The sequence below is a fragment of the Blautia sp. St.27G3 genome (genome assembly GCF_059728505.1).
In genome coordinates, this window is sequence record NZ_BAAGFO010000001.1 from 749,728 (window position 1) to 807,398 (window position 57,671).

Annotated in this window: 51 protein-coding genes and 3 pseudogenes (2 of these 54 only partly in view); 10 read left to right on the top strand and 44 right to left on the bottom strand. The window is 46.2% G+C overall.

Going from position 1 to position 57,671, the window contains the following annotated elements:
* Positions 1-623, bottom strand: the 5' portion of a protein-coding gene (locus AC6I2O_RS03465; RefSeq protein ID WP_497741810.1) for a TatD family hydrolase. Its footprint begins 169 nt before the window's first position; the window shows 623 of its 792 coding nt (coding positions 1-623); it begins with the start codon at positions 621-623; its stop codon lies off the left edge, out of view.
* Entirely contained in the window at positions 620-1,366 is a 747-nt protein-coding gene (locus tag AC6I2O_RS03470) for a TlpA family protein disulfide reductase (protein WP_497741811.1), read from the bottom strand. The genes AC6I2O_RS03465 and AC6I2O_RS03470 overlap by 4 nt, the downstream gene beginning before the upstream one ends.
* A gap of 301 nt (positions 1,367-1,667) precedes the next feature.
* Here AC6I2O_RS03470 and AC6I2O_RS03475 point away from each other — a divergent pair, with 301 nt between their 5' ends.
* Together AC6I2O_RS03475 and AC6I2O_RS03480 are read left to right on the top strand one after the other, a co-directional pair.
* Entirely contained in the window at positions 1,668-1,865 is a 198-nt protein-coding gene (locus tag AC6I2O_RS03475; protein ID WP_497741812.1) for a 4Fe-4S binding protein, read from the top strand.
* Positions 1,862-2,452, top strand: a complete 591-nt coding sequence (locus AC6I2O_RS03480; protein ID WP_497741813.1) for a 4Fe-4S binding protein — start codon at positions 1,862-1,864, stop codon at positions 2,450-2,452. The genes AC6I2O_RS03475 and AC6I2O_RS03480 overlap by 4 nt, the downstream gene beginning before the upstream one ends.
* A 117-nt stretch (positions 2,453-2,569) precedes the next feature.
* Here the strand turns inward: AC6I2O_RS03480 and AC6I2O_RS03485 are convergent, their stop codons facing one another.
* The 7 genes from AC6I2O_RS03485 to AC6I2O_RS03515 all read right to left on the bottom strand — a co-directional run bounded on the left by AC6I2O_RS03485 (position 2,570) and on the right by AC6I2O_RS03515 (position 10,781).
* A complete protein-coding gene (locus AC6I2O_RS03485; protein WP_497741814.1) occupies positions 2,570-3,487 on the bottom strand; it encodes an ABC transporter permease in 918 nt (305 codons plus the stop codon).
* Positions 3,480-4,553: an ABC transporter permease gene (locus AC6I2O_RS03490; protein ID WP_120392677.1), complete on the bottom strand. Its 1,074-nt coding sequence runs from the start codon at positions 4,551-4,553 to the stop codon at positions 3,480-3,482. The genes AC6I2O_RS03485 and AC6I2O_RS03490 overlap by 8 nt, the downstream gene beginning before the upstream one ends.
* Positions 4,554-6,116 (bottom strand): ABC transporter ATP-binding protein, encoded by a 1,563-nt coding sequence (locus AC6I2O_RS03495; protein WP_497741815.1) that lies wholly within the window; start codon positions 6,114-6,116, stop codon positions 4,554-4,556. It lies immediately after the preceding gene.
* A gap of 103 nt (positions 6,117-6,219) precedes the next feature.
* The gene (locus AC6I2O_RS03500; protein WP_120392676.1) at positions 6,220-7,251 is read right to left on the bottom strand and encodes a BMP family lipoprotein; all 1,032 of its coding nucleotides are present in this window, start codon (positions 7,249-7,251) and stop codon (positions 6,220-6,222) included.
* Between the two features lie 60 nt (positions 7,252-7,311).
* Positions 7,312-8,256, bottom strand: a complete 945-nt coding sequence (locus AC6I2O_RS03505; protein ID WP_120392675.1) for a nucleoside hydrolase — start codon at positions 8,254-8,256, stop codon at positions 7,312-7,314.
* A 75-nt stretch (positions 8,257-8,331) separates the two neighbouring features.
* Positions 8,332-9,234, bottom strand: coding sequence for a YjjW family glycine radical enzyme activase (locus AC6I2O_RS03510; RefSeq protein ID WP_497741817.1), 903 nt, complete (start codon positions 9,232-9,234; stop codon positions 8,332-8,334).
* Positions 9,231-10,781 (bottom strand): YjjI family glycine radical enzyme, encoded by a 1,551-nt coding sequence (locus AC6I2O_RS03515; protein ID WP_497741818.1) that lies wholly within the window; start codon positions 10,779-10,781, stop codon positions 9,231-9,233. Before AC6I2O_RS03515 ends, AC6I2O_RS03510 begins: the two co-directional genes overlap by 4 nt.
* Positions 10,782-10,915: 134 nt before the next feature.
* Here AC6I2O_RS03515 and AC6I2O_RS03520 point away from each other — a divergent pair, with 134 nt between their 5' ends.
* On the top strand, positions 10,916-11,647 hold the full coding sequence (locus AC6I2O_RS03520; protein WP_120392674.1) for a Crp/Fnr family transcriptional regulator: 732 nt from the start codon (positions 10,916-10,918) through the stop codon (positions 11,645-11,647).
* A gap of 39 nt (positions 11,648-11,686) precedes the next feature.
* Here the strand turns inward: AC6I2O_RS03520 and AC6I2O_RS03525 are convergent, their stop codons facing one another.
* The 15 genes and pseudogenes from AC6I2O_RS03525 to AC6I2O_RS03595 all read right to left on the bottom strand — a co-directional run.
* Positions 11,687-12,979 carry a transglutaminase domain-containing protein gene (locus AC6I2O_RS03525; protein ID WP_120392673.1) on the bottom strand — a complete coding sequence of 431 codons (1,293 nt, stop codon included), beginning with the start codon at positions 12,977-12,979 and terminating at the stop codon, positions 11,687-11,689.
* Between the two features lie 113 nt (positions 12,980-13,092).
* Positions 13,093-13,407 (bottom strand): thioredoxin, encoded by a 315-nt coding sequence (trxA, locus tag AC6I2O_RS03530; protein WP_120392672.1) that lies wholly within the window; start codon positions 13,405-13,407, stop codon positions 13,093-13,095.
* A 56-nt stretch (positions 13,408-13,463) separates the two neighbouring features.
* On the bottom strand, positions 13,464-13,661 hold the full coding sequence (locus AC6I2O_RS03535) for a ferredoxin-thioredoxin reductase catalytic domain-containing protein (RefSeq protein ID WP_120392671.1): 198 nt from the start codon (positions 13,659-13,661) through the stop codon (positions 13,464-13,466).
* A gap of 134 nt (positions 13,662-13,795) precedes the next feature.
* Entirely contained in the window at positions 13,796-14,452 is a 657-nt protein-coding gene (locus AC6I2O_RS03540) for a Crp/Fnr family transcriptional regulator (protein WP_497741821.1), read from the bottom strand.
* Between the two features lie 36 nt (positions 14,453-14,488).
* The gene (locus tag AC6I2O_RS03545; RefSeq protein WP_497742488.1) at positions 14,489-14,806 is read right to left on the bottom strand and encodes a pyridoxamine 5'-phosphate oxidase family protein; all 318 of its coding nucleotides are present in this window, start codon (positions 14,804-14,806) and stop codon (positions 14,489-14,491) included.
* Positions 14,807-15,058: 252 nt separating this feature from the next.
* Positions 15,059-15,913 carry an AraC family transcriptional regulator gene (locus AC6I2O_RS03550; protein WP_497741822.1) on the bottom strand — a complete coding sequence of 285 codons (855 nt, stop codon included), beginning with the start codon at positions 15,911-15,913 and terminating at the stop codon, positions 15,059-15,061.
* 115 nt (positions 15,914-16,028) lie between these two features.
* The gene (locus AC6I2O_RS03555) at positions 16,029-16,673 is read right to left on the bottom strand and encodes a nitroreductase family protein (protein WP_497741823.1); all 645 of its coding nucleotides are present in this window, start codon (positions 16,671-16,673) and stop codon (positions 16,029-16,031) included.
* Between the two features lie 103 nt (positions 16,674-16,776).
* Positions 16,777-17,739: an ABC transporter permease gene (locus tag AC6I2O_RS03560; RefSeq protein ID WP_120392667.1), complete on the bottom strand. Its 963-nt coding sequence runs from the start codon at positions 17,737-17,739 to the stop codon at positions 16,777-16,779.
* On the bottom strand, positions 17,732-19,186 hold the full coding sequence (locus AC6I2O_RS03565; RefSeq protein WP_497741824.1) for an ATP-binding cassette domain-containing protein: 1,455 nt from the start codon (positions 19,184-19,186) through the stop codon (positions 17,732-17,734). Before AC6I2O_RS03565 ends, AC6I2O_RS03560 begins: the two co-directional genes overlap by 8 nt.
* 84 nt (positions 19,187-19,270) lie before the next feature.
* Positions 19,271-20,080, bottom strand: a complete 810-nt coding sequence (locus tag AC6I2O_RS03570) for an SH3 domain-containing protein (protein WP_497741825.1) — start codon at positions 20,078-20,080, stop codon at positions 19,271-19,273.
* A gap of 46 nt (positions 20,081-20,126) precedes the next feature.
* Positions 20,127-23,180: a mechanosensitive ion channel domain-containing protein gene (locus tag AC6I2O_RS03575; protein ID WP_497741826.1), complete on the bottom strand. Its 3,054-nt coding sequence runs from the start codon at positions 23,178-23,180 to the stop codon at positions 20,127-20,129.
* A gap of 11 nt (positions 23,181-23,191) precedes the next feature.
* The gene (locus AC6I2O_RS03580) at positions 23,192-23,989 is read right to left on the bottom strand and encodes a transporter substrate-binding domain-containing protein (RefSeq protein ID WP_120392664.1); all 798 of its coding nucleotides are present in this window, start codon (positions 23,987-23,989) and stop codon (positions 23,192-23,194) included.
* Positions 23,990-24,006: 17 nt separating this feature from the next.
* Positions 24,007-26,064 (bottom strand): M28 family peptidase, encoded by a 2,058-nt coding sequence (locus AC6I2O_RS03585; RefSeq protein ID WP_497741827.1) that lies wholly within the window; start codon positions 26,062-26,064, stop codon positions 24,007-24,009.
* Between the two features lie 215 nt (positions 26,065-26,279).
* Positions 26,280-26,450, bottom strand: coding sequence for a hypothetical protein (locus AC6I2O_RS03590; RefSeq protein ID WP_497741828.1), 171 nt, complete (start codon positions 26,448-26,450; stop codon positions 26,280-26,282).
* A 92-nt stretch (positions 26,451-26,542) separates the two neighbouring features.
* Positions 26,543-27,349: pseudogene (locus AC6I2O_RS03595) on the bottom strand (D-alanyl-D-alanine carboxypeptidase family protein); the annotation flags it as partial.
* Positions 27,350-27,982: 633 nt separating this feature from the next.
* Between AC6I2O_RS03595 and AC6I2O_RS03600 the strand changes: the two are divergent.
* Both AC6I2O_RS03600 and AC6I2O_RS03605 read left to right on the top strand, forming a co-directional pair.
* Positions 27,983-28,249 (top strand): annotated as a pseudogene (locus AC6I2O_RS03600) (response regulator transcription factor); the annotation flags it as partial.
* 222 nt (positions 28,250-28,471) lie between these two features.
* Complete coding sequence (locus AC6I2O_RS03605) at positions 28,472-28,903, top strand: histidine kinase dimerization/phospho-acceptor domain-containing protein (protein ID WP_497741829.1); 432 nt, start codon at positions 28,472-28,474, stop codon at positions 28,901-28,903.
* A 57-nt stretch (positions 28,904-28,960) separates the two neighbouring features.
* On the opposite strand, the gene AC6I2O_RS03610 is transcribed toward AC6I2O_RS03605, so the two are convergent.
* From AC6I2O_RS03610 to AC6I2O_RS03625, 4 genes and pseudogenes are all read right to left on the bottom strand, one after another.
* Positions 28,961-29,644, bottom strand: coding sequence for a DUF2461 domain-containing protein (locus tag AC6I2O_RS03610; RefSeq protein ID WP_120392661.1), 684 nt, complete (start codon positions 29,642-29,644; stop codon positions 28,961-28,963).
* 312 nt (positions 29,645-29,956) lie between these two features.
* Complete coding sequence (locus AC6I2O_RS03615; RefSeq protein WP_120392660.1) at positions 29,957-30,409, bottom strand: DUF6483 family protein; 453 nt, start codon at positions 30,407-30,409, stop codon at positions 29,957-29,959.
* Positions 30,410-30,576: 167 nt separating this feature from the next.
* Positions 30,577-31,134 (bottom strand): annotated as a pseudogene (locus tag AC6I2O_RS03620) (DUF3795 domain-containing protein).
* 98 nt (positions 31,135-31,232) lie between these two features.
* The gene (locus AC6I2O_RS03625; protein ID WP_120392659.1) at positions 31,233-31,667 is read right to left on the bottom strand and encodes a GNAT family N-acetyltransferase; all 435 of its coding nucleotides are present in this window, start codon (positions 31,665-31,667) and stop codon (positions 31,233-31,235) included.
* Between the two features lie 486 nt (positions 31,668-32,153).
* Between AC6I2O_RS03625 and AC6I2O_RS03630 the strand changes: the two genes are divergently transcribed.
* Positions 32,154-32,342, top strand: coding sequence for a hypothetical protein (locus AC6I2O_RS03630; protein ID WP_497741830.1), 189 nt, complete (start codon positions 32,154-32,156; stop codon positions 32,340-32,342).
* 53 nt (positions 32,343-32,395) lie between these two features.
* On the opposite strand, the gene AC6I2O_RS03635 is transcribed toward AC6I2O_RS03630, so the two are convergent.
* The 6 genes from AC6I2O_RS03635 to AC6I2O_RS03660 form a co-directional block, all read right to left on the bottom strand.
* Positions 32,396-32,551, bottom strand: coding sequence for a hypothetical protein (locus AC6I2O_RS03635; protein WP_497741831.1), 156 nt, complete (start codon positions 32,549-32,551; stop codon positions 32,396-32,398).
* Between the two features lie 175 nt (positions 32,552-32,726).
* Positions 32,727-34,088 carry a 23S rRNA (uracil(1939)-C(5))-methyltransferase RlmD gene (gene rlmD, locus AC6I2O_RS03640; RefSeq protein ID WP_120392657.1) on the bottom strand — a complete coding sequence of 454 codons (1,362 nt, stop codon included), beginning with the start codon at positions 34,086-34,088 and terminating at the stop codon, positions 32,727-32,729.
* Between the two features lie 118 nt (positions 34,089-34,206).
* Complete coding sequence (locus AC6I2O_RS03645; protein ID WP_120392656.1) at positions 34,207-35,154, bottom strand: 3'-5' exoribonuclease YhaM family protein; 948 nt, start codon at positions 35,152-35,154, stop codon at positions 34,207-34,209.
* 107 nt (positions 35,155-35,261) lie between these two features.
* A complete protein-coding gene (locus AC6I2O_RS03650) occupies positions 35,262-36,767 on the bottom strand; it encodes an LB_356 family protein (protein ID WP_497741832.1) in 1,506 nt (501 codons plus the stop codon).
* Positions 36,768-36,784: 17 nt separating this feature from the next.
* Positions 36,785-38,374 carry an MBOAT family O-acyltransferase gene (locus tag AC6I2O_RS03655; RefSeq protein WP_497741833.1) on the bottom strand — a complete coding sequence of 530 codons (1,590 nt, stop codon included), beginning with the start codon at positions 38,372-38,374 and terminating at the stop codon, positions 36,785-36,787.
* A gap of 1 nt (position 38,375) precedes the next feature.
* On the bottom strand, positions 38,376-38,603 hold the full coding sequence (locus AC6I2O_RS03660; RefSeq protein WP_120392653.1) for an acyl carrier protein: 228 nt from the start codon (positions 38,601-38,603) through the stop codon (positions 38,376-38,378).
* Positions 38,604-38,827: 224 nt separating this feature from the next.
* Here AC6I2O_RS03660 and AC6I2O_RS03665 point away from each other — a divergent pair, with 224 nt between their 5' ends.
* From AC6I2O_RS03665 to AC6I2O_RS03675, 3 genes are read left to right on the top strand one after another with little or no spacing between them, the layout of a single operon-like run.
* A complete protein-coding gene (locus tag AC6I2O_RS03665; RefSeq protein ID WP_497741834.1) occupies positions 38,828-41,209 on the top strand; it encodes an endonuclease MutS2 in 2,382 nt (793 codons plus the stop codon).
* 13 nt (positions 41,210-41,222) lie between these two features.
* Entirely contained in the window at positions 41,223-41,924 is a 702-nt protein-coding gene (locus AC6I2O_RS03670) for a response regulator (protein WP_120392651.1), read from the top strand.
* On the top strand, positions 41,921-42,994 hold the full coding sequence (locus AC6I2O_RS03675; RefSeq protein ID WP_497741835.1) for a HAMP domain-containing sensor histidine kinase: 1,074 nt from the start codon (positions 41,921-41,923) through the stop codon (positions 42,992-42,994). Before AC6I2O_RS03670 ends, AC6I2O_RS03675 begins: the two co-directional genes overlap by 4 nt.
* A gap of 111 nt (positions 42,995-43,105) precedes the next feature.
* On the opposite strand, the gene AC6I2O_RS03680 is transcribed toward AC6I2O_RS03675, so the two are convergent.
* The 6 genes from AC6I2O_RS03680 to AC6I2O_RS03705 form a co-directional block, all read right to left on the bottom strand.
* Positions 43,106-44,044 (bottom strand): transketolase family protein, encoded by a 939-nt coding sequence (locus tag AC6I2O_RS03680; protein WP_497741836.1) that lies wholly within the window; start codon positions 44,042-44,044, stop codon positions 43,106-43,108.
* Positions 44,032-44,940: a transketolase gene (locus tag AC6I2O_RS03685; RefSeq protein WP_120392648.1), complete on the bottom strand. Its 909-nt coding sequence runs from the start codon at positions 44,938-44,940 to the stop codon at positions 44,032-44,034. Before AC6I2O_RS03685 ends, AC6I2O_RS03680 begins: the two co-directional genes overlap by 13 nt.
* Positions 44,941-44,964: 24 nt before the next feature.
* Entirely contained in the window at positions 44,965-45,657 is a 693-nt protein-coding gene (locus AC6I2O_RS03690; RefSeq protein ID WP_120392647.1) for an L-ribulose-5-phosphate 4-epimerase, read from the bottom strand.
* Between the two features lie 164 nt (positions 45,658-45,821).
* Positions 45,822-50,000, bottom strand: a complete 4,179-nt coding sequence (locus AC6I2O_RS03695; RefSeq protein ID WP_497741837.1) for an ABC transporter permease — start codon at positions 49,998-50,000, stop codon at positions 45,822-45,824.
* Positions 50,001-50,002: 2 nt separating this feature from the next.
* A complete protein-coding gene (locus tag AC6I2O_RS03700) occupies positions 50,003-50,710 on the bottom strand; it encodes an ABC transporter ATP-binding protein (RefSeq protein WP_120392645.1) in 708 nt (235 codons plus the stop codon).
* 202 nt (positions 50,711-50,912) lie between these two features.
* Entirely contained in the window at positions 50,913-51,371 is a 459-nt protein-coding gene (locus AC6I2O_RS03705) for an Lrp/AsnC family transcriptional regulator (protein WP_120392644.1), read from the bottom strand.
* Between the two features lie 152 nt (positions 51,372-51,523).
* On the opposite strand from AC6I2O_RS03705, the gene AC6I2O_RS03710 reads away from it, so the two are divergent.
* Positions 51,524-52,864 (top strand): MATE family efflux transporter, encoded by a 1,341-nt coding sequence (locus AC6I2O_RS03710; RefSeq protein WP_497741839.1) that lies wholly within the window; start codon positions 51,524-51,526, stop codon positions 52,862-52,864.
* Between the two features lie 210 nt (positions 52,865-53,074).
* Here the strand turns inward: AC6I2O_RS03710 and AC6I2O_RS03715 are convergent, their stop codons facing one another.
* From AC6I2O_RS03715 to AC6I2O_RS03730, 4 genes are all read right to left on the bottom strand, one after another.
* Positions 53,075-54,442 (bottom strand): citrate/2-methylcitrate synthase, encoded by a 1,368-nt coding sequence (locus AC6I2O_RS03715; protein WP_120392642.1) that lies wholly within the window; start codon positions 54,440-54,442, stop codon positions 53,075-53,077.
* A gap of 52 nt (positions 54,443-54,494) precedes the next feature.
* Positions 54,495-55,025, bottom strand: a complete 531-nt coding sequence (locus tag AC6I2O_RS03720) for an ArsR/SmtB family transcription factor (protein WP_120392641.1) — start codon at positions 55,023-55,025, stop codon at positions 54,495-54,497.
* Between the two features lie 190 nt (positions 55,026-55,215).
* Positions 55,216-57,093 carry a L,D-transpeptidase family protein gene (locus AC6I2O_RS03725; protein ID WP_497741841.1) on the bottom strand — a complete coding sequence of 626 codons (1,878 nt, stop codon included), beginning with the start codon at positions 57,091-57,093 and terminating at the stop codon, positions 55,216-55,218.
* Between the two features lie 155 nt (positions 57,094-57,248).
* Positions 57,249-57,671: the 3' portion of a shikimate kinase gene (locus AC6I2O_RS03730; RefSeq protein WP_120392639.1), read on the bottom strand. The gene runs 93 nt beyond the window's last position; only the last 423 of its 516 coding nucleotides appear in the window; its start codon lies off the right edge, out of view — the gene reads right to left on this strand; the stop codon is at positions 57,249-57,251.

The following is a 57,671-nucleotide window of genomic DNA, read 5'->3' on the forward strand; positions in this document are numbered from 1 at the left end:
GCAAGGTACGGACAATCGGTCTCCAGCACAATGCGCTCCAAAGGAACAGCCTCCACAACCTCTTTGATGACTCTCGCATTTTTAAACGTCACAACACCGCCGATTCCAATATAATATCCCAGCTCCACATAAGCCGCCGCAACAAATGCCGACGAAGAAAAACAGTGGATGATGCCGCCCGTCGTCCCGGCATGGTACTGCTTCATAATCTGAAACGTATCCTCCGTAGCCTCTCTGCTGTGAATATTCACCGGAAGTCCGACATCGCGCGCCATTTGAAGCTGTCGGATAAACCATTCTTTCTGAAATTCATGCGTTTCCTTGTCCCAGTAATAATCCAAACCGATCTCGCCCACTGCCACCGTCTTCGGTTTCCGGCACAGATCATACATCCAAAGAAGCTTCTGCTCATCCAGCGCACCAACCTCGTCCGGATGCACGCCAACAGCAGCATAAACAAACGGATATTTCTCCGACAGATCCTGGCTCGCCTGAACGCCGCGCAGGGACGCGCCTACATTTACCACTGCACCGACTCTGTTTGCCGCAAGCTGCCCCAGTATGACATCCCGGTCTTCGTCAAAGGCCTGATCGTCATAGTGCGCATGCGTATCAAAAATCATTTCGCAACCTCCTCCAGCATTTCATCGATCAGCTTGCTCCAATTCTTTTTTGATTGCGCTCCCACACAGACCTCTCCAACCTGCTTTCCTTCTCTGTCCAGGAAAATCGTCGTCGGAACTGCCTGCACCTGATCAAGATAATTTACCTTAAGACTCTGAGACATAACCAAATGCGTGTAATCCGCTCCTGTCGTCTCGATAATTTTCTCAGCCGCCTCATTCCCCGGCTCTCTCACATCTGAAATAATACCAATCAGACGCACTCCTTTTTCAGCATATTCCTCCGCCAGCTCTCCAAGCTCCGGCATCTCATTAATACACGGACCGCAGAATGTCCCCCAAATATTCACCATATTCAAATCTGCCTGCGCAAATATATTCTGGTCAACCTTCTCCCCATCCAGCGTCTTAGTCTCAAAAACACCAAAAAGTCCATCCGACAAATCAGACACCTCTGTATCTTCCTGTGACACCGTTTCTGCTTCCGTTTGTCCCGCAGCACCCGTTTCACGTTCCGTCTCTGTATGCTTCTCAGAATTTATCTCCGTTTCTGTCTCCCCGTGCTTTTCAGCCCCTATCTCGGTATTTGTTTCAGAGGTCAGCTCTGTCTCTTTCTCTGTTTTCTTCTCCGTACGTGCCTCGCTCTGTGTCTCCTTCGATTCCTTTTGCGTATTTCCTGACGAGCACCCTCCAAGCAACACACACAAAGCTAATCCCAACACCATGAATCCTTTTTTATGCATAACTATAATCTCCTTTCGTTTTTCTCTACTCAAATACACAATTTACTTAATTTGAATTATGACCGATACTTACCGCCACGTCAACCATTTCTTTTCCTCCCCCCTATTGAAATCCTCTTATCCCCCCTCGTTCCCCTTACTTCTCTCAAATTATTAATACCCCAAAAAAACAACCGTTTCTGTAACTTTGTCACGGACGACCCCCCCGCTCTCCTGTATACTAAATAAAAATTCAAACTTGCGAAAGCAAAGTCAGCCCCTTTCGCAATTTATCATCATTATTTTTAAAAGGAGTCCACTCATGCCAAAACGAAACGCAATTGTCACCGTTCAGGAATGCGTTGCCTGCGGATGCTGCGTAAAAGTCTGTCCCAAAAACGCAATCTCAATCTACAAAGGTACATACGCCGAAATCAACAAAAGTCTGTGCGTCGGATGCGGAAAATGTGCAAAAGAATGTCCCGCAAGTGTTATCACAATGGAGGTGGTAAAGGAATGAAAGGAAAAAAGAAATGGTACGATTACCTCTGGGTTGTTTCACTCACTTATCTGATTCTTGGATTTTTCAATATCCTTTTTGCTTGGCTTGGATTGCTTTGTTTCTTTATCCCGCTGATTATCGCAGTCGCAAACGGCAGCAAAGCTTACTGTAACAAATATTGCGGCAGGGGTCAGCTTTTTTCCCTGATTGGCGGTAACTTCGGGCTTTCCCGTAAAAAGGATATCCCCAAATGGATGAAATCAAGCTATTTTCGCTATGGATTTTTAATCTTCTTTTTTGTAATGTTTTTTCTCATGCTTTGGAACACCTATCTGGTATTTGCCGGAACTAAAACGCTAGGCAAGGCAGTCACCCTGCTTTGGACGTTTAAACTTCCATGGCACTGGGCCTATCATGGAACGCTTTTCTCCGACGGTGTTGCACAGTTTGCATTCGGCTTTTACAGTGTAATGCTTACTTCCACTGTACTCGGATTTGTCACAATGGTTTTATTCAAACCACGTTCCTGGTGCGTGTACTGTCCAATGGGAACCATGACACAGCTTATATGCAAAGCAAAAAACAGGGGCGCATCCGATAAATAGCAATCCGATAAAACCAGGGGCAGATTTCTAACTATCAGAAATCTGCCCCTGAAATTCTGTAAGATCCTATGAAAACACTTCCGTATCTTCTCCTATAAAAAATCATGTAACTATCTGTCAGTCCCTGATATCTCCCGACTCCTGCGGGCCTTTCACTTTACGTCCGGCAATGATCAGCACCACCATAGTCAGCAAATACGGAAGCATCTGTAAAAACTGCTCCGGAATATCCAGTTCGATATTGATACGAAGCGCCTGTGAAAAGGCGAACAACAAACTGGCCAGGAACGAACCAAACGGATTCCAGCCGCCAAAAATCGTCGCCGCCAAAGCGATGTAACCGCGCCCTGCCACCATATCCTTGACAAACAGGTTGCTCTGTACAATGGACAGGAACGAACCGGCCAGCCCGCACAGCATGCCGCAGACAATCACAGATACGTAACGGTAACGCGTCACATTGACTCCGGCCGTTGCAGCCGCTTTTGAATTATCGCCGATCGTGCGCAACCGCAGGCCGACTTTTGTCCGATACATCACGTACCACGAAACCGCAACAATCACAAGCGTGATAAAAAAGTACGGAGACTGTTTCTCAAACAATTTGCCAAGCACCGGAATCTGACTGAGTCCAGGAACCGTCACGTTCGGTATGGCTGTAACCTCGCCGCTTAACCCCTCTTTGTTCCACACAACCTGACAGAGCACAATCGTGATACCCGATGCAAAAATATTAATTCCGACTCCGCTGACTGCCTGATTAGTTCGGTAGCGGATACACAGAAGCGCATGAATCAGTCCAAACAGGCCGCCCACAAGAATTGCCACAAGCATACCAATCCAGGGAGAGCCGGATATATGGGTGCCAAACACTGCACCAAATGCACCAGAGAGCATCATACCCTCAATTCCCAGATTAATGATTCCGCTCCGCTCACAGATTACGCTTCCGATTGAGGCAAGCGTCAAAGGAATCGCCAGACGGAGCGTTGAAAGCACCATATGCATGGAAAACAAATGCTGTAAATTATTCACCTTTTCGCTCCCCCTTTCGCCGTCTTAAAAAACTTACCAGATTCGGAGTCGCCACAAACAGAATCACAAGGCCCTGCATTACCTTAATCATGCTGGTAGACACACCCGCCACATAACTCATCTTCATCGCACCCGATTCCATGATACCAAAGAGCAGCGCACTTAAAAGAACGCCCGCCGGATTGTTGCGCCCCAGAACAGCAACCGCAATTCCGGTAAAACCATAGCCCGGAGAAAATCCATCCACAAATTTTCCGGTTTTACCGAGCACCTCTGTCACGCCCGTCAAGGCTGCCAGAGCGCCGCTTACCGCCATGGTCAGCACAATCGTGGACGACATCGCGATGCCGGATGCCTGAGCTGCCAGACGATTTTCACCGACCGCGCGGATGTTAAAGCCCGTCCGCGTTTTCAGAAAAAAGAAATGCAGCAAAACTGCAATCACAAGCGCAAGCAGCAGCGCTGTTGTCAACTGCGTTTTCGGAACAAGCTTTGTCAGCATATAGGTGTCATCCATTGCTACCGTCTGCGCGACACTTGCCTCCGGATCTTTCAACGGACCGTGTACGAAATAGCTCGTCAGATAACGCATAATGTAGTTCAGCATAATCGCGACAAGCACCTCGTTGATCTGCAGCTTTGCTTTCAGAAACCCGTTCAGTCCGCCGACCAGCATTCCAGCTGCCATTCCTGCAACAAATGCAGCCGGAATCACAAGGATGCGCGGCGCCCCCTGAAGAAAGATTGCCGCAACAGCCGCAGCAAGCGCTCCGCTGTAGAGCTGCCCTTCACAACCGATATTAAAAATACCGCCCTTGTTTGAAAAAGCGCAGGCCATTCCGACAAAAATCAGCGGAACGGTTTTGGCAAGCGTATTCGCAATCGCATTCCGGCTGCCGAAAGCGCCTTTAAAAAGTGCAGAATATGCCTCTGCCAGATTGTTGCCGGAAGCTGCCATGATAATGGACGTGATCACAAGCGACAAAAGGATGGCAATGACCGAAAGCCAGATATTCTGAAGCCCCGAAGTCCATCTGCCAGAGCCCGCTTTTTTCTCTCTGCTCATTTATGCCTCCTCCTTCTGCCCTGCCATCAAAAGGCCGATCGACTGTGTTGTGAATGCTTCGTTCTTCCTCATATCCATGAGTTCTCCTTTGTAAAGAACCGCAATTCTGTCACTGAGCTGAAAAATGTCCGTCAGCTCCGCTGAAATCAACAGAATTGCCTTCCCCTGCTGACGCAGCTTCAAAAGAATCTCCCGAATATACTGAATTGCCCCGATATCGAGGCCGCGAATCGGCTGGCATGCCAGCACAAAGCCGGCATCTTTCGATGCTTCACGGCTCAGAACCATTTTCTGCTGGTTGCCGCCTGAAAGTGAACCGATGCTCTGCTTTTCATCCACTGCGCGGACATCGTAGGCCTTCATCAGTTCCTCCGCCCGCTCCTCCAGAACGTGATAATCAATCATGCCGTGCGGTACATAACGTTCGTTAAACTGGTTGCCCAGCAGGTAATTATCCAGAATCGAAAATCCTGGAAGGATTGCACGCTGATACCGGTCGGAAGGGATATAGCTGATTCCCTTTTCCACACGTTTTCTCGTAGGCCAGCTGCTGATATCCTCACCGTACAGCGAAATTTTCCCTTCTTTGCATTTTAAAAGTCCAAGCAGCATTTCCTCGAGCTGCTTCTGTCCATTCCCCTCAACGCCTGCAATACCGACAATCTCACCGGCCCGCACATCAAGGGAAACGGTATTCTGGGCGTTCGGAAGCAACCGCACGTTCTGAAGGGACAATACGACCTCTCCAGGCTCGTTCGCTGCGCGCTCCAGTTCAAAGCTGACCTCATGACCTACCATCATACCTGCCAGTTCATTTACGGTCACGTCCGCTGTCTGTACGGTATGTACGGATTTCCCTGCCCGAAGAACTGTCACGTGATCTGATACCGCCTTTGTTTCGTTCAGTTTATGTGTAATAAAAATAATCGTCTTACCCTGCTTTTTCATATCGCGGAAAATAGCAAGTAACTGATCCACCTCCTGGGGCGTCAGCACGGCTGTCGGCTCATCCAGAATAATGGTTTCCGCCCCGCGGTACAACGTCTTCAAAATCTCCACACGCTGCTTCATACCCACGGAAAGTTCCGACACCTTCTCTTCCACGTTTAAATCAAAATTATAGCTGTCCGCAATTGCCTGCACCTGACGGATGCTTTCTTTTCTGTCAATGGAAAATCTTCCCGGCTCGTTTCCGATGATCACATTTTCCCAGATCGACAGAGCGTCTACCAGCATAAAATGCTGATGAACCATTCCAAGCCCGCACAGAAACGCGTTCCTTGCAGAGTGCTTCGTCACTGATTTACCGTCAATGATGAGTTCGCCTTCATCCGCATGATACAGGCCAAACAGTATATTCATCAGCGTCGTTTTTCCGGCTCCGTTTTCACCCAGCAGACAGTGAATTTCTCCCTTTTCCACACAGAAGTCGATGTGGTCGTTTGCTGTAAAGCTGCCAAACCGCTTCGTGATTCCTCTCATTTCAACCGCATACACGCGCTCTACCTCCCGGATTGTATTTCTGATTTCATAATAACAAGAAGGAGATGCCTTCCATAACAATACTTGGACATCTCCTTTACAATCTGACCGGTCATTCTTGTCTAAAAACGCCATCCCCCCAATGATGCATCGTTTTCTTTTCTCTATGTCCGGCCCGGACAAATTACAGAGTAGCCGGAACCTCAATCGTACCGTCGATGATCTGTGCCTTCAGTTCTTCAAGCTGTGCAACGATCTCATCGGAAACCTTGATGTTGCTGCCTTCGAGTGTATAGCCGATGCCTTCGTCAGACAGACCGAGCACCTTCTCAGTACCAACTGCAAGATTGCCGTTTAATGTGCTCTCTACGATATCAAATGCTGCTGTGTCCACACGCTTCAGCATGCTGGCAACGATATGATCCGGATCAATGATATTCTGATTGGAGTTTACGCCGATTGCGATAAAATCGTTCTCTTCTGCTGCTGCAAATACGCCGAGTCCTGAACCGCCTGCTGCATGGTAAACAATATCACAGCCCTTGGAAAACTGGCTTGCTGCGATTTCTTTTGCAGTTGTCGTATCGCCGAACGGATTGTCTCCGCCTACAAACTGAATCTGAACTTCTGCTGCGTCATCAAAATATTTGATACCTGCCTGATATCCTGCTGCAAACTTATTGATGGTATCATTTTCCATAGCGCCTACGAAACCGTAGTTGTGGTTTTCCTCCAGGCCGTAAGCTGCCGCATCCTGCTTCATCAGAGCTGCAAGTGCGCCTACCAGGAAAGAGCCCTCATGCTCTTTACAGCTGTAGCTAACTACATTGTCCATCTCCAGCGTTGCATCGATCAGTGCATACTGCTGATCCGGATAATCCGGAGCTACTTTTGACAGGGCATCCAGCTGGTCAAATGCGATGCAAAGGATCGTATCATACTCTCCGGAATCGCTCATGTCACGCATAATTACTTCAAAATCAGTTACTTCCTTCGGCTCAGCATAGTCAAATTCCACGCCAAGCTCTTCCTTCGCCTGTTCCAGACCTGCGTATACAAGGTCATTGTAGGACTGGTCGCCGAGACCGCCGATACCAAAAATAGCTGCTACCTTTGCATCTGCCGCTTCTGCTGTCTGTGCCTGTCCAAATGCTGTAACTGTGAGTGACAGTGCTGCTGCCGTTACCGCCAGCCGTAATGTTCCGTTCCGTTTCATTTTTTTCTTTTCCTCGCTTTCTTTTGTGTTGTTATGATAATCTATTTTATCATCCGGGTTTCAGTTAAACACGGCAAAAAGTTCGTTCAATGCCTTTCTCTCATCCACCTGCATGCAATGCTCGACAAAACGTCCTTCTATCGGCTGCTCGCGCAGATCTGTGACAAACATTCCCCGGCAGTAGGTACCGCCCGTCTCAACGCGTGTAATGCGTTTCTGTGTCAGAACAACGCTCGGATCTACCGCTACGATCATCGCCAGAGGATCATGCAGCGGACAGCACTCACGCATCCAGTTCTGCATCCTTGCACCTTTCATATAATGCTGCAACTCCTGCATCATAAAATCAAGCACCGGCCTGCACTCCTCACGACAATAGCCGCGGGCCATTTTCACATCCTCCATGTGCATAACCGTCTTTAATGTAACATCAAGCCCTACCATCGTCACCTGCCATGGAGCCATCAAGACAAGATCTGCCGCTTCCGGATCTCCGCCGATATTCGCCTCAACCATAGGCGCCACATTGCCCGGCCCGTTTACGGTTCCTCCCATTGATACCACACGTTTTATTTTTGCAGGAAAATCCGGATATTTCTGAAGGGTATGCGCGATATTTGTCATCCTGCCAAGCGTGACCAAAACAGCTTCTCCATCCGCCTCACACGCCTTTTCATACAGGAAATCACATACGTCCATATCCACCGGTTTCTGGGAAGATTCCGGAAGTTCGATTTCTCCAAGTCCGTTTTTCCCATGAATAAAGTCCGGAAAATCCTCACACGTCCCCACCATCGGCTTTTCTGCTCCGACACATACCGGAACCTGCCCTTCTTTTCCTGCAAGCTTCAATACCCTCATTGTATTATCCGCCGCCTGTGCCGCAGTCACATTCCCGATGCTTGTCGAAATCCCCATGACCTCTACATCCTTACGATGCAGTGCAAATAACAAAGCAATCGAATCATCAACACCGGTATCACAGTCAATCAACAGTTTTATCATATTCTCACCTCTCGCATTTTCTTTGCATGTCTATACAATATTCTGATCCTGGCTGCTTTTGTCTGTCTTCGCGCACTAGATCACCACCACCTCAGAAAATCCATATGACTTTGCAATCTCTTTGCAGCGCTCCAATTCCTCCGCGGACGGACTGCGAAGTGTCTCTTTGTATGGAACACGTACGCCAAATGGCCGATATGCAATTATTTTATAACGTATCTTCTGTTCCTTCAAGTACGGTTCCAGCATTTGTCCAACTTTTTCCACTGTCTCTTCACCAGACAGAAACTCAGGAACAACAACGGTCCTGATCTCCTCCAGCTTTCCGCAGCCTGCCAGATAAACAGCGTTTTTCAGCACCATTTCCCGGCTCTGTCCAGTCAGCTTTTTATGTTCCTCCTCATCAAAAGCCTTGATATCAAGCATCACACCGTCACAGACTGCCAGAAGTTCCTCATCCTTTGAATAATCATAAGAACCATTGCTATCCATTAAGGTGGAAAGCCCCTCTGCCTTTGCAAGCCGGAACAACTCTACCACAAAATCCCTCTGCATTGAGCACTCTCCGCCGGAAACCGTAAGTCCCCGGATGAACGGAAGATCTTTTCTGATTTCCTCCATGATCTCCCCTGCTGTGTAATCCTTCGTGCGAGGCGAAGCCAGATGCGCACATTCGTGAATGCATCGGTCGCATTCACAGCAAAGTTCCTGCTGCCATCTCACCTTTCCGTTTTGAAGCGTCAGCGCTCCGGCAGGACAAACCTCCACACAGTGACCGCACGATGTGCACATTGCAATCGTCTCCGGATTGTGGCAGTAGGCACAATGGAAATTACACCCCTGAAAAAATACGGCAGCCCGGTTCCCCGGTCCATCTACCACACTGTGATGAAGAATTTTATTGACCGCAGCTCGCAAAACCTTCGGTCGTTCTGCCATTTCCGTCCGCTGCATACCTTTGTCTGTGTTTAACGTCAAAGGTTTCGTACCTTCCTTTCGTAAATACGGGCGTTCTTTACTTCCCCGTAGCCCCACATAGCGTTGGCCTGCTGCACACGGATTCCCTTGTCCAGCTTTTCGATATCTGATTTTTTCACAAGATATCCTGTGATCCGAATTACGTCACAGTCATCAGAGTACGTAGAAAAATACCGCATCCCCTTTGAAAAAGCACCCTTGATGAGGTCAACCACTGCTGCCGGATTGCGTTTTGCCGTTTCATCAAACGGAAAGATGTCACCGACACCGGAATTGAAATACGGCTGCATCTTCGCACAGTGCTCCAAATGCTCATACAGTGGCAGCTCGTCCCCGATCCGGATTCTCACTCCCGGACTGATATCATAATCCACATCAATTCCAACCTGCGCATGTATGGTAAAATGATGATCCGTACAGTCACAGTATTTGCTTTCAAAGTTCATGACACACTGTGTCATTTTTTCCATAATCTCCTGTGCCAGACGGTCTGCCTTCTCGCTGTACCCATAGCGGTCACCGCAGCCCTCTTTTTCCATGAGCGTATTGACACACTCATTCATTCCCACAACGCCAAACATTCCGGTAAAATTCTCAAGCTTCAAAAAACCCTCTTCTACAAGGAAGTTTGATGTAAAGAAATGGGTCCGTTCCACAAGGAATCGGATTTTCTGTTCTATGTATTCACACAGCACACGCACCGTATGCGGCAGAAGATCGTTCAGAAAATGCTCACTGTCTTTTGCACGCACGGCAAGGCGGCTCAGCACAATACGCGATAAAGTAAGCGAACCTCCCCCGATCGGAAGTGCATTGTAACAGCTTGCAATCCCGTATGGTGTACGGTAAATCTTCTGATACGCCTTGTGATTGGCAAAGCTTGGTTTCGCACATGCAAGCGCGCACGTGACGCATTTCGCGGCAAAATCGTCCGGTGTGATATCCGGATCATACAGAAGTGTGATCGACGGAATGGCATTTTTCAGTTCTGTCTGAATCTCCACGATCATTTCTCCGGCCTTTGTCGCTTCCGGCCCGAGATTCATATGGCAGTACGAATCTGGAATGGTACGATCCAGAAAAATCAGAAAACTTTTCAGTATCTCATACGCATACGGATCATCCATAAACGGCTCCAACATTTTATCTACTGAACCGAGATACACCGGATAATGCGTAACAGACGGAATATGCCGGTAAAACATTTCGAGCGTCTGTGTGGCCTCAAACAGTGTCTTCGGCGGATCAAGCCGAAGGAATCGGCACCCCTCCCGCATCAGCTTTTCATAATCCGGCAACGTATAACGGGGACAGTACGTCGCATTCCCCTCTGTCATCGTGCAGACACAACCGGCCTCCAAAAGTTCCCGAAATGCACTGCTCGTCTCAAAAAATTCCACATAATTAAACGGCACTGCCGACAGGTTCATGGCTGCCTGTTCATTCGTAAGCGCCGTATTGGTAATAATACTCTCAACATCCTTTTTCATATCTGTAATATTCAGCATATTCGGATGCTCCTTTCCTGATGTTCTGCAGTATGCCATACAGATATCCTGTTTCATTTTGCAGTCCTTTTTTATGAAAAATCAATCTCTTATTGATTTATACTCTGATAGATGGTAACATGATTTTGCAGTCAAAAAAATGACAAATGGCAGTTTTTCAGAAAGGATTTTCCATGACATCAAATTTCTCCAAAATATTAAAGCGAATCGTCTCTGATTCTTATGAAAATTATAAATATGATCCGGAATTTGACAGCCTTCTTCAAAAAGAGCACCTGCACTTTGAACACTTTCCGGCCGGTACTATGCTGATACAATGTCAGAATCCGATTTACTGTATTTGTATTCTTGTGGATGGACTCTGCTGTACAGAAAAATACAACATTCAGGGCCGGCTTCTGATCTCAGAAAACATCAGCCCGGTCGAATTTTTCGGGCTTTTCGAGGCAGTCCATCCGCTTCCCCTGTACCAGCATGAAGTCTCTGTCCGCTGTATCACCTCCTGTACCTGCCTGAAAATCCCGGTAAATCACTATCTGAAGGAACTGAATACCAGCATAGATGCGCTCCAGATTTCCCTACAAATACTTTCAAAATTTGTTTACCGGATTTTGCTTCAAAACGACGGTCTAATTTTAAATAATGCAAGATGCAATATTCTTTTAAAACTGCTTGAATGTTCTGATGGAAAGGCTTTTCCATATCTTCTTCCTATGAAAAAAGAGGAACTGGCGCAAACGCTCAATATCAGTCTGCGCACACTTTACCGGAAGCTCGACGCAATGTACGAGGAAGGACTGATTTCCACCAGGAAAGGAAAAATCCTGATCACACAGGAACAGTACGGTAAAATCACTGCTGCGCTGCAAAAAGAATTACAAAATGGAACAGCGGACGATTCCTGACATCGTCCGCTGATTTGTCTCGATATTTGCCACATTTATTTACGTAATACTGTAAGTGAAACCGCCTCTGGCATGATCTTTTTTGCTACATTTCGGAAGTCCTTTCGTACTCCAGGACATTCTCATCACATTCCGCCATGTATCGGTTCCGACAAGGAAAAATCCGCTCTGCGGGTCAATGATATACCATTTCCCTCCGATTTTTACCTGATTCCACTGATGGCTCGGATTGGAAGCTTTCGAATCTGCGTGCACATACCGACAGTCAATGCCAATTGCATCACAGAGCGCCTTCATACCTCTCGCAAAGCCGGAACACTGTGCTTCCCCGTAAACCAAGGCTCCCCAGGCTGTATTGGCTCCATTGTACTGCCAGCCGCGGCGCGCATATCCACAGTTCGCCCGGATGAAGCAAAACGCAGCCCATACTTTTTCATAATCACTCATGCCTTTGCGGATATAATTATCTTTGAATCCCTGCACAACTCTGCGCACTTCCGTAAGCTTTCCGGTCGAAAGTGACGGGCCGTATACACTGCCTTTTTTGTAGCTGCCCTTTACGGTCAGTTTTTTCAGAGAAGCTTTGCTGGTCGGACTGTAACTGCTGTAATACGTCTTTCCGCCTGTTTTGCAGTAAGCCCTCACCCGGTACTCATAGGTTTTTCCGGATTTCAGTTTCTTGTTTGTCCATGTAACCGTGCTGCCTTTTTTAATCGTCGCAACCTTGGTCCATTTTTTTCCGTTTTTCCGGTAAACGAGATAACCAGTCGCTTTATCTACACGCGTCCACGCCACCTTAACAGAAGTGTTCGATGCGCCGTAGCATTTTACAATCTCCGGTGTTCCAATCGCTGTCTTACCGGATACCATATTAGAGCTGACCTCTTCGTCACTGTAGGATGACCGGAATACAAGCTGGTAATAATAAGTCTTTCCCAGCTTTGCCTGTCTGTCCTGAAAGACTACAGAACCGTTAAAAGACGGGCTTTGCTCAAAAGAATACACCTCTACCGCTCGCTTTTGTCCGCTCCTGTGCCATCCGTTGCCTTCATTGCTCCACGATGCGCCATACGCTGCAAAGCTGTCCAGCAAAGTATACTTGCCTCCGCTCGCAGGATTCTTCGTAGCCCGGTAGAGTTCATACGTCCCGTTCTCCGTACAGGAAATTTCTGCCGGCACCAAAAGCACCGTCGTTCCTGCGCTCTGGCATTTTCCCAGGGTGATCGTATTTGCGGCCCTTGAGACCAGCATATTCTGCGAAAGCCCGATACTGCCTGCCAAGCAAAAAATAATGACAAATAACCACTTTTTCCATTGTAAATACTGCTTCATCTCTCTCCCTCTTTCTGCTTTTGCGAAATACTTCCGCCTGTTTTCTATTCTTTGAATTATAAACCTATTTTTTCACAAAAGCAAGAGAACGGGAGCTCGAAACCCATGAATTGTCAATTTTCCAACATTCCGGCGATCTGCGCCTTTGTTTTGTAACCAATGGATGTCTGTACCACCTTACCGCCCTTCAGAACAACAACAGTCGGAATGCTTGCAACCCGGAATGCAGCTGCCAGTTCAGGCTCCTCATCCACGTTTACCTTGCCTACCTTTACGCGTCCATCATATTCCTCGGCAATCTCCTCCACTACAGGCGCCAGCATCCGACACGGACCGCACCAGGTAGCCCAGAAATCAATTAATACCGGGATATCTGATTTGATTACTTCCGCCTCAAAGTTATTTTTTGTGATTTTCAGTTCAGCCATTTTTATGTCCTCCTCTGTCTTTTCTTCTATAAAAAATATACCTATTAAAAAAATATTTATCGGCTTACATGGTAAAGCATACAGTGGCAATATCCCTCAAAATCAGGGTCTTTCATCTGTGCCTTAAACTCTTCGCACATACATTTATACTCCTCTTTTCGCTCCATCCGGCACGGACAGTACCCGCCCGTCTCCTTCAGCCCTTCTTTTACCACCCGGACAATCTCCGCATCGGGATTTAATGTAATTTTCATCTATCTCCACCTCCCAGATTAAATTTCTTTTGCTGTTTTATGTGCTTATTTTAACAGAAGAGGAAAACACGCACCGTAACCAGGTCTCATTTTACCTATTTTTTTCTCGAAACATTGTCTAAGACCTCTGTTTTCTATATCTCCCTTAACTTTTCAGTATCCCGTAAAATGATCACACCCCGTCCGACCTCAACCAAACCATCCGCAATAAACCGCTTGAGCGTCCTCGCCACAACTTCCCTGGCAGAATTGATCTGCAATGCGATCTGCTCCTGGGTCATATGGATTTTCATGTTTCCCGTTCGGTCATATTCCTGGAGCAAAAAACCGGCAAGACGCTGGTCCATCCTGGCAAATAAAATCTGCTGCATGGTCCACATAACAGAAGAAAACCGCTCCGCCATCTGTTCATACATAAAACATTTCACATAAATATTCTGTTCTGACAGACGCCCGAACGCACCGGAATTGACAACCAGCAAATCGCAGTCCTCCTCCACGGTCATCTGTGTATCAAACGTGATCTGACTGATCACACACGATGCAGAAAGCACGCAGGAATCTCCTTTCTCAAGACGAAACAGCGTAATCTCACGGCCTTCTTCCGAAAGAAGGCTGACCCGTATCTTTCCCTTCAATACACAGGCCATTCCAAGACAGACGCCACCGCTGCCATAAAGAAGACTGTCTTTTTCATAATGACGAACAGACGCATTGCGCGTCGTATACTCTTTTTCCATTTCACTCAGTCGCTCCCAAAACGGGAGATTCAAAAAAACGTCCGATGCCATCTGTCATCCCTATCCTTTCACATCTGTAAGTTAAAATTATTTTTCATGCACAAGTTTTCCGGTCATGTGATCCATGGCGACTGCAATAACCTGCACGCGGCCTGCTGATCTGGCCACCTCTTCTTCTGCCTCACACGCAGTCGGATAATATTTCAAAGCCAGCTCTCTGACTTTCCCAAACGCAACGGAACTGTCGCTCACAAGCTCTGCCCTGCCCATCACAACCACGCTTATTACATCATACGCCCAGTCTCCGTCTTTTTGAACACCTTCATTCCATACCGTAAAGGATACTTTTTCACAGCGCCTGATCGCGTCTATTTTATGGCCCTCTCTGGCACAATGGAAATAGATCTTCCCCTCATCCTCCTGTTAAAATTCCTTTTGATGCTCCTCTGTCCCTATCATATCCCTGCTTTATATATCTGCCCCGCTAAATCAGTTTCCAATTTTTCAGTTTTCAGTATAGCATAAGTGGAAACAAAACGTGTGTAAAATTATATGTTGACGGTAAAATTTTATCTCGTATCAACGTTTTCGCAATATAAAACGCCTGGCAGAAGGCACGCGCCTCCCTGTCAGACGTTTTATCATTCCTATTCTGTTTTATTTTTCCTTTACCGGAATCCAAACCTCTGCATAATACTCAGGATCTTGTGTCCCGCCCTTGAAATCTGCCGGGTTGCTGTAATATTCAATATTGTACCCTTCTGCAATTTCATATCGGTTTGCCGGCAGCCATTCCGCAAAGATTCTGCGGTTCACCTCCTGCAGCGGCAGCGGCATAGCCCCGCGACACGGAAAAATCGCCCACTTATGTGCCGGAATTTCATACACTTCCAGCTCCTTCCCGGCCGCCTCTGCCTCGTTCCAGTCGTCCGCAATCATGTAGCGGAACTGATTTCCGCTCATCTCTTCATCAAAGCAAATCCCATACGTGCCCATGACCGGTTTCTCTTCTGCACACACATATACTTCATTCCAGTATTTCGGGATATCGGAATTAGCTGCCTCATAAGAAAACATTCTGGATATGCCCATCACTTTTAATGCAGGTTTGTTTTCAATTCTGTACTCCATCACTGTACCTCCGTCTAATGAAAGATTGATATGCAGCGGCGCAAATGATTTCACCGACGCACCGCCACGCCGCACATCAGTCGGTGTGCTTCCATGGAACCGGGTAAACGCTTTCGTAAAGCTGTCCGGGGAATCGTAACCATATTTAAGAGCCACGTCAATCACTTTGCTGTCCGACGCGAGCAATTCACTGCCAGCCAGTGAAAGCCGTCTCATCCGAATATATTCACCGATCGTATACCCGCACAGCATGGCAAAGCCTTTTTGGAAGTAAAATGCGGATATATTTACTTCCCCGGCAATCCTGCCTACGGTCAGTTCCTCCGTGATATGATCCTCCATATAAACAAGCGCTCTTTCTATCGTTCCTGCCCAATCCACAGCACTTCCTCCCTTCTGCTGTTTCAGTATATCCTGCTTTCCATAAGACTGCCCGACCATTCCTGCTCATTTTTGTCCGTACAGAATACTTCCCTGACATTCTTTCTCGCTCATATCAGCAGCGATATTCTATAATCTCTTCCAGCTTCTTTCTTGGACGCGGCCCCGGCGCTTCATTTGCATAGCCCAGTGCAACCGCTCCTAACAGCTGCCCTTTTTCGTTTAGAATCTCCATCAATTCCGGGTACGCAAAACATGTATTGGCAATCCACAGCGTTCCAATCCCCAAATGTTCTGCCTCCAAAAGCATGTTTTGAATCGCAGCCCCAGCAGAAAGAGAATCCACGATTTCCTTCATACGCTCATCATTGGTAAGCGGCTCAAACGGCGAACTCCCTCCCGGATTCATTACCACCACAACAACCGGCGCTTCCCGCATAATCCGCAGCGTATTTTTTGCATCCGACAAACCGTAAACAGACTCTGGAAGCAACGCCTCTCCTTCTGTCTCGCGAAAAATGCCCTTTTCCATCCCCGCAAGGAGCTCTGCTTTTGCCTCTTTCTCATAAATCAAAAATTTCCATGGCTGCCTGTTCTTCCCGGACGGCGCCAGAGCAGCTGCCTGTATCATCTGTCTGATGATTGCTTCCGGTATTTCATCCTGCTTATATTTACGTATACTTCTGCGAGTAGCGATTTCCTTTATCATCGTGATATCTGCCTCCTTTTTATTCTTTGCGTCCAGAATAATCTGTTCCAATTCGAATACTTCGTTTAGTTTATCAAACTATAGCAAAAATTGATAGCTATTATTTTCAAACTCAGAAACCTCATTGTCCTGCATCAGACCCTTGTCGCTTTTTTTAACGTTGGTCCCTGTCTACAAATGCTAACGCCACCATGCCTATGATGGCATACAGTAATGCAAATGCCAGTAAAATCCCCCATTCTTTCAAGACATTCTTTTCGTTTGTTTCATATTCCTTCACCTGAAGACTTTTCTGCACTGTATGTATAATATCCTGATAAATTTCTTCTTCCACCTCAGATAAACTTTCATCGTCTGACAGGCCTTTCAATTCCTGTAAAGCCTGTATATACTCGCTGTTTTTGATCAGCATCCAGCTTTTTTTCAGCATAGATGTAGGCAGATTGTTGTAATTGCTCTCTGTACATACCGCATAAATCCCCCACTTACTGATGGCTGCATTTGAAATGGCATCCGGCAAACCATGAAGAGGAAAAGCAACGCCTGCAAATACCAGCTGAACAATCAGCAAAAAAGGCATAACGGTCATCGCAGTTGTTGTGGAATGTACAATACAGGATACCATAAGCGCCATCATATCTGCTGCAAATGTAATCAGAAAAAGTGTTATAAAAATATCGGCCAAAAAGTTACCCGTGACAACCCCTTCTGTCGGAAATTTCACGTTCATCAACACATAAACCGCCAGAGAAATTCCTACTTGTAACGCACAGATCATTGACTGATAAATAACATGTGCGGAAAGATATGAAAAAATACTCATTCCTGATCTGTGTTCCCGTTTAATAACAGAACGTTCTCTACAAACCACCTGAATCGAATTAAAAAATCCATTCCATATGCAGACGCAGACAAACGCCAGAGAACCAATTTTAGTGCCTTCCATATTTACAAACATATTTTGTCCTACCACATACGCTACCATAGCTGCAATAATTCCTGCCATCGGAAGGACTTTCCAGTCTTTTTCATATACGAAAATGCGGAACAGTTTCCCTAAATAAACGCGAGTCTGTTCCAAATATCCTGCATACCTTTCATCTTTTGATCTAAACATTTCCTCTTTCCTCCGGATTTATCGCTTTGAACTTTTCGATAAATTCATCCGCGCACCCTTCGCCGCCCTCATTTGTGCCATTTACTGCCAAAACAATTTCCTCCATTGTTTCCTTGCTGAAGAACTTGCGCGCCTCTTCTACAGCGCCAAAAAAAGCAAGATGCCCTATATGATCCTGTGTCCCTTTTGCCAAAACAATCACCTGATCAAACAAGTCAATGACGCGGTCCGGAGTGTGGGTAATCACAAGCACAATTTTATTTTCATTTGCAATTTCCCTTAAATTCTCCATTAAGTCTCGGGCCATAACACCGTCAAGTCCTGAGTCGGGCTCATCCAGGAAAAACAGCTTCGGATCAGAGATAAATTCTACACAGATGGAAAGCCTTTTACGCTGTCCGCCTGAAAGTTTTCGCACAAGCTCATTCTGTTGTACGGAAAGTCCGAACATTTCTAGTACAGTCTGTACACGGACGTTCCGTTCTTCCCCGGAATACTTTTTGGAAAGTCTCATCTCTGCCGCATTTTCAAGTGTCATTTTGACCGTATCGTCTTCCCGGAGCAGATCCTGCTGAGGGACAAATCCAATGGAGTGTTTCAACACATCATAATTCTCGTATACATCTACACCACTCTGAAGAATCTGTGCTTTTGCTTTCTCATATCCGGTAACTGCATTCACAAATGTTGTCTTTCCTGCTCCGGACCCCCCAAGAATAAGAACCATGTTGCCAGGCTCTATGGTCAAGTTAATATCCTGTAAAAGAATATGCTTTTTAAAAAAGCTTTTGACAGATCTTTCCTCAATATGTATCGAAAGATTGTTTCCACGAAGCACGGTATGACTGTAAAACAACGCTTCCCCGTTAAAGAAAAACAACGTATCTCCTGCACATATCACATCCATCTTCCTCAGGGTGCGTGAATCAAATACGCGTTCACCATTCACAAAAATTCCCCTGACCGTATGAACGCTACTAAGCCTCCACTCTTTTTCCTCAAGACGAATAACCGCTTCATGGACATCATCCTCACTGATCTGGGCTTCTGCATCAGCCTCAGCCTGTTCACCTTTCTCTCCGGCCTTTCTGATACGGATAATTGGAAAACATTCTGAAAGGGGCATCCTTTTCCACTGAAGATCTGCAGATTCCATCTGTTCCAAAACAAGATCTGTAACCACATGATTTTTCAACTGCAAAATCTCCCTCTCCCGAACGCTCAGAACAGATTTTTCATCCGTATACGTTTTCCCATTGATCCATATCTCTCCTTGAAACCCTGTTCTGTCAACCCGCCAGTCTTTCCCGTCCGAAAAAATCTCCACAAATTCCCCACCTACCGGAATGCGCAGCTTTTCTTCCAAAACATATTCTTCAGGCGCATCTTTATCTGAAAAAACAATTGCCCGCACAATTTTTCCTATCTCTTTCTTTTTCTCCTCCATCTTTTATCCTCCATTGTGAAAAAGCCAAAGCTGCCACATTGGAATAACAACCATGTGACAGCTTTCAGGGTACGAACAATTCTTTTACTGGTCAACAACAGCCATATACTCGTCACTCACGTATCCGATTCTTCCATCTGGAAGTGAAAAACGAAGCCAGCCGTTTTCGTCTGCACTAATTCTTTCTTTATCTCCGTGGTTCAGTGTACCGATGACTGGACTGTTTCCATCCGCTGCTGCACGCACATTCAGTTTTTTTGCAGTACAGGCCATCGTCTGCGGAAGCTCCGGTGTAAGGTAGTCGTCACAGATATACGCGGTCTCACCATTATACTTACACTCATACCACTCTGTATTCAATACATTTCCTGTTACATGTACTTCTTCCCCTTCTGAAAGAGCTGTTATAATTTCGCCCGTTACAGACGGTGCTCTGCGCACATGAACAGCAGATGTATTCGTAACTGTCATTTTCATGTTCAGGTCTCGCACATTCCATGTCTGCTCTGTATTTATAGCCGGTACAAAATAATCACTCTTTGGCACCAGATAGGCTGCATATACGTATCCGGAAACATCGCCTGAAATCTTGTACCACATGCAATCCGCACATTCCCCGACAACATAATATTCCTGTCCCGGTGTCACACTGCCATATATTTCTCCAAACGGTGACTGTCTGATCATTGCCTGTGCAGTTGCCACATAATAACCCTGAATGGAAATCAGATCCGAATCACTGTAATTCGCGTACGAATTTGTATGGTCATACGCGTTATAACCGGATTCCATTACCGCTTCCTTGATATCACCCGGCATGGCAAATGCCACTGTTTGTCCGGCAACTGAAAACATTACACCTGTCATAATTCCTGCCATAATTCTTTTGTTCATAGTATTTATCCTCCATCTAAAATATATTTTTTTATTCCTGCAATCGTTACTGTTCATCCTCCAGCTTTTTAGCCAGTTCTTTTTGTTCCTCAGTGAATTTATCTGCCTGCATTTTCTGCCACTCTGTGGCCTTTTTAAATTCAGCAGGTTGGTTAAGTACTACCTGTGGAAATGGAATATTGATCTCGTATTTATCAAACAGCAGTTTTACTTCTCTGTTCAAATCGCGCATCAGCTGAATGCGGTCTCCCTCTGCACACTGGGCCACGATTTTAATATTTACACTGTTATCGCCAAGCGCAGAAACTCCCTTATAAAAAGGACCGTTCATAATTGCCGGCAGACGTTCTCTCATGCGTGGCAACTCCTCTTTCAGAATATACTCTACTCTTTCAAGAGATTCTCCGTACTCAATGCCAAAATCGCACGCTGCAAACGAATATTGCCTCGTCATGTTAATCACGCCGCTGATTGCACTGTTGTTGATTACTTTGATGTTGCCGCCAGCTTCTTCTATTTTTGTAGTCCGTATTCCAATCTCCACCACAGTTCCTCTCCAGTCGCCAATGGTAACAATATCACCTACGCGGAACTCGCCTTCAAAAATGATAAACAGACCAGCCAAAATATCCGATACTAGCTTCTGTGCCCCCAGACTGATCATCAGACCAAGCAGCCCAGCTGATGCAAGGAGCGTACCCGTATCAACGCCAAGCAAAGCAAAACAGTAATACAGAAGAGCAACAACAGACGCATATTTTACGAAACTGCTGATCAGCCGGAAAACGGTTTCTCCCTGTGCACTCGATATATTTGAAAGCACACGGAGAATTTCTTGTATACAGATCGTCAGCGTAATCACAATACAGATCACAAAAATACATCCGGTAACTGCAAATACATTTAAGCCGCGCTCCCATCCACCGTTAATGATATACGCAAACATGGATGTATTGCCGGATGATTGCATTTGGAATATGTAGGCAAAACAGATCAGCAACGCATAAACCGCCAGCAGCCCTTTCAATACAGAGGTCATCTTCTGCTCCGGTGTCTTTTCAGCCCAGTGCAAAGCCACATTGGACCATCTGCTGGACACATCCATTGTTTTCTTTTTCTTTCCATCCGGCATCGTCACATTAATCATACTTCCTGGCTGCTTTTCCCTGCTCGGTTCAGCACTTTCCGTGCCTCTGTTGATACAAAGAAGTGCTGCAATGATCAGTAGGCATATGAAGCTGACCGCTGTGGAGAAAAGCGCAATCGCGACCTTGTTTGAAGCTATTTCATTTTTGGGAACACACGCATATACATAATACTGGTCTGTCTCCAGGCAGTTTGCAAAATAACGCCCGGAACCAATTGTCAGATAGTCACTGAATCCGCCATGGATCTGGTTCTCTCTGATACCATATTCCGCAACATTTCTGCCGATAAATCTCTCATCCGGATAATAAGCAAAGGTGTGCTCATCTTTATTGATGGCAAAAGCAAATCCCCTCGCCCCAATCTGTACACCGTCCAGTACTGAAGCAATCTGAAGCTTCTCCAGCGCATGTTCTAGCTTCTCCGGATTGACGCAGATCTGTACAAAGCCTTCTGTCATACCCTCATCATTTCGTATGGCCACACCAATATATTGATTATACTCTCCCAATGCATCATCCATCTGCGCTTCTTGAATCAGATACTCACCGCCTGCTAGAAGTTTATTAAATTCATAGGACTGGTCTTCCTTATTCTGACTTAACCGGAAATTATTATAATAAGAGTTTGTTGCTATAATGGTTCCTGTCGCATCAAAAAAGCTGATAAACTCTACATCAAGCACATTGCTTATCCTGGCCAGCTCATCCCGGTTTCTGAATTCTGGTTTCTGGGTAAGAATATGCGCTGCTGTACGACACTTGTTCAGGTATCTGGTATCATATTGCTCTTCCAGCATTTTTACGTTTTCTTCATATTTGCTGATCGTTGCCTGCAGTCCTTCGATATTCTGGCTGTTGCTTATGGATTTCCCCGACAGCGAGAACAACTCCTGCATATACAGAGAACTTACAAATACACAAATGAGTCCTGCCGCAATCATTGCTCCCAGTTTCGCGCTTACTGCCCTATTAAAATAAAATTTGCCAAGTCTGGCATATGTATTCCCGGAAGCATCTGCTTGTCCTTCCTGATCTTTCAGGATAAAAATAGCGTATGTTACGACCAGGGTGATCACTGCAAAAAATACGCAAAGTACTACCAGAACCGTGATATTACAAGAATCCCTGATTTCCTGTGCCGGAAGCGCACAAATCACATAAGCATCGTCCAGATTTGCAACCCCGCAGAGATAACGCTCCCCGTAAATCTCCATCCACGTCCGGTTTCCGTCTTCCAGCGCCTCTACCTGAATTCCCGCATCCAGTGCGTCCTGTCCAACAAGATCATCTTCTGGATGGTACAGGAATGTATAATCCTTTGCAGAAAGTGCGAATGCATAGCCCGTTGAACCAACGCTCACATTGCGGAGCATGCTTTTCCACGTCACCGTATCTGAAAGAAGGACTTTCAATTCCGCTGGGTCCTGTTCGATTACAGCCATTGTGTTTTCATCAATCACTGCCCCGTAATATCGGTAGGTCTTGCCTTCCCGTTCTACCTCGAATGGTTCGGATGTTTCATGTGTTGAAAATACTGTGCGCAACTGGTTGTAGCGTGCATACGTAAAGTCTGCATCGCTTTTTTCTGCCTTTGCAACCACGGTTCCTTCTTTATCCAAAACAAGTGCATTTGTAACATGCAACAGATCTTTGTATTTCTGTAGCAGTGTATCCGTCGTTTGCTTAGAATCCACCTTTTTCTGAATCATATAAGCCAGACTGGCTGCCTTAGCCTGATACATGGAGTCATACGATCCGGTATGTTCTTCTGCCTCCTTCTTTGCTTCTGCAACAGTGTCACGCAAGGGTTCCATCTTTTTCTGTAATTCGACTGCCTGATCATTTGCGGATATCTTGACCTGCATCTGATATAGAACTACTCCCAGAATGGCTACAAAAAGAAGTTCTACCAGGATCATCGCAATACTTTTTCTCTTTAAACGCTTAGACACAGTTTTCCTCCTTAATCCCATTTATCAATCAATGCTTCAATTGTACCGTCATCCAAAAGTTCCTGAACTGCTGCTCCCATCTTTTCGCTCAGTTCCGAATTCTTCTGTGTCGCCACGCCATAGCTCTGCTCAGCAAGATCAAATGGAAGGAATCTTCTGTCATCGTCCCAGTACATTTTGGCAATCACACGATCCAAACATGCAGCGTCAATAGTTCCCTCTTCGAGAGCTGTACTGACTTCCGCATAAGACTCCATCTGAACAATTGTGAGATTCTCATACTCGATATACACGTTATCTTCTTTGGCAACAATGTCGCCAGTGAATCCCATATCATACAATTTGCCGGCAAGAATCGGTCCGGCATTCACTCCTGTCAGTATGCCTATGGTCTTCCCCTTCAAATCCTGGACTTTTTCTATCATAGTGGATTTTTCCACCATGAGCATTGTACTATCCGTATAATAGGCCGGCGAAAAATCAAAATTTTCAACGCGTGTATCCGTAATGGAATACGCTGCGATCAGGCAATCAACCGCTCCGTTTTGCAGCATATCTTTTCGATTATCCGGCTGTACTTCCTGAAATTTAACCTTTTCATATCCAAGTCTTTCAGCCAGCTCATATGCCAAATCAATTTCCATGCCATAAAATTTTCCGGTTGTCTCGTTGTAGTAACCGAAATTCATAATATCGCCTCTGACACCTACGGTCAGAGTATTTTCGGCCGCATAGACCGATGTACTTCCAGACAGGAACATTACTGTCATAAACATTGACAATGTTTGTAAAATGTTTTTTCTCTTCATATTCTCTGTTCCGTTTCTTATTTATTATGATTTATTTCTGTCGGGTACCCGAAATTGCAACGGATATAATTGCGCAGTTCCACCATTTCAGGATAACTGTAGAAAAATTTAATTTTATCTGCTGCCAGGCTTTCGCCCTCCGGTTTGCCGCCTATCACAAACTGCATGAAGCATTCTGCGATGTCCTCAAACATTCCGGCTGTTCCTGCATAATTACTGACATAATCTTCCGGATATTCATAAAAATCTCTCTGCTTACCGTCTGCGTAGAATTTGTCATAAAAAGCCTTCATATAAGAGTCTTCTTTATAAAGACTGATCTCATTATAATGAGAAGTATCTGTGATTTCTGATACCTCTATCTGCCCCGCATTTAACGTAAGCGCGTGTCCGTATTCATGGACTGCAGTTACAAGGAATTTGCCTTCATTTATGATCGTTCCTTCTTTATCAAAGAAATCATTTTTGTCAATCCTTATGGAAAAACTGTCTGATTTCTTCATGTCATCTGCCGTACAGGACCCAAGTATGTAACTATAGCCGTCTGTCCAAGAAATAATATGTTTCACATACGGGTCATCTTCCGGGATAACCTTATGGATCGTTTCCAGCAACGCCATATCTGCTTTGTCCGCCATATCTTTATATTCCTGTACCGGCTTGTCAAACGCATAGCTCTGGATATCTTCTCCCACATTTGAATGAATAAAAGAAATCACCTCAATAGCCTGCTCCCCGTCAGCTTCAGTGATCATATACTGACGAAGAGATGGATTTTCTGTCATTAAACTGCTTCCCCATAGTTTACTTCCACCGTCATACGTCTGTGCTTCGCCAACTGCTTCTGTCAACTTCTCCCCAAGCTCTTCATCAGTCAAACCAAGCTTCGCTGTCCGAATAAACACACGGTCCAGGAAAAGTTCATCTTCTTTTCGAAAAACAAAATCCGTTATCAGTGGTTCCCAGTCAAACCATTTCGTTTCCATAAGATAATGTTCCTGCTGATATCCATACTCGCTCTCATCCGCTTTTTCAAAAGTACCTCCGGCTCCGATCTTTACATCTACCTCGGGCTTGACCACTCCGAACAAGATCGGTGTGTCCGGTCTGATTGGAACCGCATTATCCGCGCTTGTCAGCCTTTTTGCTTCCGGGAGTAAAGATGCTGTTTCCTCCGACGCGATTGTACGAAGTACGCTCTCGATAACCCTGCCCGTCGCAACAGCTTTTTCCGGATCTACGACATCATTATTATCAATAAATTTGTGATTCTCAGCATCAACACCAGGCCCCTGCTGCACCAATACTGCCGGAATACCTGCAAAAGAAAATGAAGCATGATCACTGGCTGCTTCCCGTCCGGTCCTCCATTTTGCTTCACCAATCTGCGCGGAAGCCTCTACCAGCATGTTCCCAACCAGTTCTTCTCTTCCAAATGCAGTCATTACCATAGCCTCACTGCTTCTATAATGCCCGATCATATCAATCTGGATGTCTCCTATAATATGTCCCCGCTCTTCCTGCGGAAGACTGTCCACATAACAGGAAGAACCGCATAGCCCCTCTTCCTCTGCTGAAAATGAGACAAAACGAATTTCCGTATCGCTATCCACATCCTTCATCACTCTGGCCAACTCCAAAAGCATGGCTTCTCCGGACGCATTGTCATTAGCTCCAACCGTGCATTCTTTCGAATCATAGTGCGCAGATACAATCAAAATATCTCCGTTCGGTTTTTTATTTGCCCGCTTTACTGCAATTACATTAGAAGACTCCCTGCTGTTCTGTTTTCCTTTTGCCTGCTCCACAAACGGAAATTTCTGCTGCCAAACCTCCAGCCCATACTCCTGCAGCCGCTCCGCAATCTGCACCGCTGTTTCCTGCTCCTCTTGCGTACCTGCCCAGCGAATATCGGCTGTCAGTTCCATTAGTGTCTGTTGATAGGCTTCCGGCGTCAATTCTTCTTGAGCTTCAGATGTTACGGTTTCCACAGCCACAAAATGAACCGCCATTGTAGTGGTCAGCAAAATTGCAAAACTCTTTCCGTATCTCTTTAGCCGGTGTCTTTTGTTCATACCACCTCTCCTTTCTTCTTGGAATTGCTATTTCTCTGGTTTAAATGAATGTAATTTTCATCTGACATACAGGAGCGGTCAAATATGAAACGTATCCTTAAGCTTCATATTTGGCCGCTTTCTTGCACAAAAAGGGCACACTCCTCCCTCAGAAATTATTCTGAGGGCAGAGTATGCCCTGCCCGTTTCTATTCTTATAAAAAGGTATAGTTATTTCATCTGTCTGTCTGTCTGTCTGTCTGTCTGTCTGTCTGTCTGTCTGTCTGTCTGTCTGTCTGTCTGTCTGTCTGTCTGTCTGTCTGTCTGTCTGTCTGTCTGTCTGTCTGTCTGTCTGTCTGTCTGTCTGTCTGTCTGTCTGTCAATACATTATCACATTTAGACGCCATAAAATGCAACTCCCACTTTGTAAATTCCCAGAATTTTGCATAAGCTTCATTATGGTATCATATGGCAACCCTTTTTTCAATAGTAACTTTCCCTACAGACTCTTAATCGCATCATAAATCGTAATACTATCCTGAAATCTGGAATCTTCTGTTGCAGCGCCCATGACCACGCTGATATAAGTCTTCCCGTTTATGACTGCTGCAGAAACAAGGCTGGCTCCGGCAAGATCACTAGTTCCTGTCTTGATGCCGATCGCCTCCGGATAATAATAGGAGCTGTCCGGATTAAGAAGTTCATTCGTATTATAGTAAGTGACCTCCCGGTCATTCACCCATTTTTCATAGGATATATAGCTTGCTACAATTTCCGCAATGCAGGGATTCTCCAGACATGCTTTTGCAAGCACAGCAAGATCTGAAGCCGTCGTATACTGCCCCTCGGCATCATACCCGTCCGGTGCTACAAAATTTGAATTTTTGGCGCCAAGATCTCTAGCTTTTTTATTTACTGCATCCATAAACACACCCACAGCCTGCTCATCTGCCAAGCTGTTGTCACCGGAAATTTTTCTTCCGGTATGAACCGCAAGCGCATAAGCAGCATCATTGCCTGATGGAAGCATGAGCGCGATCAGAAGCTGTCTTACAGTTAAAATATCCCCCTGATTAAGCCACGCCCTCGATGAATCCCCGTTCATCATCGCAATTTCTGCACCTACGGTTATCTCCTCCTCTTCCGGGCAAACATCAAGCGCCGTCAGGGCTGTAATCATTTTGGCAGTACTTGCCGGTGCAATCTGATTTCTACTGTCTTTCTGATACAACACAAGATCAGAATCAGCCTCCACCACAATGGCATTCGTTGCCGTTATATCTGCTGAAATGGAATTCGCCTGCTCAGTTTCAGATTCTGTTTCCTTCTTTTCACTGTCCGTTTCGGAAAAAGCTGTTTCCCTTTCCATTTTCTCCGTCACAGAAAAACTGGTACTGCTTTCTGTTTTCTCTGTCATAGTATCCGCTGTCGTATCGCTCACCAGTTTCCGTGAAAGATAAATCCCCGCAATGGCTGCCACTGTAACGAAACAAAGTAGTACGCACAGAGATGCGATAAAAATCCTTTTTTCTCTATTGCGCCTTTCTTTTCTTCTGTCTCTCTCATCCATAATAATAACTCCCTTCTTTTCCAACCGATTACAATATAAGCATACCTCCGTCCGTTACTTATTGTATCAGACAAAAACGTCTCAAACCTTAATATCAACTTGTTTAATTCCTAAGAAAATCCTAATTTCTGGCAACTTTTTTACCTCTGTGTCGTCTCCTTGTAGAGAAACGCTTAAAAAACGGCAAATTGGGGAAATATAGACTTAGAAAATTGTAAATTTACACAGGGTAGATTTAATAACGATGAATCAGGAGATACTGTTCGTTCCTGTTGGATGACCCAGGGCTAAGGTGCGTTTCAATGCTATGGCATCAGTAGAATTAGACTGAAACCTCAGGCAACCATTGTTATAGAAAGAAAAACCACAATGAAAACAATCGCAATCCTAGAGGATGATATTTATATTGGAGATATGCTGACGGAAGTCTTAACACAAGAAGGATATGCTGTCCTTCGCGCCTATTCAGGAACCGAAGCATCATATCTTGTGTCACAAAACAAACCAGATTTGATTCTGTTGGACTTAATGCTTCCGGGGCTTAGCGGCGAAGAAGTCCTTCCCCATATAGAAAATAGTCCTGTTATTGTGCTCAGTGCAAAGATAGATGTACAAGATAAAGTGGATCTTCTCCTGGAATATCACTTGCTCTGTCCGTTCAAGGACATGCAGTAAAGCTGGCCAGAACAGAGTATGCAATCATAAAACTGCTGATGGAATTGGTTATTTGTCTGACACCTGGAGGACAAGGAGTAATTCTTTGCGAAGAAGGGGTGGAACACCTTATTTTTCTTCCATTGTGTTCTGCTATTTGTGGTATTTGGGCCAATCGCAAAAATGCTTTCTACACAAAAAAGCATGGACGAAATTTATACCAAGTTCCAGGAACGTCTTTCCTCCGACACTAACACACTCATTAATATTTCTTCCAGAGACCCTCATCTGAGAAAACTGGCCGCAAAGATCAATATTCAGCTTCGCCTACTTCGCAAGGAACGCCATCGCTATCAACAAGGCGATCTGGAACTGAAAGAAGCAATCACCAACATTTCTCACGACCTACGGACTCCGCTTACGGCAATCAGCGGTTATCTTTCTCAAATCCAAAACAGAACAGAAGTTTTGAAAAATCTGACGGAAGAGCTATTCCGATATAGCGTGGTTACATCGATCCATGATCTAAAACCGGAGCGTTGGAAGAAAGTCTACTGTCTTTCTATGCTGTCATACAGGAAAAAAACATCCAGCCGTAAGCGGATTATTGTGATAAAAAGCTGTATATCAAAATAGCATTTCCCCTCTTTCTTCTTGTGTAAGTTTGTTATTCACCCCCTTTTGAATATTTCATTACCTTGTCGGCATTTGAAAACCCACAAGCGCTTTGTTCAGATAGTCGTTAAACGGTTTCATAATCCGGAAAAGCTCTGCACCCTTTGCAAGAAAAGCTTCTGCATCTTTTAATTCTTCATCTTTTATGGGATATTCCAGATACCAACTCTTAAATTTTAGGTATTCCGCTTGCGGATGTTCTTTCTCATATCCCGCAGGAACCTTCTTTAATGCCGTTCCCTGTACGGTAAAATATTTTACAAACTCTGGCTCATGGATGATCTTTTCCCATTCTTCGCCATTTCGCGCAATATAGTCCCGAATCATAGTAGTTGCATCCTTAAACATATCTGCAAATAAACCGCCCCCCAAAAAGGACTGATTGCCAGGCTTTATCATAAGATAATATCCGACAGGAACAGGCAGTTTACCCTGAGAAGAAATATGGGCACGGAATGCAGGATTATAGGGTGATTTGTCATGGCTGAAGCGAGTATCCCTTACGAGCTTAAAGGTAAGGTCTTTCGGATTGTTGTGTAAAATACTGCTGTCAAACTTTCCGATTTCCAACATCAAAGCCTGTAAGAATCCTTCAAACTCGGCATTTGCCTTTTTGTAATCTTCCTTGTTTGCATGATACCATTCACGGTTGTTATTCATGTTCAATGCCATTAAGTAATCTATAATAAACTGTGTATTCATAATCTGTCTTCTCCTTTAAAAATTCTCGATCACTAGAAAACTATGTTAAATCTAACAATTCCTGTACCAGATTTTCTGTGTGTGCAGGAGATTGGTATGGCTTACAAAACAAAAATTCTGTGATAAAGGTTTCAAGTTTTTTATCACCTGCTGTGGCTTTTCCTACGAAAGCCTGTAATTCTTCATTCATTTTTTATATATAATTTTTACCTCCTGCTTAATTAGACAACGTTACCGTATCTGTGTGACAGAAAACATTTATTTTTTAGGAAATTTATGATTTCTTCTAATACGTTCCACGATGGTAACAGGCTATAAGCCACGGAGCGGTGAATGACAGAATGGCAAACGGCGGCTTTTTTCTGCTTCTATCATTAAAACATTTACTACATCAGCCACCTCTCCATACCCCGATTTTTCTGCCAATGCTTTCAGTCCATCCAACACTTCTTCTTTGGAATAGTTATGCAAAGTTAAGAAATCATTATCTTTCTCACCGACATATTGATAAAACAGTATTGCGGCAAGAATTTCTTCCTTTTTCGTATAATCCATGTTTTCCAGCAATATATTTTCAGCCTCGTTTACCAAACCTTGATCAACCATTTTTTCAAATTCTTCCAATACTTTTCCAGAAACCTCATACTTCTTTGCTTCTGGTAATTCTACCGACTTATACTGCTTTCCAAGCATTAAAGAAAAAAGGACCCGAACCATTTCCTTGATTATTCGCATAATATAATCTTTCTCATCATTAAAATCCATCTGTTTCTCTCCTAAACAATTTTTATATTTCAAAATAGACATGCTTTCCAAAATTCCATATCTGCACTGCAACTATTAGCATGCTTTCTTTGGGTAAGTAAACCACTTAAAATCTTACTGTAAAGCTAAACCACAGGTGAAAGCTATTTTTCACAAAATTTTCCCACCTATGAGATTATTTTTTTCTTGCGGAGCTTTAGTTCGATATTTTTTCGCTTTGCTACGTTTTGAAACTGCCCGGCAACATAAGAACTTTTTTCTTTAAGTGTGAATCTTTTCAGTTCCGAGTTACCTTCTATTTGCATAAATATCTCATTTATTTCCTGCAATTCCAAAAGATTTACAGCCATACAAAAAAGAGTCTTTTTTCTGCCATCGTTATAATTATTTAACAGAAGATTCAATATTTCAGTCTTTTCTACTTGCTCTGCGTTGTATGCTTCTATCCCTATCTCTTTTGCTTTTTTCAAATCAGCTTTTCAGTTACGGTGTGTAATAAATGAATCAAAATCATCCATATGCGTGTACTTTTCACAAGGATACTCACTGCACTGGAAACAATACTCCACACCATCATGCCCTAAACTACACTTTGCAATTTTGCAAGATTGGTTTCCCTCTCCACCACCGCAGCCGGGACAGTATTTATTTAAGTGCATAGGACATAATCCACAATTCAAACCACAAAGTGAAAATAGCTGATTATCCCTTTGGAAGCCTTTCATACGCTATACCTCAAATCCCGAATTTTAATCTGATAGGCCAAAAGCCTACACAATAATTAAAACCACACTTATCTTAATTTCATTCTGAAAATCTTTGTCTACTTTACTTTCAAAACCAATTTTTGGCATGGATAATCAAACACCTCTAACTCATCATCATCCACAAATCCACAGGAATGATAACAATGACGGGCGGCAATCCCTTTCGGATCTCCTTCCCGGAACGTAATGACATGAATCATATCGCCATTTTCAAAACATTCTGTAACCTGCCTAATCAGTTGTTTTCCTATGCCCTGTTTCCGAAACTCCGGCATCACAGCCAAAAAGGTAAGCTCCTTTTCATAGTAAGAAAAAGAAATCATGCCTGCCACGATTCCTTTTTCCTCATATAAGAATGCCTCTTTTTGGTCAATCGCTTTATAAAGTGCTTCTAAAAATTCTGTTTCTTTATATCCGGCAAAATCATCTTTTACAGATTCCATCATAGAAAGTATCTGATTGATATCTTCTTTTTCAACATACCTTATCATGTTTCGTCCCCTTTCAATATTTGCAACAGACTGGAATTTACTTACCCATTATCTGTAAATGAACCAAGCTTCATTCTGCCCTATCGTTTTTTGAATAGGTGCTCACATACACCTCCTATTTTTCGCAATGAGATATTACTATTTGGGGCAAATTATTGCAACTCACATTTTCCAATGTCTGCATCTATTGTATTGCCAACTGCCAGAGTCATTCCAAGCGTTCTTTTTGATTTTTTCCTTGACTAATCAAAACAGCATTATAGCTTTCGTTGTTCTTCCGGTATGGCTTATTCATCTAGCGTATATCTTTTCATAGACCTCTTGCGTATAATTTCTCTTTTCCGTTTTCCATCTCATGAACCACACTGTCTTCTCACGCATATTTTAAACAAAAAAGGAGTTCTACCATGCCTGACAATTTTGACAATCGCCGCATGCGTCCTTGTCCTCCCTGTCCGCCATGCCGCTGTGACCGTGATCGCCGTGATGATCGCAGAGATAACCGCAGAGAAGACAGACGCGACGATCGCAGAGAAGACCGCAGAGAAGACAGACGCAATGATCGCAGAGAAGACCGCAGAGAAGACAGACGCAATGATCGCAGAGACGATAGACGAGACCATTATTAGGTTTAATATATTCGGGCTGCTTCGGCAGCCTTTTCTACAAATGTAGGTGGTAAATGGTCGGGCTTGTCCAGATTTTATCATCTTCCGAATACCCCTGTCTCAAAATGCGGCATATAGTTCTATCGGAATTTCATCTGGCATTCCTTCGATTGTTTCATAGCAAACAGCCTCTATCGCAGGATTTGCCAGCATATAGGCTAGATTATAGTTTTCTGTCAGAGCAGAGATAAACGTATCCATCAATACAGCCATCATGAGAAATCTGAACACCTTTATTCGTGAAATGTACATCGATCTTTGTAAGTAGCGCTACCAATTAAGTCTACCAGTACAGTTACCAAGATACTCATGTAATCGGAAACAGAACTCTCTTTGCTCTCCTATCCAAGCATATACACATTTTCCCTCCAAAATCAACAGAAGCCTTTGATCACTGGGCTTTTCTCGTAAGCATTACAACCGTCTCCACATGCACACTGTTCCCAAACATATCTACCGCACAAACCTTCTTCAATTCATACCCCTTCTCGCACAAATACTTCAAATCTCTTGCCAAAGTCGCAGAATCACAGCTTACGTACACAATGCGCTTCGGAGCCATCTGTATCATGGTATCGAGCACGCTTTGTTCGCATCCTTTGCGGGGCGGGTCGATCACTATTACGTCTGCAAAAATATGCTCCTTCTCAAATTTCTCCGGCAGAACCTCTTCTGCTTTCCCCACATAAAAGTCTGCATTTGTAATATGGTTCAGCTCTGCGTTGCTGCGGGCATCCCGGATTGCCTCGGGCACAATCTCCACACCATAAACATGCTTTGCCCTGCGGGCCAGGAACAAGGAAATCGTTCCAATACCGCAGTAGAGGTCCCATACGGTCTCCTCACCGGTCAGAGCAGCATACTCAAGCGCCTTGCCGTACAGCTTTTCTGTCTGTACCGGGTTTACCTGATAAAAAGAAAGAGGGGAAATCCGGAAACGGACGTCGCCGATATAGTCCTCGATATACTCCTTGCCTGCAAGTAGGGAAAGTGTCTTGCCCATGATAACGTTCGTTTTTTCCAGATTGCTGCTTAAGGTAATGCTCGACATACCTGGAAGCTGCATAAGCTCCTCTGCCAGAGCCTCCCCGCCCGGAAGCGTTCTGCCATTGATTACAACGCAGACCATGGTCTGTCCGGTCTGCTGCCCCACGCGCGTCATCACATGGCGCACCAGTCCGGTACCTGTTGTCTCATCATAGGCCGGAATCCTGTATGTTTCCATATGATGTAAAACAATATCCAAAATTTTCTGATTGATTTCATGTCCCAGCAGGCAATCACGGCATCCAATAATTGCATGCGTCCGCCCCGCATAAAAACCCGCAATCAGCTTCCCTGATTTATCCTTTCCGATTGGGAACTGCGCCTTATTGCGATAGCGATACGGCTCCTTCATTCCAATAATCGGCTCCATGGGCGGATTCTCAAATTTTCCGATCCGCTGCAAATTTTCCCGTACCTTTTTCTCTTTAAAGCGAAGCTGAGCCTCATAACTCATCGCCTGAATCTGACAGCCGCCGCACTGACGAGCCACCGGACACGGCGGCTCGATGCGATCCGCACTCGGCGTGATCAGACGAACCAACCTCGCATACCCATAATTCTTCTTCATCTTCATGATCTTGACCTCAGCGACGTCCCCGATCACAGTATCCTTTACAAAAAGAGCCAGGCCATCCACATGCCCGACTCCCATACCTTCACTGCTCATATCCTCAACCGACACAACTACCAAATCATCTTTTCTCATCTTCCGCCCCTTCATTTACCAAACTACTATATTACAAAAACCACTATGTGAATCATCTTGCAAAAATCAGCCCCTGGTACCAGGGGCGTCCTTTTCCTCAAATATGTTCCCGCAATCCTTAAAATTCTGTACTCTTCCTCAGATTCGACTCAAAAAGCTTGTTATACCCCAGCCATTCTTTATTCTCTCCCGCGCCTTTGAGTATCTCCCGCATGGTCTCAAGCTTGGCATCCGTATTGTCCGCATAATTAAGCGCCATTGCTTCCGCCAGAGCCGGTTTCTTCGGAGAACCGAATTCCAGTTCGCCGTGATGTGCCAGGATGCAGTGCTGAAGTTCGCTCATCAGTTTTTTCGGGAAATTTTTAATATGGCGGCAGCCAAAACCAACCAGCTCGCACCCCATCACAATGTGCCCCAGAAGCTGCCCGTCATCCGTATAGTCATTCTCCGGAAAATTCGAAATTTCCTTGAGTTTTCCGATATCATGAAACAGAGCTGCCGTAAAAAGCAGGTCTCTGTTCAGATAAGGATACTGTTTCACATAACATTCACACAGCTTCACAACGCCAAGCGTATGCTCCAGCAAGCCGCCCACAAAGCTGTGATGTACTGTCTTCGCAGCCGAATGCTTCTTAAAAGCATCCACAAAGGAGGCATTCTCCACAAAATACATCTGAATCAATTTCTGCAGGTACGGGTTCTCCACCTGCTTCATGCAGTCCATCAGCTCTTCGAACATTGCGTCAATATTCTTTTCGCTGACAGGAAGGTAATCTGCCGCCACATACTCTGAATCCTGCGCTCTGCGCGCCCGTTTGATATTCATCTGAAGCGTTCCCTGAAAGCAGTTGACATCCCCGGTGATAAATACATAATCCATCACTTCAAAGTCTTCAATCCCTGAGGAATTCGGATCCCATATCTTTGCATCAATCGTACCTGTTTTATCCTGCAGGATTACGTTTTCATACATCTTTCCGTTTTTCGCGGTAGCCGACTGCTTATATTTACACAGATAAATCTCATTTATTTTGTCGCCCTCGCGAAATGTCCCTATATATTTCATCTCTGTCTCCTATTCCTCTCTCATTTCACCGCAAAATCAGTGAAACCGCAACCGCCTTGTGCATTTGCCGGTCAAACTGTCTGCTCTTCCCAGATATTTTTATTCTATCACTTTCCAGCCAATTCCACCAGCATACGCCGCGGATTTTCTTTGATGAGCATCAGACCGCCAGTCGCCTCACTGTAGGCAAGTGTACTCCGGTCTACCACAATCCCGTTTTGATGATCGTAAACCAGGATATTCATCCCCCGATTTGCGAAATCCACATCCTGAAAATGGAATTCAAGTTCAGGAGCATCCTCCTCTTTGTAAGAGCTGTCGAGCTTATATTCCGTACCATCCGACAAATATCCCTTATGCTTCATCTTCTTTTCCGATGTGCTTTCATAAACACAGACCCCACTGTTTACCTGAGCGATATACGTATATCCGTAAAGCCCGTTGATCTGCCCCTGCAAACCAAGATCGGAAAATACCTCCAGCATCTCCGGTGAAAACAGCCCTGTCACATCAGCCGTTGTCTGAAGCAGAACATCATAGCGTTCATTTTTCAGATATGGAAGATACTCCATGACATCCACAGCCATCTGAAGCTTACTGTCTTCTTTTCGTTCACAGTACCTGTCATAATTTAATTCATTAAAACCTTCCACGTCCCTGAAATCCGTCAACTCATAATTTTCCTTCAGGTATGCGCCGATGTACCTGGACATTTTTTCCGCACCGGAAATATTCAGATGCTTTTTGTCCATAAAATCATTCACCGAATCAATTCCCATGGCCTCAAGTGCATCCATGGAGCACAGATCCAGGAACGGCAGCTCATGCTGCGCCGCAAATTCCGCCACCTGCTCATGCTGCGTAATGTTCCAGTCCGTACGCGGCGTTTTGATCAGAAGAAGCTCTATTCCGTTTTCCTCACAGAAATCAATAAACTTCTCCATATATTCCACCTCAAAGCTGTTCATGGCAGCTGTAGCGGACGGCTTATCGTTATCGTATGCAAGCGCATTGATATCAAGCGTCACTTTATCCGAATACAGCGCATTGCCCCGAAATACCATATGGTCATCCAGATAAAACGTAAAATCTTCCTCATCGAGATCATTCCATCTGGAATGGTATTTCGAAATACGGAAAATATAGCTGAAAAACGGCTCCTTGGCCCCATGGCTCCTGTGCGCAAGAAGCGCCTGAATCTTGTTCCACGACAGCTTCATATTGTCAAATGCCTGCCGGTATCTTGTCTCCGGAACTGTCTTGTAATAAAGCGCGGCTGTATCAATCACCGCAAGTTTGATCTTCTGCGTTTTATAACATTCCTTCAGCCAGGCATACGTTGCAAGCATTGGCTGTCTCGCAGTGCCCAGCGTATAGGCGGAAATTCCATAGTCCTCGTAAAGTTCCATCCCGGAAATTCCCTGCGCCACCTGACTGCTGCCAAAAAAAGCGACCTCTATGCTGTTTTTATCCAGCTTATAAAATTCTGTCGGCACCGAACTTTCATAGCAGACAGACGTCCATTTATTGATAAAAATATACGTCAGACAGATCACGCTTGCCAGCAGCACCAGCAAAAAACCTGCCACCTTACCAATCTGTTTTCTAGTCATAAACATCCCCTGTGCAATTAATACGCCATATAAACAAATGAAGCGGCGCTGTATCCTGGTCCATAGATACCAAAAATCATCACGGCGAGCACGCCCGCCAGATAAATACTCCAGCGAAATACCAGATTCTGCGCGGCAATCGTCTCACGAATGGAAGCCTTTTTCTGATACCAGCCCACTACACCGAAAACAGCAATAAACACAGCCGAAAGCAGCATCGCATCCTGTTCCAGCCCGAAGCTGTACAGTGTACCGTCCGTCAGTACCCAAGGATTGAAATCGGTCAGAATGCTCTTTCCGATGTGCAACGTTTTTCGCAGCCCGCCGGGCCGTGTCAAAAGCCGGCCGCCTGCAAAAATAAGCGTAGTTCTCGCCATCTGAAACAGTGACCAGGACATCGTCTCTGTCCGAATTTTGCATTTTACTGCAAGCTGATGCAGATCTTCCCCGAATGTGGACGAGATCAGCAGCAGAACGGTATAATAAACGCCCCATGCCAGGTACGTTTTCCCGGTTCCATGCCATAATCCGGTCAGAATCCACGTAACCGTGACCGGCAGAGCATTCATCGCCAGACGCGAAAGCCGCGGCGGCCAGTTGTTCCTCGTCTTTTTGCTGATCTTCTTGACCAGCTTCGAGGTGGACACTGGATAATACACATAGTCCTTAAACCACTCGCCCAGCGTAATGTGCCATCTTCTCCAGAATTCCGCAATGTCCTTTGAAGAGAACGGATGATCAAAATTCAGGTCAAGCTCCACGCCAAAAATCTGTGAGATTCCGCGCGCCATATCCATGCACCCAGAGAAATCCGCATATATGTACACCACGTCCAACAAAGCTGCAACCACAAAGATCAGCCCTTCTGCACGTTCATAATTCTTATAAACTCCGGAAATAAAAACATCGAGCCGGTCTGCGAGAATCAGCTTTTTCATGAATCCCCACACAATCAGCTGTATGCCGAAGGTCACTCTCTGATAATCAAAGCGCAGCTCCTCTTTCAGCCTCTGGCCGAGGCGGCCGTACCGCTCAATCGGTCCCTGCAGAATATGCGGAAAATAAATCAGATACAATAAAAAACGCGGATAGCTCTTCTCCCACGATATTCTTCTCCAATAAATATCCAGCAGATAACCGAGCGCGGAAAACGTATAGTAGGAGATTCCAAGCGGCACAATAATCGAAGCTGCCGTGAACTCACCGCTCCCGCCCGCGTGCTGCCACAGCGCATTGATCGGTTCCACAAAAAACTTCAGATATTTACACAGGATCAAAATGGCAAGGTTCAGCACCAGAACCCAGATCATGGTACTGCGGCATCGGGCCTTTGCCTGATCTTTGAGCTCCTTTTTTTCTTTTCGGGAAAGCCTGTCCGCTTTCGCCGCCTCCTCCTGCTCGTCATAGATACGTCCCATTTTCCGGCCTGCCAGGTAAACCGTAAACGAAGTCACAAAAATAAATGGAAGGTACCGGATACCTGCTATCGCGTAAAAAACTATGCTCGAGCAGAGCAGTACGATCCATCTATGTTTGACCGGACATATATAAAACGTAAAAAAGACAGCAATCAGGAAAATCAGAAATTTTACCTGTATGAACGTCATCTTATTCTCCTGTCAGCTCCTGTATCATATCCCACATTGCTTCTACACTGTCAAAGTTTTCCGGAACAATATATTCCATATCAATCTCTATATCAAACGTGTCCTCCAGCTCCGCCAGAACTGCGGACATATCAATCGAATCAATCAGCTTGTCTGTCACCAGATGCTTTTCATTTTCATAATCAATACTCGCGTTTACTCTTTTTAAGGCTTCAATTAATTCGTTCATAATACCCTCCGTTTTTTATTAATAAAATGTTACATTTGTCTTACATTTTAATTAGATAGACGGTTTGATTATATTACATTTTCAAAAGTTATGCAACTACAATTGTTACTTTATATAGGGAGAAATTGTAACGCCAGAATATAGAAAGTTTCAGTTTTCAAACCGGGAAGAATAAGGTAAAATAAAAGACAGGAAATTCAACAGAAAGTAATGGGGTATGGTTCATGAACGAAAAAGCACTAAAGGTACTCGAATACCATAAAATCATAGAACGGCTAACGCAGTACGCAGGCTCTCAGCCGGGCAAATCCCTTTGCCAGCAGCTAGTCCCGTCAGACGACCTTTCGGAAATCCGCCGGATGCAAAAGGAAACTTCGGATGCTGTAAGCCGGATCTGCCGCAAAGGAAACATCTCATTTTCCGGACTAAGCGATATCCGCAGTTCACTGAAGCGCCTGGAAATCGGCAGTTCTTTGAACATCGAAGAACTGCTTCGCGTATGCAAGCTGCTTGAGGTGACTGCTCGGGTAAAATCCTGGTCCCGCAGTGAAAACCGCGAAGAGATGCCGCAGGACTCCCTGGAGCAGATGTTCACAGATCTACAGCCACTCACACCGCTTGCCGCAGAAATCCGGCGCTGCATCATCTCTGAAGAAGAGATCAGCGACGACGCCAGCCCTGGCCTGCGTCAGGTACGCCGCGCCATCCGTCTGGCAAACGAAAAAATCCGCACACAGCTGGCCGGCCTCGTAAACGGCCCGTCCCGCACTTATCTGCAAGACGCTGTGATCACTCAGCGAAACGGCCGCTTCTGTATTCCGGTTAAGGCAGAATACCGCGGGCAGATTCCCGGTATGATCCACGATCAATCCTCCTCCGGTTCTACGCTCTTTGTTGAGCCGATGGCTGTCGTAAAGCTGAACAACGACCTGCGGGAACTCGAGATCAAAGAAGAAAAAGAAATTGAAATCGTACTCGCAACTTTGAGCAGCCTAGTTGCCGCACAGAGTGAGCCTCTGAATTACAACGTACTGCTGCTTACAGAGCTTGACTTCATCTTTGCCCGCGCACAGCTCTCCCTCTCTTACAACGGAACAGAGCCCGATTTTAACGAAGAAGGACGGATTCGCATCAAAAAAGGCCGTCATCCGCTGCTGGACCCGAAATCTGTCGTGCCGGTTGACATTCATCTTGGAGATACCTTCACATTGCTTGTCATCTCCGGACCGAATACTGGCGGTAAGACTGTTTCCCTCAAAACAGTCGGTCTTTTCACACTGCTCGGACAGGCTGGGCTTCACATCCCTGCCTTCGACCACAGTGAGCTCGCCGTTTTCCATGAAGTGTACGCAGACATCGGAGACGAACAGAGTATTGAACAGAGCCTCAGTACCTTTTCGTCCCACATGACAAATATTGTATCCTTCTGGGAACAGGCTGACGACCGCTCCCTTGTACTGTTTGATGAGCTCGGCGCCGGAACAGACCCGACGGAAGGAGCCGCTCTTGCGATCTCCATCCTGTCCAACCTGCACCGCCGCGGCACCCGCACGATCGCCACAACACATTACAGTGAATTAAAGGTGTACGCGCTGTCAACTCCCGGCGTGGAAAACGGTTGCTGTGAATTCAGCGTGGAAACCTTACGTCCCACCTACCGCCTCCTGATCGGTATTCCTGGAAAGAGCAACGCCTTTGCGATCTCCGAAAAGCTCGGGCTTCCGGATTACGTCATTGAAGAGGCAAAAGAACATCTGACGCAGGATGCGGAGGATTTTGAGGACGTCATCGCAAATCTTGAGACAAGCCGCGCCACCATTGAGCAGGAACAGCAGGAAATCAACCGCTACAAACAGGAAATCGAAGAGCTGAAAAAACGGCTTGAGCGTAAGGAAGACCGACTGGAATCAAACCGTGACGCCATTTTGCAAAAAGCCCGGGAAGAAGCACAGAGCATCCTGCGCGAAGCAAAGGAATATGCGGACGACACCATCCGCAAATATAACAAACTCGGAAAAGAATCCGACGCTTCCAAAAAGATGGAGCAGGAACGTACGCGGCTGCGCGAAAAAATGTCCGGCATCGAAAAAGAGCTCGGGATAAAAGCAGCGAAAAAACATGGAAAAGAGCTCACGGCAAAGGACCTGCGCATCGGCGACAGCGTGCGCGTCCTCAGCATGAACCTCAAAGGTACCGTCAGTACACTCCCTGACGCAAAAGGGAACCTTTTTGTTCAAATGGGAATCCTTCGCTCTCAGATCAATATCAAAGATCTTGAAAAGCTTGAGGACGAACCAGCTTTCAAAGCCAAAAAAGCGGCCCATGCAAGCACCGGAAAGGTCAAAATGGCAAAATCCTACTCCATCAGCGCGGAAATCAACCTGATCGGTCTGAATTCGGATGAGGCTATTGTCGAACTTGATAAATACCTTGACGATGCTTACCTCGCACACCTCTCTCCGGTACGTGTCGTGCACGGAAAGGGCAGCGGTATTCTGCGCAAGGCCGTACATCAGCATCTGCGCAAGCAGAAAAACGTCGCTTCCTTCCGCCTGGGCGAATACGGCGAGGGCGACGCGGGAGTTACGATTGTGGAATTTAAATAAAAGGAGCGTTTATATGATTGCCAGACAGAAAATTCTGATTGTTGACGATGATGAACATATTTCAGAACTGATTTCCCTCTATCTGACGAAGGAATTTTATGACACAAAGATGGTTTACGACGGAGAAGCTGCCCTGAAAGCCTTTGAATCCTTTCAGCCCAATCTGATTCTGCTGGATCTGATGCTGCCCGGCATTGACGGCTACCAGGTCTGCCGGGAAATCCGCCAGCGTTCCAGTGTTCCGATCATCATGCTCTCGGCAAAAGGAGAGATATTCGATAAAGTACTTGGCCTCGAACTCGGCGCAGACGATTATATCATCAAGCCCTTTGACTCAAAAGAACTCGTCGCCCGCGTCAAAGCAGTCCTGCGGCGTTACCAGCCCTATCCGGCCACCCAGCCAAAACCTGCCGGAAAGTATGTGCAGTACCCGGAGCTTCTGATCAACCTGACAAACTATTCCGTCATTTACAAAGGACAGACCGTCGAGATGCCACCCAAGGAACTGGAACTTCTCTATTTCCTTGCTGCTTCCCCCAACCAGGTATTTACCAGGGAACAGCTTCTCGACCATATCTGGGGCTATGAGTATATCGGAGATACCAGAACAGTCGACGTCCACATCAAACGAATCCGCGAAAAAATTAAAGATCATGAAAAATGGTCCATCGCGACAGTATGGGGAATCGGCTATAAATTCGAGGTGCGGTCATGAAACATAAACTGCTTCTTACCTGCCTGGGAGCATACATCCTTTTCCTCCTGGGCAGTTTCGCCGCTGTCCTCTTTCTGACTCCGTCGCTGATCACTGACTATCTCATTGCCGCTGCGCCCAAGGAAGTGATACGGTATCTGAACAGCCACTTTGTTGACATTCAAAATGTCTGTTATCTGCTGCTTTTTGTCGTATTTCTTCTCTCACTTTTTCCTGCCGGCATCTTCTTTCTGGCCTTTTACCGCCCGCTCAGCAGGATTACGGATGCAGCGGCCAAATACACGGACGGGTACAATCACCCGGCCCTGGAATACGACCATGATAACGAGCTCGGCAAACTGGCCGCCTCTGTGAATTATCTTGCAGAGGCCGTGCACAATTCCGAGGATTCCCAGCGGAAGTTTCTCTCCAACATTTCCCATGATTTCCGTTCCCCTCTGACCTCCATCAAAGGATACGTAGAGGCCATTCTCGACGGTACGATCCCACCGGAAATGCAGGAAAAATATCTGAGCATTGTTGTAGATGAGACGGAACGGCTGAATAAACTGACAGAAGGCCTTCTGACGCTGAATACCTTCGACGACCGCGGAGTCTATCTTGAAATGACAGATTTTGACCTTGTTCCGGTCATTCGGAGCACTGCTGATCTGTTTGAAGGTATCTGCCAGAAAAAGAATGTGCATATCAAAATCTTTTTTTATGCTTCATCCATCCAGGTTCACGCAGACCGTGGCAAAATCCAGCAGGTGCTCTACAATCTGCTCGACAATGCCATCAAATTCAGCTACAGTGATTCCGTCCTTCTGATTCGGGTATACGGCCAGAAAAACCGCATCTTCGTTTCCGTCAAGGACCATGGAGAAGGAATTGCGAAAGAGCATCTTCCGAAAATCTGGGATCGGTTTTATAAATCAGACGCATCCAGAGGACGCGATAAGAAGGGAACCGGGCTGGGTCTGTCGATTGTAAAAGAGATTATTCATGCGCATGGCCAGAATATCAATGTCGTCAGCACACAGAATGTTGGCACAGAATTTACCTTTTCGCTGCAAAGGGCGACTCTTTAAAACAGATGACCATAAAAAATTCCCGGAACTTTCTGCAAAAGAATCATGGTTGGATTCCTCTGCTGAAAACTTCCGGGATTTTTTTATATTCGAACTTTTTGTTCTTTTATCTTACAGCCAAGCCTTAATCTGCTCGTAAACGCCTGCGCCATCAAGCTTATACTTTGTAAGAAGCGCAGCTGCCGGACCGGACTCGCCGAACGTATCCTGCACACCAATACGAAGAACCGGTGTCGGAGCTTTTGCAGCAAGTGTCTCGCAGACAGCGCCGCCAAGACCTCCGATGACAGAATGCTCTTCCACGGTTACAACCTTACCGGTTGCCTTTGCTGCTTCTACTACGAGTTCCTCGTCCAGAGGCTTGATCGTATGGATATTGATTACCTTTGCAGAAACACCGTCTTTCGCAAGCATTTCCGCAGCCTCAAGGGCACTGTTTACACAAAGGCCGGTCGCGATGATCGTCAGGTCACTTCCGTCGCGAAGCGCAACACCCTTGCCAATCTCGAATTTGTAATCCGGATTCGTATTAATCACCGGAACAGCCAGACGGCCAAAACGCAGATAAACCGGTCCCTCATGCTCATAAGCCGCTTTCACAGCTGCCTTTGCTTCCACATCGTCGGACGGGTTGATGATCGTCATCCCCGGGATTGTACGCATCAAAGCGATATCCTCGTTGCACTGATGCGTAGCGCCATCTTCACCAACAGAAATACCCGCATGGGTCGCGCCGATCTTTACATTCAGATGCGGATAACCGATGGAATTGCGGATCTGCTCAAATGCACGTCCGGATGCAAACATGGCAAACGTGCTCGCAAACGGCACCTTGCCTGTTGTTGCAAGACCTGCTGCTACGCCCATCATATTTCCCTCTGCGATACCACAGTCAATATGTCTTTCCGGAAATGCTTTCATAAATACGCTTGTCTTGGTAGCTCCTGCAAGGTCAGCGTCAAGAACTACGATATTGTCGTGCTGTGCACCAAGTTCTGCAAGAGCGTTTCCATAGCTCTCTCTCGTGGCAATTTTCTTTACTTCTGACATAATGCTTCCCCCACTTTCTCTAAATCTGCAATTGCAACGGCGTACTGCTCATCGTTCGGAGCAGAGCCGTGCCAGGATGCCTGATCCTCCATGAATGATACGCCTTTGCCCTTCATGGTCTTCATGACAATGGCAACCGGCTGCCCTTTCACGGTCTTTGCCTCTGCAAATGCCGCTGCAAGCTGCTCCATATCATTGCCGTCTGCAACATTGATCACATGGAAATTAAATGCTTCGAATTTCTTGTCGATCGGATACGGGGAACATACATCCGCTACCCTTCCGTCAATCTGCAGGCCGTTGTTGTCAACAATCACGGTAAGATTGTCCAGCTTTCTGTGACCTGCAAGCATTGCTGCCTCCCATACCTGGCCTTCCTGAATCTCGCCGTCGCCAAGCAGCGTGTACACGTGGTAGGATTTGCCGTCCAGCTTTCCTGCCACTGCCATTCCAACTGCTGCGGAGATTCCCTGTCCGAGGGAACCGGAGGACATATCAACGCCCGGGAGGTGCTGCATACACGGATGTCCCTGAAGATGGGAACCAACATGACGAAGCGTCGCCATATCCTCAACCGGGAAATATCCTCTGTGCGCCATAGCTGAATAATAGCCAGGAGCCGTGTGGCCCTTTGAAAGCACGAAACGGTCTCTGTCCGGATCTGCCGGGTTTTTCGGGTCAACGTTCATCTCCTCAAAATAAAGATACGTAAACAGATCAGCGGCGGAAAGTGATCCGCCCGGATGACCGGACTTCGCGCTGTATACAGCTGTCACAATACTTTTGCGGACTTCGTTCGCAATTTTCTGTAATTCCAATATTGTCATAATGGTTATTTCCTTTCTCTTTTTTCTTTTACGCCAGGCCCCTGCTCCTTCCGGCCGGCTCCTGGCCATCCACTTCTTGGGCAGCACATGATCTTACTGTCCGTAATAGGCGTTTGCACCATGTTTACGCATAAAATGCTTTTCTTTTATGCAATCTGGCGCAGGTGTCACGCGTGGATTGATCAGTTCTGTGCGGCATGCCATCTTCGCTACCTCTTCCAGGACAACCGCGTTATGAACTGCCTCATGTGCATCCTTTCCCCAGGTAAACGGACCATGGTTCGAACACAAAACGGCCGGTACATAAGATGGATTGATCTTCTTTTCCCGGAACGTTTCGATGATAACCAGACCCGTATTTTTCTCGTACTCTCCGTTAATCTCTTCCTCAGTCAGGCTTCTTGCACACGGAATCGGCCCGTACATATAGTCGGCATGTGTCGTTCCGTAACACGGAATGCTTCTGCCGGCCTGTGCCCATGAAGTCGCCCAGGATGAATGTGTATGGACAATGCCGCCCACCTCCGGAAATGCCTTGTACAGCTCGATATGTGTCGCGGTATCAGAGGATGGTTTGTATTTTCCTTCGATCCGATTGCCATCCAGATCCATCACTACCATATCGTCCGGCGTAAGACTATCGTACTCTACGCCGCTCGGCTTAATCACAAAATATCCGGTTGCACGGTCAATTCCACTGACATTTCCCCAGGTATATGTGACCAGACCGCGGCGCGGCAGTTCCATATTGGCTTCATACACCTGCTTTTTCAGCTCCTCTAACATAGCTTCCTCCTTATGAAATTTGCTTCTACTATCATACACGTTTTTCCTTGGTTCGTCCAGGGGTTTCTACCAAAAACTCTTTTGTGTAGGAATTGAAGCTTTCTGTAGAACAAAAGGAACTGTCGCACTGGCTAAAAATTTATAGCTTGGCGACAGCCCATCCTTTATTCAATACTCTTTAACGATTCCACCATATCAATCTTCTTTAATTTAAAGTACATGACAAAATTTACAATCACGGAAAATCCAATTGTGAACAGAATAGAGTACACAAAGCTGTCCGGATTGATGTTGCGCCCGAACATGCAGGCATCCACCTCTACCGTACTGATCACATAGGCATGGAGCAGCTTTCCGATCAATACACCGAGCAGCGCTCCAAGAAACGTCAGCAGAATGTTTTCGCGGTAAACGTAGGCGCCAACCTCTCCGTCATAAAAGCCAAGAACCTTCAAAGTCGCAAGCTCCCTGCGCCGCTCATTGATATTGATGTTGTTCAGATTGTACAAAACAACAAAAGCCAGCATTCCCGCTGATACAATCAGTACAATCATAACAATATCCATTGCCCCGAGCATACTGTCAATCTGCTCCGCCATGGTTCCGGTATACGTAATATTCAGTACGGCATCCATCTGCAAAAGTGCTTCTCCGATTTTTTCAATCACCCCCTGCCCCTCATCGCTGCACAGGAAAATACTGTTGCTGTGCATCTGTTTTCCATATACCTTTTCGTAAAGTGCAGGCGTCATATAGAGATAATGGGACAGATAGTTTTCACAGATAGCCGCAATTGGTACCGCCACATCCTCACCATCCTCCTGCTTCAGATAAACCGTATCTCCAGGATGCAGATCCAACTCTCCTGCAATTTTTTCTGTAATGATGGCGCCTTCATCGGTGAGCTCATACACTTCCTTTGTCTCCCGGTCGCGGAAAGTCACAAACGCATCCAAATCCTCGAGATTTTCCGGTACATAAACGTAGACCGACCAGTTTTTTCCGGAAGCGTCTGTCTGTCGGATGTCCTCCTGATGCATGTAAAATTCTTTTGCCTGAGCGATTCGCGTGTCACTGCCAACCAATTCCCTGGGAGCTTTTTGCTTCTCTTCCGAAGCATCTGCATCCAGAATCACCATCGCATCATACTGCTGCAATTCATCAAACTGCAATATACCAATATCCATAATGGAATCCTGCAGGCCATAGCCTACCATCAACAACCCCATACAGCCGCCGATTCCAAATATTGTCATCAGAAAACGCTTTTTATAGCGTAACAGGTTCCGGATTGTGGATTTCCACGAAAAACTGAGTTTCCTCCATAAAAATGGCAGATATTCCAGAAGCACGCGCTTCCCCTGCTTCGGCGCTGGCGGACGCATCAGCTGTGCCGGAACGGCCTGAAGCTCGCGCCAACAGGCCATGAAAGTCGCCCCCAGCGTACAGGTCAGTGCCGCGCCGGCGGAAACAGCTATGTAAGCCACATTGTACGGTATGATAATTTTAGGCTGGTACAGATAAATAATCCCGTATGCATGAATGATTACCCAGGGCAGAAGCTTCTCTCCGATTAGAATTCCAACCGCACTGCCGCCCATGGTTGCCCAGAACGCATATTTTAAATACTTGGAAGCAATGGCCCACTTGCTATAGCCAAGTGCTTTCAAAGTGCCAATCTGCGTGCGCTGCTCCTCCACCATCCTCGTCATGGTCGTCAGGCTGATCAGCGCCGCCACAAGGAAGAACAGCAGCGGAATTACTTTGGCAAGATTGCCCATTCGCTCCGCGTTTTCTCCTAGACCGGAATACTCCGGAAGCACACTCCGGTCATTGATATACCATTCCGGGAATTTCAGATCTGCAAGCTCTGCTTCTGCATCAGCAATCTCCTGCTCCGCATCCTGCAGCTCTTTTTCTGCATCACGGATTTTCTGTTCCCCGTCCGCAATCTCCTCTTCTGCCTCCTGTTTTCCCGTTTCATAATCCTTCCAGCCATCTTCGATCTTCTGGCGGTTCTCTTCCAACTCTTTCTTGGCATCTGTAATCTGCTGCTTGGCATCCGCAATCTCTGCCCTGGCATCCGAAAGCTGTCTGCGTCCTTCTTCGAGCTGCTGTTCTCCATCTGCCAGCTGACTCTGAGAAGCGTTCAGTTCCGCCCATCCAAGGTCCAGCTCCTGACGTGCGGAAGACAGCTGGCTCTTTGCCTGTTCAAGCTCCTGATATCCTCTGTCAATTTCCTTCTGACCATCTGAGAGCTTTTTTTCATTATCTTCAAGTGTCTTTTTTCCCTCCGCAAGCGCCGTACGCCCTGCAGCGATCTCTTCTTTCTTTGTATTGATCTGTTCCCAGCCGCTTGACAGCTGCTCACTTGCCGCCGCAAGTTCCTGTTCCTTTGCTTCCAGTGTCGCAAGTGTTGACGCAAGCGTCGCCTCTGACGCATCCAGCTGCTGTTTTGCCACCGCAAGCTCAGCAGCCGTTCCATTCAGTACCGTCTCCTGCGCCGCAAATTCCGCAGATGCCTGATTCAGTGCGCCCTCTGCTGCTTCCACAGCCTGAGCAGCCCCGTCTCTTTGCGCTGCGGCAGTATCGTATGCGGACTGCAACTCGGAAGCCCTGCTGTTCAATTCTGCATATGTTTCCTTCTCTGACGTAAGCACAGACGCCGCACTTTGCACTGCTTCCTCTGCTGCCGCAACCTCCTCCGGCGTTGCGGAATCATCCAGCGCGTCTCTGGCCGCCTGCGCCGCTGCAAGCGCCGCTTCATATGACGAAATATTTTCCGCACATACTGCAAGTGCGCCGGCATTTTCATCAATAGCCGCCTTCCTGGCTGCCACATCCTGTTCACACGCTGCCAACTGGCTGCTTGCGCCTTCCAAAGCGGCCTGCAATCCTGGTATCACAGCGTCATAGCTCTGCTGATACGCTGCCCACCCTGCTTCCAGTTGAGCCATTCCTGCCTCATACTGCGCCCTGCCTTCTGCGGCCTGTGCAACCCCGGCTTCATACTGCGCCCTGCCTTCTGCAAGCTGTGCCGCTCCTGCATCGTATCGTGCCTGCTGCTCTGCAAGCTCCTGTTCCGCCAGCACAAGCTGTTGTTCTCCTGCGTCCAAAGCGGCCAGATTGGTCCGGTACTCCTCCCAGCCCTTTTTCAGTTCCTTTTTTCCTTTATTGATCTCTTTTTGCGCTGCTTCAAGCTTTTTTTGAGCTGCTGCCGATTCCTTTTGATACTTTGAAAGACCGCTTTGGTACTCCTGCTCTCCCTGTTCCAGTGCGCTTTGGCCTTCTGCAAATTGCTGCCTTCCATCCGCGAGCTTCTTTTCGTTCTCTTCTATTTCTTTTTCACCGTCTGCAAGCTCTTTTTCTCCATCTGCAAGTTCCTTCTGTGCATCCTTCAGCTCACGTTCTCCATCCTCCAGCTGCTTCTCTCCGTCTGTCAGCTCTGATTCTGCTTCTGAGAGCTCCTCATCCGCCTGCACTTTCCCATCTTCCAGCTCTTTTCTGGCGTCCTCCAGCTCCTTCTTCCCGTCTGCAACCTCCTGTTTTGCCTCTGCCAGCTTCTCATCTGCCTCCCCTACAACCTCATCGTAACGGATTTCACACTGGACATCTTCAATCGCCTCCACGCGCTCGAGAACAGCATCAATGAGACGGTCATAAGCATCCGTAAACGCAGTCTCTTCCCGCGCTCCGGAAACGGTCATATACGCAACACTGTATACTTCCGCATCAAACGCCTGTGCAGGTACGTACATGACGCCTGCCACCGCACCGGTCCCAAGCGTCGTACTGCCCTTGCTGAAGGAAATATAACATGGACTATAACCATAACCGCTGACTGTAAATTTCCTGTACTTCAGGCTGCTGTTTTCCTCATCCGATACCATGATTTCAATCACATCACCGGGCTGAATGCCAAGTTTCTGCGCATAACTGGCATCCAGGAAACATTCTCTGTCTGTTTTGGGCTCATCGCCCGCGATCACCGCCAGCTGATTCAGCTCCTCCGGCACGGATTCAACATGAAGGACCTCCTGGGTATCTCCTTCCCCGCAGTAAACATCCTCTATATAGCTGCCATTTACACGCTCCACCCCTTCTATGCTGCCAAGCGCTTCCAAATCTTTCCCGGTCAGACCCATGGTACTGATGACCCTGAGATCCATCAGTTTGCTATCGTCAAAATACCAGTCGCCTGTCGCACGCATATCCGGCGCCGCTGATTGAATCCCGGAAAAAAATGCCACGCCCAGAGCTACAATAAAAAAGATAGAAAGGAACCGATTCAGGCTCTTTTTAATTTCAACATGAAAATCTTTTTTCAGTGCTCTCTTCTTCATACTTACCACTCTATCGTCTCAACTGAGATTGGCTGCTCGTTGATCTGTTCGGTGTCCACTCTGCCGTTTTTAATTCGGATTACACGGTCCGCCATCGGTGTAATCGCTGAATTGTGCGTAATTACAATCACGGTCATGCCCCGTTGCCGACACATATCCTGTAACAGCTTTAGAATCGACTTGCCTGTCTGATAATCCAGTGCACCTGTCGGTTCATCACACAGCAGAAGCTTGGGATTTTTTGCAAGCGCCCGGGCGATTGACACTCTCTGCTGCTCGCCGCCCGAAAGCTGGGATGGAAAATTCTTCATGCGCTGTCCGAGACCAACCTCCTCAAGCACGGTTGACGCATTGAGCGGATTTTTACAAATCTGCATGGCAAGCTCTACGTTCTCCAGCGCGGTCAGATTCGGGACAAGGTTGTAGAACTGAAATACAAACCCGATGTCGTTCCGCCGATATCCGGTCAACTTTTTCTGACTGTACTTCGCGATATCCTGTCCATCTACAACAACACGTCCACTGCTGGCCGTATCCATGCCGCCGAGAATATTGAGCACCGTCGTCTTTCCCGCACCACTCGGTCCGACAATCACGACAAACTCTCCCTTTTGTATCTCAAAATCAATCCCGTCCACCGCGTGAATCTCTACCTCACCCATGCGGTAAACCTTTGTCACACGCTCAAGCTTTACGAATGCATCCTGCATCTGATACGCCTCTTTTCGCTATAGTAAATTAAGATCCGTCAATCAAAATCTGTTAATAAATATCAATCCATAAAAGTCTTGCGTTCTGCAACCCATACTCTATATTTTACTGTGCTATCTGATAGCCTGCAATCATTTTATAAAAATTTAATCTCTCTGAACTTCAGGTATTCTTCTCACTGGCTGGCAGCGTCAATTCCGCCTACAGCCTCAGCCCCTTGATATCCTTAATCCGTGATAAAATAATATTGCAGCTACAGCTTACCACACCAGGCAAGGGATCTATAACCTCCTGAATCAGTTTCTCCATGTCCTCACTGGACGCGGACACTGCATGAACATGAAGCTTATTTTTTCCTGTCACACGATATATCTGCGTGATGGTTTCATCCTGCTCCAGTATCTCCGTAACCTGCGCAAGGCTGCCTGGCTGCGTTTCAATCTCAAAATAACAGGACACAGCTCCGCTGATCTTCTGCGGGTTGATAATTGTCGTATATTCCTCAATAATCCCCCGTTCTTCCAAAGCCTGAATACGAGCTTTTACGGCTACGCGGGAGATACCAATTTTCTGCCCAATGTCAGAGTAGGAAATGCGGGCATTTTCAATCAGCAGCCGGACAATTTTCTGATCCAGTGCGTCTAATCCTTCCAGAAACATAAGGTAGCTCCTTTCAAAATTATATTCCTTGATTATCATACTATTTCGTACGCTCAATGTAAACGGTTGATTGACTTTCGTAGGAATGGTCAGTATAATAGTTACGAAACGTAAGATACAACTTTCTATATGAATGTGATGGAGATGAAGAAATGAATAAAGATCTGACCCGTGGGCCGGTAATGCGGTCTATGCTTTTTTTTGCAATCCCTATGATTCTGGGAAACCTGCTGCAACAGTGCTATAATATTGCAGATACTCTGATTGTCGGCCAGTTCCTGGGAAAAAATGCCCTGGCTGCCGTTGGTTCTTCTTTTACTTTAATGACATTCCTTACCTCCATTCTTCTGGGGCTTTGCATGGGAAGTGGCGCGCTGTTTTCTATCCGCTTCGGGCAGCGCGACGAAGCCGGGTTGCAGGAGAGTATTTGTGCCTCTTTTGTTCTGATTGCGGCAGTAACCATTCTGCTCAACGTGCTCTCGTTTGTCTGTCTGGATTATATTCGCGTCTTCCTCCAGGTTCCGGATGAGGTATGGGGAGACATGCGGCAATATCTTGCTGTTATTTTCTGCGGGATAGCTGCTACGTTTCTGTATAACTATTTTGCATCCTTTTTGCGGGCAGTTGGAAATTCCATTGTTCCGCTCATTTTTCTTGCCGTGTCCGCAGTACTGAACATTCTGCTTGATCTTTGCTTTGTTCTCGTACTCAAACGGGGCGTGGCCGGAGCCGCTGAGGCAACCGTGATCGCTCAATACGTATCTGGTATCGGAATTGCACTCTATGCCCTGATGCAATGCCCGCAGCTGCGGGCTGTCCGCAAAGGCTGCCGCATCCGTTGGCAATGTGTCAAGGAGATCGCCAGTTTTTCCATTCTGACGTGTGTACAACAGTCTGTCATGAATCTTGGTATTCTCATGGTACAGGGTCTGGTCAACAGTTTTGGCCCTACCGTTATGGCAGCGTTCGCAGCTGCCGTAAAAATCGACGCTTTTGCCTATATGCCGGTCCAGGATTTTGGAAACGCCTTTTCCACGTTTATTGCGCAAAACTACGGTGCAAAAAAAGCAGACCGCATTCGTGCCGGACTCAAAGGCGCTGTCCAGGTATCCCTGATCTTCTGCATAATCGTATCCGCATTGGTATGGATTTTTGCACGCCCACTGATGGCATTATTTATTGAGGCGGGCGAAACAGAAATCATACGCGAAGGTGTCCGTTATCTGCGTATTGAAGGCGCCTTCTACTGTGGAATCGGTTGTCTGTTTTTGCTTTATGGGCTTTACCGGGCGCTTGGAAGACCGGGAATGAGCGTAGTACTGACCGTTATCTCCCTCGGCACGCGTGTCGCACTCGCCTACGCGCTTTCAGCCATCCCGTTCTTTGGTGTCACAGGTATCTGGTGGTCTGTACCGATTGGCTGGTTTCTCGCGGATATGACTGGTATCTTCTATTATATATTCCGGAAGAAAACGCTGCTTTCCTGGAAATAGTCAGCAACCAGATCTGTGCGGAAAACACAAGAGACCGTTACAGTGAGAGTAAGAACATACGAGATACGGGGGATTCCTTCTTCAAGGACTTCCAGATCCTGTATCGTTCCATCTTCCTGTAACGGCCTCTTTCTTTTATTCTTTCTTTGATTTCTTTTATTTGATTTCTTTTATTTGATTTCTTTTTTTGACTCTTTTCCCGCACGCCGATTAACGCTCGTCCAGCTCCACATAATCCCTGTGATGCCCAACATACTTGTAAGCCGGACGGATGATCTTTCCTGTATTAACCAGCTCCTCGATCCGGTGTGCACTCCATCCTGCGATTCGGGAAATCGCAAAAATAGGCGTGAACATCTGGTTCGGAATCCCCAGCATCGAATATACAAAGCCACTGTAAAAATCGACGTTACAGCAAATCGGCTTATGCAGATTCTTGCGGCTTGTCAGGAGATCTGAGGCAATCTTCTCTACCTTCTCATACAGGTCAAATTCATCCTCCCTGCCCTTTTCAATCGAAAGATACTTTGCGTATTCTTTTAAAATAACGGCTCTGGGGTCAGACAACGTGTAAACGGCATGACCCATACCATAAATCAGTCCTGTCTGGTCAAACGCTTCCTTCTTTATGATTTTTATCAGATAATCACGAATCGCATCCTCATTTCCCCAGTTGTGGACATGCTCTTTAATATCCGCAAACATATTCTCTACCTTCAGATTTGCGCCGCCGTGCTTTGGTCCTTTCAGAGATCCAAGCGAAGCCGCAATTGCAGAATACGTATCGGTTCCCGTTGATGATACAACATGGGTTGTAAAGGAAGAATTGTTACCACCGCCGTGCTCCGCGTGAAGAACAAGCGCAATGTCCAGTACTCTTGCTTCCAGCTCCGTATACTGTCCGTCAGCGCGCAGAATTCTTAAAATATTTTCCGCCGTAGAAAGCTCTGGCTTCGGATAACGGATTACGAGACTCTTGTCATTGTGATAGTGCTGGTACGCATGGTACGCATACACCGAAATCAACGGAAATGTCGCAATCAGAGACAAGCTCTGCTTCAGTACATTCGGAATGGAAATATCATCCGGATTATCATCGTAAGAGTATAACGTCAGTACACTTTTCTGCAATGCATTCATTACGTCCATACTGGGAGCTTTCATGATTACATCCCGCACAAATTTGTTGGGAAGCTCACGGTACTGGCTCAGTATTTCAACAAAGGAATCCAGCTGCTGACGATTCGGCAGGGCACCAAAAAGAAGCAGGTATGTAATTTCCTCGAAATTGAATTTCCGTTTCTCAAAACCTGCTTTGAGGTCCATGATATTATAACCCTGATAAAAAAGCTGGCCCTCCTGCGGCACCTTTTTTCCATTTTCTGTCCGAAACGCAACCACATCTGAAATCTCAGTGAGACCGGTTAGCACACCTTTTCCATCGGACTCGCGCAGACCTCGCTTTACATCGTACTCTTCATACAGGTTCAAATCCAGTTCCCCTGAAATCATACAGTATTTAACCAGCTCTGCCAGCCTGATGTCTCTTATCTTTCTGTCTGTATCCGTCTGTATCATAATAATTATTCTCCCTGTTGTCATTCATTTGCTTAAACTCAAGATCCTGTTGCTAACCCCACCTGATACATGCATGAATTTTTTCCAGCGCTTCCTTGTCAATCGAGTAGCAGGACCGCTTTCCCTGTCTTTTGCACTTCACAATACCGGATTCTGTCAGAATCTTCATGTGATGCGACAGGGTAGATTGTACAATAGAAAGCGAGGACAGAAGCTCTCCGGCACACAATTCTTTCTGCGCCAGAAGATTCAGAATCTGAAGGCGACTCTCATCCCCCAACGCACGGAAAACCGCTGCCGTTCCGGCCAGATTCTCCGGTGCAACTTCAGAAACTTTCTTCCGCTGCGCTTCTTCCTCCGGCATCTTTTCCGCTTTTCGCTCCTTCTCAGCTTCCGGCACCTTTTCTGCCTTTCGCTCCTTCTCATATTCCGGCACCTTTTCTGCCTTCTGCTTTTTCTCGACTTTCGGCGCCTTTTCTGCCTTGGGCTCTTTTTTATCTTCCGTCTTTCTTCCTGTTTTTAGCAGCTTTTTTTCTTTTTCCTTACTTTTCTTTTCTTTTTCCTGCTTTTTCTTTTTCCCCATGCTGCTCCCCTTCTGTGCCCTTTCCGTTCCATGTGGTATCCGGATGCACAATTACAATTCCAATACAGCCCTGCAATTTTTTTGATTATAGCACGACATTTTTTCAGAGTAAAGTGTTAAAATATCCTTTCTGCCATCTATGCCAGGCAAACAAATCTATTTCCCTGCTTTTTGCTTCATTTTTCTGGCGCTACTCATATACAATAACCGGGGTACCGATTGACACAACGTCATATATCATCTGTACCTGGTCATATGGCGTATTTACACAGCCGTGTGAACCGTTTGACAGATAAATACTTCCGCCGAAAGCAGATCGTTGCTGCATATCGTGAATACCGACATCACCGTTAAACGGCATCCAGTAATCCACCGGTGACGTATATCCCTCGCCAGTCAGAATTGCATCGCGCTTTTTCGCATCAATAGCCCAGACGCCTCCTGACGGCGTTGCATTGCCTTTGTTTGGATTTCCTGTCACAACTGCCGTATCCACGACAAGGTTACCATCCTGATAACACCACATCTCCTGAAGTGAAATACAGATTTCCACATAGGTATAACCAATCCCCTGGTTCTCATGGCTCATTGCTGAATAAAGATAAACTGGCTCTTTCTCGCCCCGATATCCCTCTTCCAACGCATTCAGCAAGTCTACCACCGTCTCACTCTGATTGATACACCAGCCGTAATCTCCGCCTGACAGAGTAACCGTCGTACCGATCGTGGTATAAAATTCGAGAGGAAGACCGAATGTATCATACTTTGCTGCAAGCGATTCTACGTAATCACTGACACAACCATCATCAATTACAAACGAACCATCCGGCAGCTCTACAATCCAGTCCCAAATCAACGCTGCATTTACAATCTCTTTCTGATCACCGAAGGTATACGTAATATTTGCGCGCGCAAGCTCACTCATGCCTGTCGCATCATGCTGAAGCTTTTCATCATCCTGGTAAAGCTTTGGATTCACATAGCAAGCTTCCTCTTCCAAAGAAACATGGACCGCACCATCATCAAGCGCCTGTAAAACAACATCGATCGTCTTTTCTGTATCAAGCGTTGTACCCATCACTTCACGGACTACTTCAAACCCGGTATCTGTCGCTGTAATATATGCATCCTGCGGCGCCTCAATCAAAGCCGGATTCATACAGTCCAGCCCCATCAGCCTGTTTTTTGCCTGTTCTCTGTCATAAGAAAAAGCAACCGCTTCCCCCGGCTTCCTGTCCAAAAAAAGCATGATTGGCCAGATATACGCGCGCTGCGCTTTCATCATCCGATCAATGCCGCCATCGTCAACGTACTGAAGCTTGATCTGTGAGGCCGTAATCTGTTCCGTCTTATCCTTACGTTCCTGTATCTCAAGAACATATTCGTCCAACTTGTCCTCGATTTCGCTTTTTACTTCTTCTACCGTTTTCTGACTGCAATCAATTCCGTAAACCGCAGTATCCTCGTAAAAATGTCCGCTGAAATAAACTGCCACTGCAATATAAGCGGAAATCAGAATCACACCAACACTGCCGAAGAAAATCAACAGCTTTTTCTTACGTCTCTGTTTTGCACGCTCTTTCCAGCCCGTTGAAGACACACCACCATTTCGCGATAATTTCTTTGCATCTGTTTTTTTCTCTGAGCTGTCCTGCGACAAATTCTTTAAACTCTCATGCTTCTCCTGCATGTACTGCGAACGTTCCTGTCGGTCGTTCCTTTTCTCATGTGAATGACGAGGGCGTTCTCTTTGCTCCTGGGATTCCACCAGTCTTGCGATACGCCTGCGCCCGGTGTCCGTGTCATGACCACGTTCCATGCTATCGTTCGTCCCACGTGTATGTTCCCGCACGTGTCTTCTCTGTGTTTCTGAATCGCTTCTGTGTTTTCCTTCAGCCTCGGGCCGCAGCCTTGGTACACGTCTCTCTGGCTGGTCGTCATACCCATTTTCCGTGTCCATCCGAACGATTCTGCGCGGCGCGTTTCCGGTCCCCGGCGTGTATGCTTTCCCGGAATACATCGTCGCATGACCGCTTTCCTTTCCCGAAAGCTTACCTATATCACCCATAGTATTCTTTCACTCCAATACCAAATACCGTATTTTTTCTAACCATAAATCGTTTTCTTCTTACCGTCTGTATGCAAACACTATTGATTATAAATGATTTCTCTGCTTATGGCAATGAATTACCATCACCATTCCCAATAAACTTCATTTTTCCATCACAATCTGCCGGTACATTTTTCGAAGATCTCATCGCAAATAGCAATTCCGTCCTTTTTGTCGGTTTCCACAGTCACGTCAGCAGCAGCCAGATAAAAGGGCAGCCTTTTTTTCAAAAGCTCTGCGATATATGCAGTATTCATATTCCCTTCCAGAAGTGGTCTATTGTGACTATTTTTTACTCTTTCATAAATCGTTTCCGGTTCTGCGCTCAGATATACAACTGTACCGCTTTTTCGCATTGCTTCTACATTGCATTCCCGCATCGCCACGCCACCGCCACACGATACGACCGTATTTTCCTTCTGCGACAAACCTTCCAGAAGTTCTGTTTCCAACTGTCTGAAATATTCCTCGCCATGCACTGCGAATATTTCTGAAATGCGCTTGCCCTGCTGCCATTCAATCTGCTCGTCCATCTC

Coding starts and splice junctions, on each gene's coding strand:
- AC6I2O_RS03720 (WP_120392641.1), bottom strand. CDS start 55,025: ATGGGGAAAAAGAAAAAGCAGGAAAAAGAAAAGAAAAGTAAGGAAAAA.
- AC6I2O_RS03605 (WP_497741829.1), top strand. CDS start 28,472: ATGGACGAAATTTATACCAAGTTCCAGGAACGTCTTTCCTCCGACACT.
- trxA (WP_120392672.1), bottom strand. CDS start 13,407: ATGGCTGAACTGAAAATCACAAAAAATAACTTTGAGGCGGAAGTAATC.
- AC6I2O_RS03710 (WP_497741839.1), top strand. CDS start 51,524: ATGAATAAAGATCTGACCCGTGGGCCGGTAATGCGGTCTATGCTTTTT.
- AC6I2O_RS03630 (WP_497741830.1), top strand. CDS start 32,154: ATGATCGCAGAGATAACCGCAGAGAAGACAGACGCGACGATCGCAGAG.
- AC6I2O_RS03560 (WP_120392667.1), bottom strand. CDS start 17,739: ATGTTTAGATCAAAAGATGAAAGGTATGCAGGATATTTGGAACAGACT.
- AC6I2O_RS03580 (WP_120392664.1), bottom strand. CDS start 23,989: ATGAAGAGAAAAAACATTTTACAAACATTGTCAATGTTTATGACAGTA.
- AC6I2O_RS03500 (WP_120392676.1), bottom strand. CDS start 7,251: ATGAAACGGAACGGAACATTACGGCTGGCGGTAACGGCAGCAGCACTG.
- AC6I2O_RS03505 (WP_120392675.1), bottom strand. CDS start 8,256: ATGATAAAACTGTTGATTGACTGTGATACCGGTGTTGATGATTCGATT.
- AC6I2O_RS03585 (WP_497741827.1), bottom strand. CDS start 26,064: ATGAACAAAAGACACCGGCTAAAGAGATACGGAAAGAGTTTTGCAATT.
- AC6I2O_RS03470 (WP_497741811.1), bottom strand. CDS start 1,366: ATGCATAAAAAAGGATTCATGGTGTTGGGATTAGCTTTGTGTGTGTTG.
- AC6I2O_RS03665 (WP_497741834.1), top strand. CDS start 38,828: ATGAACGAAAAAGCACTAAAGGTACTCGAATACCATAAAATCATAGAA.
- AC6I2O_RS03700 (WP_120392645.1), bottom strand. CDS start 50,710: ATGCAGGATGCATTCGTAAAGCTTGAGCGTGTGACAAAGGTTTACCGC.
- AC6I2O_RS03660 (WP_120392653.1), bottom strand. CDS start 38,603: ATGAACGAATTAATTGAAGCCTTAAAAAGAGTAAACGCGAGTATTGAT.
- AC6I2O_RS03635 (WP_497741831.1), bottom strand. CDS start 32,551: ATGATGGCTGTATTGATGGATACGTTTATCTCTGCTCTGACAGAAAAC.
- AC6I2O_RS03570 (WP_497741825.1), bottom strand. CDS start 20,080: ATGAACAAAAGAATTATGGCAGGAATTATGACAGGTGTAATGTTTTCA.
- AC6I2O_RS03565 (WP_497741824.1), bottom strand. CDS start 19,186: ATGGAGGAGAAAAAGAAAGAGATAGGAAAAATTGTGCGGGCAATTGTT.
- AC6I2O_RS03705 (WP_120392644.1), bottom strand. CDS start 51,371: ATGTTTCTGGAAGGATTAGACGCACTGGATCAGAAAATTGTCCGGCTG.
- AC6I2O_RS03610 (WP_120392661.1), bottom strand. CDS start 29,644: ATGAATACACAGTTTATTATAGATTACTTAATGGCATTGAACATGAAT.
- AC6I2O_RS03645 (WP_120392656.1), bottom strand. CDS start 35,154: ATGAAATATATAGGGACATTTCGCGAGGGCGACAAAATAAATGAGATT.
- AC6I2O_RS03715 (WP_120392642.1), bottom strand. CDS start 54,442: ATGATACAGACGGATACAGACAGAAAGATAAGAGACATCAGGCTGGCA.
- AC6I2O_RS03650 (WP_497741832.1), bottom strand. CDS start 36,767: ATGACTAGAAAACAGATTGGTAAGGTGGCAGGTTTTTTGCTGGTGCTG.
- AC6I2O_RS03480 (WP_497741813.1), top strand. CDS start 1,862: ATGAAAGGAAAAAAGAAATGGTACGATTACCTCTGGGTTGTTTCACTC.
- rlmD (WP_120392657.1), bottom strand. CDS start 34,088: ATGAGAAAAGATGATTTGGTAGTTGTGTCGGTTGAGGATATGAGCAGT.
- AC6I2O_RS03670 (WP_120392651.1), top strand. CDS start 41,223: ATGATTGCCAGACAGAAAATTCTGATTGTTGACGATGATGAACATATT.
- AC6I2O_RS03590 (WP_497741828.1), bottom strand. CDS start 26,450: ATGGCGTCTAAATGTGATAATGTATTGACAGACAGACAGACAGACAGA.
- AC6I2O_RS03725 (WP_497741841.1), bottom strand. CDS start 57,093: ATGGGTGATATAGGTAAGCTTTCGGGAAAGGAAAGCGGTCATGCGACG.
- AC6I2O_RS03535 (WP_120392671.1), bottom strand. CDS start 13,661: ATGAAAATTACATTAAATCCCGATGCGGAGATTGTCCGGGTGGTAAAA.
- AC6I2O_RS03525 (WP_120392673.1), bottom strand. CDS start 12,979: ATGAAGCAGTATTTACAATGGAAAAAGTGGTTATTTGTCATTATTTTT.
- AC6I2O_RS03675 (WP_497741835.1), top strand. CDS start 41,921: ATGAAACATAAACTGCTTCTTACCTGCCTGGGAGCATACATCCTTTTC.
- AC6I2O_RS03625 (WP_120392659.1), bottom strand. CDS start 31,667: ATGATAAGGTATGTTGAAAAAGAAGATATCAATCAGATACTTTCTATG.
- AC6I2O_RS03615 (WP_120392660.1), bottom strand. CDS start 30,409: ATGGATTTTAATGATGAGAAAGATTATATTATGCGAATAATCAAGGAA.
- AC6I2O_RS03490 (WP_120392677.1), bottom strand. CDS start 4,553: ATGAGCAGAGAGAAAAAAGCGGGCTCTGGCAGATGGACTTCGGGGCTT.
- AC6I2O_RS03515 (WP_497741818.1), bottom strand. CDS start 10,781: ATGGCATACTGCAGAACATCAGGAAAGGAGCATCCGAATATGCTGAAT.
- AC6I2O_RS03540 (WP_497741821.1), bottom strand. CDS start 14,452: ATGGCATCGGACGTTTTTTTGAATCTCCCGTTTTGGGAGCGACTGAGT.
- AC6I2O_RS03690 (WP_120392647.1), bottom strand. CDS start 45,657: ATGTTAGAGGAGCTGAAAAAGCAGGTGTATGAAGCCAATATGGAACTG.
- AC6I2O_RS03655 (WP_497741833.1), bottom strand. CDS start 38,374: ATGACGTTCATACAGGTAAAATTTCTGATTTTCCTGATTGCTGTCTTT.
- AC6I2O_RS03680 (WP_497741836.1), bottom strand. CDS start 44,044: ATGTCAGAAGTAAAGAAAATTGCCACGAGAGAGAGCTATGGAAACGCT.
- AC6I2O_RS03695 (WP_497741837.1), bottom strand. CDS start 50,000: ATGAAGAAGAGAGCACTGAAAAAAGATTTTCATGTTGAAATTAAAAAG.
- AC6I2O_RS03520 (WP_120392674.1), top strand. CDS start 10,916: ATGACATCAAATTTCTCCAAAATATTAAAGCGAATCGTCTCTGATTCT.
- AC6I2O_RS03685 (WP_120392648.1), bottom strand. CDS start 44,940: ATGGCCAGGAGCCGGCCGGAAGGAGCAGGGGCCTGGCGTAAAAGAAAA.
- AC6I2O_RS03475 (WP_497741812.1), top strand. CDS start 1,668: ATGCCAAAACGAAACGCAATTGTCACCGTTCAGGAATGCGTTGCCTGC.